The organism is Streptomyces sp. NPDC002574 (genome assembly GCF_042889545.1).
Lineage (GTDB): Bacteria > Actinomycetota > Actinomycetes > Streptomycetales > Streptomycetaceae > Actinacidiphila.
The window spans coordinates 237,633-292,676 of sequence record NZ_JBIARB010000008.1; the positions used below are offsets into that span (position 1 = coordinate 237,633).

Here is a 55,044-nt window from a genome sequence, read left to right on the forward strand (position 1 = left end):
TTCGCGGCATTGCGCTGACTCATACCTCGATTATCGGCGCTCGGCCGCGCTGCCGGAACGGGCCGCCGGGCCGGACGGCGCTGCGGCCCGGCGGCCCGTTCTCAGAAGGCCGCGTCGGCGAGCCGGGCGACCTGGTCCGGATCGGGCGACCAGCAGTAGAGCATCACCTCGTCGGCGCCGAGGGCGGCGAACGCGGCGACGGCCTCGCGGACCGCCCGCTCCGTGGTGAGCAGGCCGGCGGCGATCCCGGCGGCATGGCTCGTGAACGCGTAGTACGCGCCGATGCCCGCCCGCGCCTCCTCGACCACCGTTTCCGTGCCGAGCGCGACGTTCACCTGGGCCAGCAGGCGCGGGCCGCCCGCCCGGCCGTGGGCCGTCCAGGCACGCTCCACGTCCCGGAAGAGCCGGTCCATCGGCCGCGGGGGCAGGCCCGCGCCGATGAAGCCGTCACCCCAGCGGGCGACGCGTTCGGTCACGGCGGCGGCGAAGCCGCCGAAGAGCACTTCGGGACCGCCGGGTGTGGCCGGCGCGGGTCCGATCGGCCCGATGCCCGCGCCGTGGTCCTCGCCCGTCCAGGCGCGGCGCAGCGCCGCCATCTGCTCGTCGAGCCGGCGTCCGCGGCGCCGCGGGTCGACACCGGCGGCGAGGTAGTCGTCCTCGCGGCCGCCGACCCCGATGCCCAGGCTGAACCGTCCGCCGGAGAGCCGGTCCAGCGTGGCCGCCTGCTTGGTGAGGAGTGCGGTGGTGTGCAGCGGCGCGATGAGGACTTCGGTCTGGAGCCGGATCCGGGTCGTCGCGCCGGCCGGCACGGCGAGGGTGACCAGCGGTTCGGGATTGCCGTACACCAGGCGGTCCAGCAGGCCGAGCGTGGTGAAGGGGCCCGCGTCGGCGCGCCGTGCCCAGGACAGCAGCCGGGCGGGGTCGCCGATGGGGAGGCCGAGGCCGATCTTCATGGTGCGGTTCTCCTTCGGGAGGGCAGGCGTCATCGGTGCCGCCCCTCCAAGGTCCCCGCACCCGTGGTGCGTTCGTGCTCCCGCTCTGCGGCGTCGTTCCAGGGAGCATGCTGTTCGAAGTGCCCTCACCGTATCCGGGCGTGCCCGGGCCGGCCAACGGGATTTCCCCCTGGCCGGCCGGCGTGGCACCGTCAGGAACGGGCCTCCTTCCAGGGTGTGCTGTTCTCGAAGTACGTGTCGTAGAGCTCCTGGACGTCGAGCAGGGACTCCGGCGGAACCTTGCCGTAGGCGATGCGCTCCAAGTGGCGGAAGTACTCGAAGCGTTCGACGCCCGGGGTGATGACGATCAGGATGTCGGCGTTGTGGCCGGGGGCGGCAGCGAAGGCGTGGGCGAGCCGGGGCGGGACGATGACGAGGTCACCGCGCTCGGCGGTCACGACCTGCTCGCCGGAGAGCAGTTGGGCGGTGCCGTCGAGCACGTAGAACAGCTCGGCGGAGTTCGCGTGGTGGTGCGGCTTGGCCCCGTCGGCGCCGTCGTTGAGCGTGACGCGCTGGGTGGACAGCGCGCCGCCGGTGGCGCTGCTGTCGGCCAGCAGCCGGATGGTCGTGGGGGCTCGGCCGACGACCTCGGCATCTGCGGTGCGGACGACCACGGACTCGGTGAAACCGGGAACGATCAGGGACACGGCCGGATCCTTTCGGCTGAGGTGAGCGACGGTGGTCAGACGGCGAAGAGCAGAGCGGCGCTGATCAGTACGACCACGGCGGTCGCGAAGTGGATCCCGAACGCGACGGCTTTGGTGCCGCCGTTGCGGAGCACTATCAGGGTGTCGCCGAGGGGCAGCAGAGCGACGACCAGCATGTACCACGCCTCGGCCTCCGCGCCCACGAAGGCCAGAAGTGCCAGGCCGAGCAGGCCGTAGGCGCCGTCGCGCAGGCCCTTGACCGTCAGGTAGGCGCCGTCGCCGTTCTCCTTGGCCGGGACGCCGTAGCCGGCGGCGGCCGCGCGGGGCGCGAAGAGGAAGCGGCCCCCGATGAAGAGCACGAAGAGATTGAGCACGACGGCGAGCGTGTAAGCGATGGTGCTGAGCATGTCATCCCCCAGTGGCTAGCAACGCTAGGAACAAGAATGACGCTAGCAGAGCATCGATCTGAATTCTAGCGCTGCTAGAATCCAGTCATGACGATCCGGACGCGCCGCGAGCGCGAACGTGCCGAGCGGGAGGCGCTGATCATCACGGCCGCCCGCGAACTCGCCGAGGCCGAGGGCTGGGACGCGGTGACGACCCGGCGGCTCGCCGAACGCGTCGAGTACAGCCAACCGGTCCTGTACAGCCACTTCAAGGGCAAGGACGCCATCATGGCGGCCGTGGCGGTGGAGGGATTCGCCGATCTGGCCGAGGAGTTGAGCGCGGCCCGTGCGGCGGCGCCGGACGCCCGCAGCGCCCTCGCCGGCGTGAGCGCCTCCTACACCGGCTTCGCGGAGCGGCGCCCGGCCCTGTACGACGCGATGTTCGGCCAGGCCGTCGACCTGCCGTTCGCCACGCCGCAGGCCCCGGCCGCCCTGCACGCCTCCTTCGGGGAGCTCGCCGAGGCCGTCCGTCCGCACGCCGGGGACGACGACCTCGGTCTGCTGACGGAGACGTACTGGGCCGCGCTGCACGGCCTGGTGACCCTCACCCGGGGCGGCCGCCTGCCCCCGGGGCGCCACGCCGAGCGCCTCGCGTTCCTCCTGGCCCGTTTCACGAACTGACCGCTCGCGCCCGCAACTGACCGCTCACCGGACGGCGTCCTGTCCGGTGGGGAGCAGTGTGGGGGGCCGCATGCAGTTCATCGAGGTGACCGAGCTGGCGGGGGTGCGCTCCGCGGTCGTCCGCTTCCGCAGGCGCGGCAGCGGACTGTCCTTCGTGATCTTCCCCATGGTGCACCTGGGCGAACGGTCCTTCTACGACCAGGTCACCGCCCGGCTGCGCACCATGTGCGACCTGGTGATCGCCGAGGGGATCAGGGGCGAGTCGCCCTCGGCGAAGGCCCTCACCCAGTCCTACCGCCGGCTGGACGGCAGCGAACGTCTCGGCCTGGTCGTGCAGGACATCGACTACGGAGCGCTGGGCGTGCCGGTGGTGGGCCCTGACATGACCGGCGAGGAGTTCGAGACCGGCTGGCGGCACATCCCGCTCAGGGAACGGGCGGCGGTGGCCGCCCTCGTGCCCGTCTACGCGGCGGGGATGCGCCTGCTCGGCACACGGCGCTTCATCGCCCGGCACCTGCGCACGGAGGACCTGCTCACCGACGCGGAGGAGGCCGCCGCGGACGTCATGACGGGGATGGACGACGTGCTGCTGCACCGGCGGGACCGCCTCCTGCTGGACGCGGTGCGGGAGTTCCACCGCGCCCGCGGCGACCGCAAGGAGCCGTTCACGATCGGCATCGTCTACGGCGCCGAGCACATGCGCGCCGTAGCCCCGGCACTGGCCGACCTCGGCTACCGCACGGCCGAATCCGAATGGCTGACGGTGTTCGCGCTCGACCCCCCGCACACCGGGCCGTGACCGCGCGGGCCGTCCCGCGTCAGCGGACGGCGGCCTCGATGAGCTCCTGGAGGCGCAGCCCGCGCGCGGCGTCCAGTTCCCCGGGGCGGCCGGTGCGGACGGCCTCGGCGAACTCGGCGCGCAGGATCGGCCAGCACTCCTCGTGGTCGATGCCGGCGGTGTCGTAGGTCAGCTCGCCGCCGGGGCCCATGAGTTCGACCCGGGTACGGGCCTTGGGCAGGTTCACGCTCCCGGACAGGGAGGCCTGGCTGACGGCGCCGTTCTCGTGCTCGCAGGTCAGCTCGACCCAGCGGCGGGGATCGCCGGTGGCGCGGATCGCGGTGATCGGGCCGATCGCGGCGTCGAGCAGGTCGATCAGGTGCGGGCCGAGGTCGAGCAGGGCGCCCTGCTCCAGCCGCCAGCCGGTGGCGAACTCCCCGCCGAGGAAGGCCCCGTGCAGGTAGCAGGACCGTGCGCCGACGACCTGGGTGTCGCGGGCCCGGCGCAGGAAGTCCCGGGTCGCGGGGTGGTAGCGCTTGGTCAGCACCATCTGCGAGACGACGCCGGCCTCGGCGACGGCGTCCGCGACCGCCCGAGCCGCGGCCAGGTCCGGCCCGAGCGGCTTCTCCAGGAGGACCGCCTTGCCCGCCTTGGCGGCGCGCACGGCGAGTTCGGCCTGCACGGCCGGGGGCACGGCGAAGGCGACGGCCTCGCACCGGTCGAAGAGCTCTTCCGGGCTGCCGGCGGCCACCGTGCCGTAGGCGTCGGCGATCTCCTGGGCCGCCTCCGGCCGGCGGGCCCACACCGCGGCGAGCCGGGTCTCGGGACCTGCGGCGAGCATCCGGGCGTGCATGGTGCGGGCCCACGGCCCGGCGCCGATGAGGCCGACGCGTACGGGGGCCGGGCCGGCAGCCGGAAGGGGGGCGGGGCTGTTCATCGGGCTTGCTCCAAGAGGCGGTTCGGGTCCTCGGCCGCCAGGCGGGCGTTGGCCTGGTCCGGGGCGTACAGGTGCTCCACGACCATGGCGGTGGCGCCGGCGAGCGCGGAACGGTCGCCGAGGCGCGAGGTGACGACCTGCAGGTGGCGTGTGGCACGGGGAAGGGCGCGCTGGTAGAGCAGTTCGCGGACGCCCGTGACGAAGTGGGTCTCGGCCAGGTCGCCGGCGATCATCAGGACGCCGGGGTTGAGCAGGGTGACGACGGTGACCAGCACCTCGCCGCAGCGCCGGCCGGCCTCGCGGGCCAGTCGCACCGCGTCGGGATGGCCCGCGTCCAGGTGGGCGCGGACGTCCGCGGCGGAGGCGGAGGCGACGCCGAGCGCGCTGAGCTGCCCGGCCAGCGCCCGGCCGCTGGCGACGGCGGCCAGGCAGCCGTAGGAGCCGCACATGCAGCGGGCGTCCGGCGCGTCGTGCAGGCGGATGTGGCCGAGGTCGCCCGCCCCGCCGTCGATGCCGCGGAAGGGCCGGCCGTCGATGACGACGCCCGCGCCGATGCCGGTCGACACCTTCACCAGGACGAAGGCCGAGCAGTCGCGCCACGCGTCGCGCTGCTCGCCCAGGGCCATGAGGTTGGCGTCGTTGTCGACGAGCACCGGGACCCCGGCGGGCAGTCCGGCGTACCGGACGAGCGCCTCCTGCATGCGGCCCGGGACGGGGTAGCCGTCCCAGCCGGGCATGATCGGCGGACGGACGACCACGCCCGTCGACTGGTCGACGGGCCCGGGCACCGACAGGCCGACACCGCACACCGCGGCCGGGGCGATCCCGGCCGCGGCGAGCAGGCCCGCGAACCGGCGGGCGAGTTCGTCCAGGACCTGCTCGGGCCCCTCGTCGAGGAGGAGTTCACCGGTGTGCTCGGCGAGCACCCGGCCGGACAGGTCCAGCACGGCGGCGTGGGCGTGGGCGGTGTCCAGGTCCGCGGCGAGCACGACGGCGTGCGCCGGGTCGAACCGCAGGTGGAGGGAGGGCCGCCCGCCGGTGGACTGCCCGCCCGGCACCGCCTCCACCCAGCCCGCGGCGAACAGCTGGTCAAGGCGCTGTCCGACGGTCGAACGGGACAGACCGGTGACACGCTGGAGTTCGCCGCGGGTGGAGGCCTGCCCGGTGCGGATCAGTTCCAGCAGATGTCCTGCCGTGCTCCAGGGCGTTGCCATGCGTGCTCGCTCCCCCTCGTGTCGGGCCACTGCGCTCAGCTCTTGTCCGCGCCGCTGGTCAGGCCCTCGGTGAGGAGCCGTTCGGCCGCGTAGAAAAGGAGTACCACGGGAATCGTGAGCACCACCGAGCCGGCCATGAGTACGGTCTTGGGAACCTCGATGCCGTTGGCCAGCTGCTGGAGGCCGAGCGAGACCGTCCACTTGTCGGGCTTGGCCGCGAGGAACAGCAGCGCGAACAGGAACTCGTTCCAGGCGATCATGAAGACGTACAGGCCGGTGGCCATCAACGACGGCGCGGCGAGCGGGAGGACGACCCGCCGCACGGTCTGCAGCCGCGAGCAGCCGTCGAGCGCCGCGGCCTCCTCGATGCTCTCCGGGATGGTGATGAAGTAGTTCTTCAGCATGTAGATCGAGACCGGGACGGTCTGCGCGATGTAGACGATCGCGAGGCCGAACAGGCTGCCCTGGAGGCCGATCCGGGCGAAGACCACGAACAGCGGCACGGCCAGCAGCGTGGCCGGGAAGAGGTACACGGCCAGGAAGACCGCGCTGACCTGGCGGCCGCCGAAGAACTTCAGCCGGCTCACCGCGTAGGCGCCCGGGACGGACACCAGCAGGGTCAGCACCACCGTGCCGAGGGCCACGAGGGCGGAGTTGCCGAGCATCCGCAGGAAGCCCTGGCCCCCGTCGTCGACGGACTGCAGGACGGTCCGGTAGGTGTCGAAGGTGATCTCGGAGGTGCTGACCCAGAGCTTGCCGGGGTCGAGCAGGAGCTCGTCGATCGGCTTCAGCGACAGCAGCACCATGTAGTAGAAGGGGAAGATCGTGGCGACGGCGAGGCCGGCGATCACCACCCAGCGCAGGACCGCGAAGGTCCGGTCCTCGATCTGTGCGCGACTGGCCATCACGCCTCCTCCTGAACCTTCTTGGCGAAGAACTTGAAGTAGATGCCGAGCAGCACGGCGAGGATCGCCGCGAGGACCAGGGCCTGCGCGGCGGCGGCGCCCACGTCGTAGCGGGCGGTGAGGAAGTCGTAGACGCGCACGGCGACCACGTCGGTGCCGGAACCGCCGCCGGTCAGCAGGTAGACGTCGTCGAACTTGTTGAACGTCATGATGAAGCGGAGCACCGACAGCAGGGCGATGACCGGCATCAGCTGCGGCAGCAGGATGTGCCGGAAGCGCTGCGTGATGGTGGCGCCGTCCACGACGGCGGCCTCCTCGAGCCCGTCCGGGACCGCCTGGAGGCGGGCGAGGAGGAAGAGGAAGGCGAAGGGGAAGTAGCGCCAGATCTCGAAGGCGATCACGGTGAACAGCGCCAGCGGCACGTGGACGTGCCAGCCGAGCAGGGAGATCTCCTGCGACCTGGTCGACAGGAAGGCGATGGGCTTGTCCCAGCCCAGCAGGTTGGTGCCGACCTCGTTGACGATGCCGAACTGCGGGCTGAGGGCGATCTCCCAGACGAAGGTCACGGCCACCACGGGCGCCACGTAGGGCAGCAGCATGGTGCCGCGCAGCAGCGCGCGGCCCCGGAAGGGGCGGCGCAGCGCGAGCGCCGCGACGAGTCCGAGGAGGATGGAACCGACGGTGGCGCCGACCGTGTAGGCGAGCGTGGTCCACAGCGAGGTCCAGAAGCCCGGCGAGGTGAAGACCGCGGTGAAGTTCTTCCAGGTCCAGTTGGACAGGAAGTCCATACCCTGGATGTCGACCAGCCGGGCGTGCTGGAAGGCCAGCAGCACGGTCCAGGCGATCGGGAGGATCACGACGACCAGGACGACGAGCAGGGTGGGCGACACGAAGGCCAGGCCCGTCCGGTTCTCGCGCTGGGCCAGGGTCAGGGGCCGGCGTCCGCGAGGGCCTCGCGGGGTGCCTGTGGCCGGGGTTCTGCGCTGCTGGGTGGTCTGTGCGGTGCTCATCACTGCTTCCTTGAAGGACGAGGCCGGTGGCGGGTCAATGGAGGGACTTCTGCAGTGCCGCGACTTCCTCGTCGGCCTGCCTCATGGCCTCGCGCGGAGGCGTCTGGCCGGTGGTCATCTCCCCGACGGCCTTGGGGATGGGCAGCTCGCCGATGGTGGCGCCCACCAGGGCGCCCTGGCCCTGGGTGATGCCCCAGCGCTTCATGTTGCTGACGCCGGCGGTGAGCTCGTCCAGCAGCTGCGGTGAGAAGACCGACTGCAGGGGCTTCTTGGTGTCCACGCCGATGTCGCTGGCGCGCCAGGCCTTGAGGTACGTGTCGGGTTCCTCCGCGGTGCCGTCGCGGACCGGGATCTTGCCCTCGGGGGCCATGCCGAACCAGCCGGGGTAGCCGTCGCTCATCATGTAGCGGATGAACTTCTCCGAGGCCGCGGTCTCGGCGGTCCTGGTGACCACCCACGAGGAGATCTCGCCGAACTGGGCGGGGGTCGAGGCGTCGGGGCCGCGCAGCGCCGTGACGATCCCGCTGTTGTCGGAGAGGTACTGGTGGTCCTTCTTGCACTCGGGGCAGCTCGGCAGGGCGTCGTTGCGCAGGCCCGCCAGCTCGTCCAGGAGGAAGGTGGACCAGACGATCATCGAGGACTGCCCGGCGAAGTAGGTCGCCCGGGTGGTGTCGACGGTCTGGGTGCCCGGGGCGCCGAAGTCGCCGCCGAGGCGGTCGTACAGGGAGAAGGCGCGCTCGCACTGCGGGCTGTCGAGGGTGACCTTGCCGTCGCTGCCGGCGAGTTCGCAGCCGTTGGCGAGGGCGATGTCCTCGAAGCTCTGCTGGGTGAAGACGTCCCCGGGGTCGGTGGACAGCGACATCCCGTCGACGCCGCCGGTGTTGAGCTTCTGCGCCGCCTTGAGCATGGCGTCGTAGGTGTCGGGGGCGGCGAGGCCGGCCTTGGCGAAGAGGTCCTTGCGGTAGACGAGGATCTGCATCCAGGCGTCGCTGGGGACGCCGAGCCGGGTGCCGCCGTCCGCGGTGAGCTTGAGGGCGTTGGCGTTGAAGGTGCCGGCGCCGAGGTCGTCGACGACCTTCGCGGTGGCGTCGGTGTTGAGCAGGCCGTTGGTGTACATCTGCCAGACCGGGGCGAGGGGTATGCCGCCGATGACGTCGGGCAGGGTGCCGGCCGCCGCGGCCGACATGATCAGCTGGGGGAGCTGGCCCTCGTCGACGCCGACCAGGTCCACCGTGACCCCGGACTGCTTCTCGAAGGCCGCGACGTTCTTCTTCGTCGCCGCCATGCGGTCGGTGAGGTTCTCCAGACTCCAGACGGTGATCTTGTTGTCGGGTTTACCGGTGTCCTGAGCGGCGCACCCGGTCATCACCCCGATCCCCAATGCGGCGGCCAAGCCGCTCGCCAGCGCTCTCGACCGTCGGGACCACATCCCCATCAACCGTCCTCACGTCAGCCCTGCGTTACGTATGCGTTGCATCAGAACATCACTTTTGCTTGTTGACAAGACTTAAGTCTCGGATATCTTCGACGTAAGTCAGCTCGTGAGGGCTGAACGGTCTGCATAACCGAACTCTCCGGAGCCTCTTGTGGAACGCGTCGTCCAGTTCACCGGCCCCCGTCAGGTGGAGGTCGCCCCCAGCGAGTCAGCCGCCCTGCCCCCCGGCCATCTGCGCGTGCGCACCCGCTACTCCGGCATCTCCGCGGGCACCGAGCTCACCGCCTACCGCGGCACCAACCCGTACCTGACCCGCACCTGGGACGCCGAGGCCCGGCTGTTCAGGGACGGCGCGGCCGGCATCGAGTACCCCGTCGCGGGCTGGGGCTACTCCGAGGTCGGCGAGGTGACCGAAGTCTCACCCGAACTCGTCGAGGTGCCGGGCATGCCCGCCGTCGGCGACCTGGTCTGGGGCATCTGGGGTCACCGCAGCGAGGGCATCGTGCCCGCCGAGCGCATGGTCGGGCACCGGCTCCCGGCCGGCCTGGAGCCGCTGGCGGGCGCCTTCGCCCGGGTCGGCGCGATCGCGTACAACGCCGTCCTCGGCGCCGACCTCCACCTCGGCGAGGACGTCGCCGTCTTCGGCCAGGGCGTCATCGGACTGCTCACCACCCGGCTCGCCCAGCTCAGCGGCGCGCGCGTGACCGCCGTCGACGCCCTGGACGGCCGACTGGCCAAGGCCGCGGAGTACGGCGCGAGCAGCACCCTCAACGCCCGCACCGACGCCGTCGCCGAACGGATCCGCGCCGCCACCGACGGCCGCGGCGCCGATGTCGCCATCGAGATCAGCGGCGCCTACCCCGCGCTGCACGACGCCCTGCGCTCGGTCGTCGTGGGCGGCCGGGTCGTCGCCTCCGGCTTCTACCAGGGCGACGGCGTGGGCCTGCGGCTCGGTGACGAGTTCCACCACAACCGCGTGCAGCTCATCTGCTCCCAGATCGGCGGCGTGCCCCCGCAGCTCGCCGGCCGCTGGACCGTGGAACGCCTGCAGCAGACCTTCCTGCGGCTCGTCGCCGACGGCCAGGTCGATGTGAAGTCCCTGGTCAGCCATGTTGTCCCGGTCGCCGACGCGGCCGATGCCTATGTCCTGCTGGATGAGCGTCCCGCCGACGCGCTCCAGGTCGTCCTGGAGTTCTGAGAGGCCCTTCGATCATGTTCAAGACCGCTTGCCAGGAACAGCTGCTGCCCGGCGACACCCTCCAGCAGAAGTGGGAGTTCGCGCAGAGCGCGGGCTACGACGCCATCGAACTGCGCGCGAAGGGCGGCTTCCACTTCCGCGACCGACTGCCCGAGCTCCGCAAGGCCCTGGCCGACGGCGTCGTCATGCCCACCGTCTGCGTCGACATGCTGCACTTCTTCGGCGCCTTCGACGCCGAGCTGCGCCGTGACGCCCTGGAGCAGATGAAGTCGCAGCTGACCGTCATCGGCGAACTCGGCGGCCTGGGCGCCCAGACCCCCGCCTCGTACGGCATGTTCTCGCGCCGGCTGCCGCCCTTCGAGCCGCCGCGCAGCGAGGAGGAGGACCGCGAGGTCCTGCTGGAGGGCCTGACGGAGCTCGGGGAGCATGCCCGCTCCGAGGGCGTCACCCTCTTCCTCGAGCCGCTCAACCGCTACGAGGACCACATGGTCAACCGGCTGGAGCAGGCCGCCGACCTGATCCGCGCCGTCGGCCTGGACTCGGTGCGCATCGGCATCGACAGCTACCACATGAACATCGAGGAGGCCGATCCCGCGGCCGCCATCCTCGCCGTCGCACCGCTCATCGGCCACGCCCAGGTCAGCGACTCCAACCGCTTCCAGGCCGGCGCGGGCCACCTGGACTGGCCGGCCTGGCTGGGGGCGCTGGACGCCGCCGGGTACGACGGCTACCTGGCCGCCGAATGCCGGCTGACCGGGGACCCGGTCGAGGCCGTGCGCTCCGTCCCGGCCTTCCTCCACCGGGCAGCGGGATGACCTCCGTCCTCGAACCGGCCCTGCGCTCCCCCGCCGCCGACCCGGACGCCGCGCTGCGCCGCGACGCCGCGCACGTCCTGTTCTCGAACTGGACGGGCGCGGCGACCGTCCCCTCGCGCACCCTGTACCCGCACCAGTGGAGCTGGGACTCGGCGTTCATCGCCATCGGCCTGCGGCACCTGTCGCCACGCCGCGCCCAGCGCGAACTGGAGACGCTGCTCGGCGCGCAGTGGGGCGACGGCCGTGTCCCGCACATCGTGTTCAACCGCTCGGTGCCGCTGGACGCCTACTTCCCGAGCCCCGACTTCTGGCGCTCGTCCTCCGCGGGCGCCGCCTGCGGCGCCCCCGCGGACATCGAGACGTCCGGCATCGTGCAGCCCCCCGTCCACGCGCTGGCCGCCTGGAAGGTCCACCTCGCCGACCCCGCCGAGTCCCGCCGTCGCGGCTTCCTGCGGCGCATGTACCCCCGGCTCGCCGCGTGGCACCGGTGGCTCGCCTCCTCCCGCGACCTCGGGGGCGGCGGCCTGACCGCGATCGTGCACCCCTGGGAACCGGGGCTGGACAACAGCCCCGTCTGGGACACGGCCCTGGCCCGCATCGAGCCCGCGCCGCCCGCGTCCTTCCGGCGCGCCGACCTCGACCACAGCGCGGCCGCCGACCGGCCCACCGACCTGGACTACGGGCGCTACGTCCGGCTGGCCGCCACCTACCGGGACCACGGGTACGACGACGCGGTCACGCCGCACGCCTTCGCGCTGGAGGACCCCGGGTTCAACGCCCTGCTCATCGCCTCCGAGCACGCCCTGGCCGACATCGCCGAGGAGGCCGGGGCCGACCCGGCGCCGCACCGCGAACGGGCGGCGGCGGCCACCACCGCGCTGGTCGCGCGTCTGTGGAGCGCCGAGTCGGGCGTCTTCCTCGCCCGCGACCTCGTCACGGGCGAGGCCGTCCGCACGTACAGCGTCTCCGGGCTCACCCCGCTGATCGTGCCGGGCCTGCCCGACGACGTCGTGCGGGCGCTGGTCGGCACCGCGCACGGCGAGCACTTCGGTCTCGGCCGGGCGCACCTGGTGCCCAGCTACGACCTGACCGGACCCGTCTTCGACGCCAACCGGTACTGGCGCGGCCCCAGTTGGTTCAACACCGCGTGGCTGGTCCACCGTGGCCTGGCACTGCACGGGCAGGCCGAGGCCGCCGACCGGCTGCGCGCCCAGGTGCTCGCCGACGCCCGCGCCACCGGCTTCGCCGAGTACGTCGAACCCTGGAGCGGCCAGGGCCGCGGCATCCGCCGCTTCAGCTGGACGGCGGCCCTCGCGCTGGACCTGCTGCGGCAGCCCGGCGACACCCGCGACGCCGGTTTCCCTCGTCGCAACGGACAAGGAGAGCCCCGCCGATGACCGTCGATCGTCTGCTGGTCCACCGCGGCACCTTCGCCGCCACCAGCCTGTCCGGGGACATCACCGGGCGCCGCGGCGACAGCCCGGACGGCCTGTTCCTCCGCGACGCCCGGCACCTCAGCCGCTGGCGGCTCACCGCGAACGGCGCCGAGCCCACGCTGCTGACCTCGTCCGACGAGGGCTTCGTGCTCACCCCCGCGGGCGGCCGGGACGAACCGCCCGCGTACTCCCTCTTCCGCCTCCAGGCGGTCGTGGCGGGCGCGCTCACCGAGCGCGTCCGGGTGGTCAGCAACCGGGCCGAACCCACCGTCGTGGAGCTCGCGTTGGAGGCGGACGCCGACTTCGCCGACCTGTTCGAGCTGCGGGCCGACCACCGCCGCTACGACAAGTCCGGCGCCGTCAGGACCGCGGCGGAGCAGCCGGCCGGTGTCGTCTTCCGCTACCGGCGCGGCGACGACTGGACTTCACGCACCACAGTGGCCGCGTCCCCCGCGCCGGCGGACGTACGTCCCACGGACGCGCGCGACGGCGGCACCGCGCGCACGCTCACCTGGCGGTTCGAACTGCCCGGCCACGGAACGGCCGAGCTGGCCCTCACCGTGACCGCGGTGCCCCAGGGCGCCGAGGAGGAGACCTCTCCCCCCTCCCCGGCCGCGGTGCGCAACCAGCACGCGGCCGAGGTGGACGCCTTCGTGCAGGCACGGCCCCGCCCGCGGACGCTGACCTCGTGGGACGAACTCGCGCGCGCCTGCGCCACGGGGCTGGCCGACCTGGCCCGGCTGCGGGTGCCGGCCACCGGGCCGTCCGGGGAGGCGCTGCTGGTGCCCGCCGCAGGCATCCCCTGGTTCCTGACGCTCTTCGGCCGCGACTCGCTGCTCACCTCCCTGTTCGCACTGCCGTACCGGCCCGAACTCGCCGCCGGCACGCTCCTCGCGCTGGCCGCCACCCAGGGCACGCGCGACGACGACAGCCGGCTCGAACAGCCGGGCAGGATCGTCCACGAGGTCCGTCACGGCGAACTCGCGCACTTCCGGCAGGTGCCCTACGGCCGCTACTACGGCAGCGTCGACGCCACCCCGCTCTTCCTCGTCCTCCTGCAGGCGTACACCGCGGCCACCGGCGACCCCACGCTCGCCAAGCGGCTGCGGCCCCAGGCCCGCGCCGCCGTGGACTGGATGTTCGGCCCCGGCGGCCTGGGCGCGGGCGACTACCTGCGCTACACCTCCGACGCCGATCGCGGCGGGCTCGCCCACCAGAACTGGAAGGACTCCGAGGGCGCGATCTGCCACGCCGACGGCCGCCGCCCCGAGGGCGCCCTCGCCGTCTCGGAGGTCCAGGGGTACGCCTACGACGCGCTGGTCCGCACGGCCCGGCTCGCCCGCACCGTGTGGGAGGACGCCGAGGAGGCGGACCGGCTGGAGAAGGCCGCGGCCGACCTGCGGGACCGCTTCCGCAGGGACTTCTGGATGACGGACGCCGGCTTCCCCGCGCTCGCGCTGGACGGCCAGGGCCGCCAGGTCGACGCCCTGGCCTCCGACGCCGGGCACCTGCTGTGGTCCGGCATCCTCGATACTCAGGACGCCCGCACCGTCGGCCGCCGCCTGCTGCAGCCGGACTTCTTCTCCGGATGGGGCATTCGGACGCTCGCCGCGGGCCAGGCGCCGTACCACCCGCTGTCCTACCACCGCGGGAGCATCTGGCCGCACGACAACGCGGTCATCGTGCTCGGCCTCGCGCTCAGCGGCCTCCAGGAGGAGGCCTCCCAGGTCGCCCACGGCCTGGTCCGCGCGGCTTCGCTGCACGACTGGCGGCTCCCGGAGGTCATGGCCGGCTACGGCAGCGCCGATCACCCGGTCCCCGTCCCCTACCCCCACTCCTGCTCCCCCCAGGCATGGGCGGCCGCCACTCCGCTGGCGCTGCTCACAGCTCTCAACAGCGCACCTGACCTGCGCGGTTGAGACCCGGGCCCGGTGGGGGGACGGACACGGACCGTCCCCCCACCGGGGCCCGTTCCCCAGGCGGCGAGCCCGCGCTCCGCGAACTCGACGCCCTGGTGGACCGGATGGACCGGGCCACCGGCTGGGCGGAGTTCCACGGCTGCGACGAGGGCTTCCACCTCGCGGCGGCCGACGCGACGGGCGTTCCCGCGGCGGTCGCCCCGTACGCGGCCGTCGTCCGCGACCCCTACCGCTACTACCTCCCCTATCCCATGGCCGCCCTGCGCGCCTCCAATGAGGAGCACCGGGCGCTGGTCCGCGCCCTGCGCCAGGGGGACGCCGCCGCGGCGGCCGAGGTCGCCCGGCACCGTGTGCAGTCTCCGCACCGGACCATGTTCATCGGCCTCGCGCCCGCCGAGGACCCACCCGCGACGACCTGAGCTCCGGGCGTCAGCCCGTCGTGCCGTGCACGTAGCACCACCGCCACGACTCACCCGGCTGGAACGAGCGGATCACCGGGTGCCCGGTGGCCTCGTGGTGCGCGGTGGCGTGCCGGCCCGGCGAGCTGTCGCAGCAGCCGATGCGGCCGCAGGTCAGGCACAGGCGCAAGTGCACCCAGTCGCGCCGGTCGTGCGCCAGGCACCATGTCCAGTCCCTGCACCGGACCATGTTCATCGGCCTCGCGCCCGCCGAGGACCCACCCGCGACGACCTGAGCTCCGGGCGTCAGCCCGTCGTGCCGTGCACGTAGCACCACCGCCACGACTCACCCGGCTGGAACGAGCGGATCACCGGGTGCCCGGTGGCCTCGTGGTGCGCGGTGGCGTGCCGGCCCGGCGAGCTGTCGCAGCAGCCGATACGGCCGCAGGTCAGGCACAGCCGCAAATGCACCCAGTCGCGCCGGTCGTGCGCCAGGCACTCGGCGCACCCGTCCGCCGGCGGCAGGGGTGTCATGTCCGCCGGAGCCTCGTCGAGCTCGGCACAGTCCATTCGCGCCACCCGTGCCTCACATCCCCTCAACGATGTCAGCAGGTCAACGGCCCGCCCCGGGCCCGCGGGGCCGGTGCCCTCCCAGGCTACGCGCCCCCGGCGCGGACCGCGGGGCGGGCCGTGGATCACGCGATCTCCACCACGACCCTGCCCGGCACACCGCCCGCCGCCAGGGCGCGCTGCGCGTCCGCCGCGCGCTCCAGCGGGAACACCGCGCCCACCCGCACCGCGATCCGGCCCTCCCGCGCCATGGCCGCCAGTGCGGTGAAGTCCGCGTGGTCCAGCCGGCAGAAGTGGGTGCGCACGCCGGGCAGTCCTGTCTCCGCGACGGACACCACCCGCGCGCCGGGCCGGGCGGCGCCGGCCGTCGCGACGAGCGTCCCGCGGCCGGCGGCGTCCATCACCGCGTCCGCTCCCCCGGGCGCCAGCGCCCGTACCCGGTCCGTCAATCCCGGGCCGTACGCGACCGGCTCGACGCCCAGCGACCGCAGGTACGGATGGTTGCCCGGCGAGGCGCTGCCGATCACGCGGGCCCCGCGGGCCACGGCGACCTGGGCCGCCAGCGAGCCGACACCGCCCGCCGCGGCGTGCACCAGGACCGTCTCCCCGGCCGTCGGCGCGAGGACGTGCGTGACGGCCTGGTAGGCGGTCAGCCCCGCCAGCGGGAGCCCCGCGGCCTCGGTCCAGCCGAGCCCGGCGGGCTTGTGGACCAGGGTGCGCACGTCGGCGGCCACCGACTCGGCGAAGCCGCCGTGCGCGCGCTGGACCTCGCCCCGGATGTAGCCGATCACCGCGTCACCCGGGGCGAACTCCGGTGCCCCGGGCCCGGCCCGCACGACCTCCCCGGCGATGTCCCAGCCGGGGACCACCGGGAAGTACGTCTCGACGCTCGCGTCCAGCGCCCCCGCCTGACAGGCGGCATCGGCCGGGTTCAGCGCGGCGGCCCTGACCCGCACGAGCACGCTGTCGACGCCGACCTTGGGCTCCGGCAGCTCCGCGGGCTCCAGTACCTCCGGACCGCCGTAGCGGCGGTAGACCATGGCGCGCATCAGGCGGCCGGGAGGGCGATCGGCATGTCCAGCAGGACACGGTGGTGGACGATCCGCCACGCGTCACCGACGCGGCGCAGGCGGGACTCGTAGTACCCGGACTCCGTCGGCCGCACGGTGCCCTGCACCCCGAGTACGCCCTCGGGCCATCCGTCGGCCGGGCGGGGCGTCGCACGCACCTCGAAGACGACGAACTGGGCGCTCAGCCGCGCGTCGTCGCCCTCGACCACCACGATGTGGTCGGCCGTCACATGGTGGCTGGTCCCGCCCGGCGGATGGGGTGCCATGAAGTGCTCGACGGCGTGAGCGACCCCGGCCGAGCCGATCACCGGTTCCCCGACGCGCTCGTAGGAGTCCGGCCCGGTCCTGGTGAGGATCTCCACGATCCCGTCCTCCGCGAACAGGGCGCCCTGTGCCGCGCCGTCCCGCCGGTCCGTGGCCCGCACGTAGCGGGCGAGCACCTCGCTCACCGCGCGCTCGTCGTTGGTGGTCATCGGCTTCCCTTCGTCGTGCACGAACATCTGCCTGCAGTGCACCAGAGGCCGCCCGGACGGAGCCATGACCGCTTTGACAAGCATGCATACCCTGGAGGTATGGATCGACTGGAGACCCGGGAGCTGGTCTACTTCGTCGCCGTCGCCGAGGAACTGCACTTCGGCCGCGCCGCCGAACGACTGGGCATCGCGCAGCCGCCGCTGTCGCGCGCCATCGGCAGGCTGGAGCGGCGGATCGGGGTGCGGCTGCTGGAACGCAGCAGCCGACGGGTCGCCCTGACGGAGGCGGGCGCGGAGTTCCTGGAGGGGAGCCGCAGGTCGCTGGACGGCCTCGACGCCCTGGTGCGCCGCACCCGGCGGGCCGCCCGGCCCGCCCGTCTGGTGCTGGCGGTGCGACCCGGCACCGGCTCCGGACTGCTGGGGGAACTGGTGGGCGGCGACGCGGGGCCCGGCGTCGACCTGGTCTTCACCCACGACCAGCCCGCCGCCCTGCGGGACGGCACCGCGGACCTCGCCATGCTGTGCTCGGGGACGGACGACCTGACCGGGCTGCGGACGGCCGACCTCACCGAGGAGGACCCGGTCGCCCTGCTCCCGGCCGGACATGCCCTGGCCGCGCGGCCGTTCGTCACAACCGCGGAGCTGCGGCACGAGGCGGCCTACGCGGGCGAGTGCCCCGCGGCCTCGCTGGACGAGATCGTCGACCGCGTGGCGCTGGGCCGCCTCGTCGCCGTGGTGGGCTCGACCGCGGCCGGCCGGATCGGGCCGGCGGCCGTGGCCGTCCCGGTGGCGGACCTGCCGCCGACGCGGGTCGTGCTCGGCTGGCCCGAGCACGTCTCCCGTCCCGATGTCGCCGACTTCGTCCGCGCCGCCCGGGCCGTCGCCGCGGATCAGGACGTGATGCGCCCGAGGAACCCGCGCATGTAGCCGGCGATCGTGTCCAGCTGGCTCTCCAGGGCGAAGTGCCCGGCGTCCAGGAGGTGGACCTCGGCATCCGGCAGGTCGCGGAGGAAGGCGCGGGCCCCGTCGGGGCCGAAGATCTCGTCTCCCGCGCCCCATGTGGCGAGCAGCGGGACCTGGCTGCTGCGGAAGTACTCCTGGAGGGCCGGGTACATGTCCGCGTTCCTGGGGTAGTCCCGGAACAGCCGGAGCTGGATCTCGTCGTTGCCGGGCCGGTTGAGCAGCGTCACGTCGTGCAGCCAGGTGTCCGGGCTGACGAGGCTCGGCTCCGGGACGCCGTTGAGGTACTGCCAGCGGGTGGCCTCCTCGCTCAGTGCGAAGCGCACGGCCTTCTCGTTCTCGGGGTTCTGGTCGGCGGCGTAGGCCCAGATGCCCTTCCAGAAGTCCTCGACGAAGCCTTCGGTGTAGGCGTTGCCGTTCTGGCTGATGATGCCGGTGACCCGGGCGGGGGTGCGCAGCGCGAGGCGCCAGCCGATCGGGGCCCCGTAGTCCTGGACGTACATGGCGAACCGCTCCACCCCGAGGTGCTCCAGGAGTCCCTGGGTGATGTCGGCGAGGGCGTCGAAGGTGTACGGGAAGTCCTCCGGGGACGGCATGGCCGACTGGCCGAAGCCGATGTGGTCGGGCGCGATGACCCGGTACCGGTCGGCCAGGAGCGGGATCAGGTTGCGGAACATGTGCGAGCTGGTCGGGAAGCCGTGCAGCAGGACGACCACGGGGGCCTCGCGGGGCCCGGCCTCGCGGTAGAAGACCTCCTGTCCTGCGACAGTGACGGTGAGATGACGTACGGGAACCATGATCTAACCTCCGAAGACGTCTCGTGCGGTTAGCTCCAGCCAAACGCACACGCGCTAACCTGTCAATCGCAGTGAAGGGGTTAGGCGCTGTGACGCCTCGCCCCAACCGGCCCGGTCGGCCCGCCTGCCGGCGCCGGACCGTCCGGTGGGTCCAACCTGGACGACGCATTAAGCTGGTGAGAGCTCCCGCGCAGGGTGGGGACGGAAGGGACACCGGAATGGCCGACAGCGACTTCCTGCTCGCCCTCCTCAACAGCCGGCCGATCGTGCACGGCGAGCAGCAGGACGCCCTGGCCGAGGACGACGCCGGTACGGCCTGGCTCCGCGCCCGCGGCGGCACCGGGAGCGCGGCGGAACTCGCCGCCGTGCGACGGGCCAGGCACCTGCTCGACGAGGTCGTCCGCGGCGAGAGCACCGCCCAGGTGCTCGCCGAGGTGCTGCGCGGCGTCCACCAGGTTCCGGCGTTCGGCCCCGACGCCCTCGACTGGGAGCTCGTCGTCCCCGACGACGCCCGCCTCGCGGTGCACAGCGTGCTCGCCTGGGACGAACTGCGGCGCACCGCCCCCGGGCGCCTGCGGGCCTGCGCCAACCCCGAGTGCCGCCTCTTCCTCGTCGACCGCAGCCGCGCCAACCAGGCCCGCTGGTGCTCCATGGCCACCTGCGGCAACCGCATGAAGGCCCGCCGCCACTACGCCCGCGGCCGCGTCGCGTAGGGCCGCGTCGCCCAACGATCCGCCGCGCAACCCGGACTGACCGGCGACCGGCTCCGCGAGAAGGCCGTCCCGCCCTCGAGGCTCCCCCTCCTCGGGCTGGTACGGCACGCCGTCGAAACCACCGGCCCCGACGATGCGTTGACGGCGTGGCAGCGGGAGTGCACCCACTCCCGCGCCGTCGTGGACGCGGCCGTGCGGTGGCGCGACGGCGGCACAGGCGAGTGAGGCGCGGGCGCCGCAGGTCAGTTGGCGGCCCACCGGGTCAGCCGGTGAGGGGGCCGTCCCACAGCTGGTAGGTCGAGGAGTGCGGCCACCACGGTTGCCGGTTGAGGTAGCTGATCGTCAGCGTCGTGTAGCGCCGCAGATGCGGATCGCCGGGCCAGGCCACGTTGCCGGACAGCCGCACCGTGACCGCGAACGTGTGGAAGGTGCCGGCCGCGCAGTACGGATCGCAGTCGTTGACCTCCTCGTACCCCGAACCGACGGCCGAGTCGCGGTCCCAGCTCGTCCAGTAGAGCCCTCCGAGGCGGTCGTTGCCGTCGCCGCAGGCGAGGAGGACGTCGCCCGGGATCACGCGCGGCTGGCCGAAGCAGTTGACGAGGACGGTGGCGTAGGTCGCGGCGCCCGGGGTGTTCCGCGGGGTGCCGGCGGAGGCCTGTGTGGGCGCGAGTGCCATCGCGGCGGTGAGGCCGGTGGCGGTGGCGGTGAACGCGAGGGTGCGGAGGAGTGGCATGGCGGTCTGCCTTCCTGGCCGCTGCCTGGTGCGGTAGCAGTCGGGTGCGAAGGTCGGCGGCGGGTCCCGCCGCCGGTGGTGCGTTCGCGAGGGGGCGTGACGGGTGTGACGGCCTCCTCGGGCGGCAGTCGTACCACTGCGAACTCACGGTCCTACAGGGGGCAGCGGCTCGCAACCCGGCCCTGTCGCACCGCCGCCGGCACCCCGATGACCTGCCGCTTCACGGGCGTTGGCCCGCGCTCGGATCCCGCCACGATCCGTCACCGAGCGAGCAGATACGGTCACTCGACGTCACCGAAGCGTCGCACCGCGCACCGCGTGGTCCGTGAGCGGACCCACCGTCAGACCGGCGGCACGGCACTCCGCGACGAGGCCCGGCAGGGCGGCGAGGGTCGCACGCCAGCTGCCGGGGGCGGAGGCGCGGTCGGAGTCGTGGAGGAGCACGGTGCCTCCGGGGCCGAGGTCGCCGCGCAGCGTCCCCAGGACCGTGTCGGCGGTGGCCTCGGCCGTCCAGTCCCGGCCCCACGCCGTCCACAGCACCGGGGTGAGGCCGGCCCGCGCGGCGGCGGCCAGGCGGCCCCCGGTGAGGATCCCGTACGGGGGCCGGTACCAGCGCGGCACGCTGCCGGTGGTGTCGCGGACCGCCGCCCCGGCCCGCAGCAGCGCGGCACGGTCCCGTCCGGGGGCGGGCAGCCACGGGCGGGTGTGCGTCCAGCCGTGCACGGCGAGTTCATGGCCGCGGCGCACGGTCTCGCGGGCGACCGCGGGATGGCGCAGGACGCTCGCGCCGAGCACGAAGAAGGTGGCGCGGACCGACAGTTCGTCGAGCGCGTCGAGGAAGTACGGCGTGGAGCGCGGGTCGGGCCCGTCGTCGAAGGTGAGGGCGACGTGATCGGCGCGGCCGAGGCCGGCCAGGCCGGGGAAGGCACGGCGGCGCAGCCCGGGCAGCCAGGTGGCGGCCGGGACGATGTGCGTGGCCGCGAGGAGCAGGGCGGCCGCGCCGGCCCGGCCGGCCGCGGTGCTAGTCATGGCGCGCCGCCCGTGCCGGGGCCGGCGTCCGCTCGCGCTCGGGTGTGTCCCAGCCCCCGCTGAGCGCGGGCGAGCGGGAGAGGCCGACGACCCCGGCCGCCATGAGGGCCACGCCCGCGAGTTCCGGGCCGAGGTGGGTGCCGAGGGCGATGCGCTCGCCGAAGAGCACCCACCCCAGGACGACGCTCAGCAGCGCGTCCCCGAGGGTGAGGGCGGGCTGCGAGGCGGCGAGGGTGCCCGCCCGCAGGGTGGCCTGCAGCATGACCAGGCTGAGCAGGCCGACCGCGGCCGCGGCGTACAGCTGCCAGGCCGTGACGAGCGCGCCGGGACCGTCGGGAATGCGTCCGGTGACGTCCTTGATCAACGCCGCGGTGCAGGCGAAACCGGTCGCCGTGGCGCAGCCGAGCACACCCGCCCGGGCCGCCGCCCCGCGCAGCGCACGCCCTGCGAGCCACAGGACGGCCATCAGCGCGGCGAGCGGCGGTCCGGCGCGCAGCCAGCCGTCCGTCACGGCAGTGGGCTGTCCCTCGGAGGGCGCCGCCGCGATCAGGAACACCGCGAGTCCGGCGGCCAGGGCGAGGAACCACAGCCACGTACGGCCGTCCGGGCGGTGGGAGAAGACGACGGTGCCCGCCATCAGGGTGAACAGCAGCTCGGTCGCCATCAGCGGCTGGACGACGGACAGCCGGCCCACCGCGAGCGCGGTCGCCTGCAGCGCCCCGGAGAGCGCGAGCGCGCCCATCCCGGCCGCCCACAGGGGACGTCCGACCAGCCGCAGGACGGGCCGTACGAGGCCGGGCACCCCCCGGCGGCCGGAGCCGCGCCGCCCGTCCCGCCCCTGCGCGTCCTGCTGCAGGTTGGCCTTGCGCTGGAGCACCGAGGCCGCACCGTTCGCGCAGGCCGCGAGCAGGGCCAGCACGATCGTCAGGACGTGCGCGTCCACCGTCTCATCCGTACTTGCCGGCCATCCGGCGGTAGACCCCGGGCAGCAGGCCGCGCACCATCACCGGAACGCGCAGCCAGCCGGGCACGTAGACCTCGGCGCGGCCCCGCCGCACCGCGTCGCTGACCGCGGCCGCGACGCGTTCGGCGGGCACCGGCCGCGGCCGGGACCGCTTGTAGGCCACGCCCCGGTGGGCGAAGAAGGGCGTGTCCACCACGCCCGGGATGACGTGGGTGATCCGCACGCCGGTGCCCGCCAGTTCGTAGCGCAGGGACTCGGCGAAGGTGCCGAGGGCCGACTTGGCCGCCGAGTAGACCGCCTCCTCGCGCACGCCGACGGTGCCGGCGAAGGAGCCGATGATCACGATGTGCCCGCGGCGGCGGGCCAGCATCCCGGGCAGCGCGCGCCGTACGAGCTCCATGGCCGCCAGCACGTCCACGTGGAAGACCTGCTGGACCGCCGCCGGCGGCATCGACACGAACGGGCCGGCCCAGCCGATCCCTGCGCCGACCACGAGGAGGTCGACGTGGCCGGTGGTGAGCAGGGCGTCGTGCACCAGGCGACCGGGGCTCCCGGGCTCCTCCAGGTCGGCCCGCAGGGCCGTGGCCGCGGTGCGTTCCGCGACGGCACCGAGCCGTTCCCGGTCGCGGCCGCTGACCAGCAGGCGCCATCCGTCGGCCGCGAGGCGCTCGGCGACGGCGGCACCGATGCCCGACGACGCACCGGTCACCAGCGCGACAGGGGCCGGCCCGCCGGGCGGTACCGGCCTGCCGGACAGAGCGCGGTCGGCGCTGATCGCTTTGGACGGGTGAGTTGTCATGGGCGTCGCTTTCTGTCGCTGCCACAGCGTCGGGGCAGACGTCGCTTCGCTTCCCGGGAAACGTTTCCCTCCGTTTTCAGTAAAGCGCCCGAACGCCTCCCCGGCTCTGCGACGGTTCGCGGCCGGGGCGGTGTTTGCCGCGGCGGCACATCGGATACTCCGATACATCGAAGCAATCCGCAGTCTCGCGGAGGTGATCCGGTGAGCGACGCCGACGTGACGCACCGAGCCCACGAGGACCCGGCGCGCCCTCGGATCCTCGTCATCAGCGCGTCCATGGGCGCGGGCCACGACGCGGTCGCCCGCGAACTCGGCGCACGCCTCGCCCACCGCGGCGCCCACGCCGTGCGGACCGACGTCCTCGACCTGCTGCCCGCGCACGCGGGCGCGGCACTACGCTCCTTCTACCGGGCCTCGATCCTGCACCTGCCGCTGCTCTACGCGGGGATCCACAGAGCGTTCCTGCGTTCCGGCGCGGGGCAGCTGCCGGGCCCGGGACGGCTCGCGGCGCTCGCCGAGGGGCGCCTGGCAGAGGTGGTCGAGCGCGAACGGCCCGATCTCGTCGTCCCCGTCTTCCACCTCGCGGCGCAGCTCACCGGGGCGATGCGGGCGAAAGGCGTGCTGCGCGTGCCCAGTGCGGTGGTCGTCACCGACTTCGACGTCCACCGGCAGTGGCTGCACCCCGGCAACGACCTCTACTGCTGCCTGACCGAGGACGCGGCGCTCCGGGCCCGGGAGGCCACCGGACGGCCCGCCGCCGCGACCGGCCCCTTGGTCGCGTCCCGTTTCCTCGACCCGGCGCCCGGGGCGGAACGGTGGCGGCGCTTCTTCGCGGCCCGCGCCCCCGGCCTGCCGGTCGTGCTGCTGTCGGCGGGCGCCTGGGGGGCGGGCACGCATCTGGCGGCCACCGCGCGGCTGCTGGCCGGGGCCGGATACCTGCCGGTGGCCATGTGCGGGGACAACGCGCGGCTGCGGGCACAACTGGCACGCGTCGCGGGCACCGTCGCCCTCGGCTGGGAGGACGACGTCCCCGGCCTGATGGCCGCGGCGGACGCGCTCGTGGACAACGCCGCCGGGCAGACGGCGCTGGAGGCCCTGGCGACGGGGCTGCCGGTGATCGGCCACCGGCCCATCCCCGGCCACGGCAGGGCCGGGGTGCGGCGGATGGCCGCGCTGGGGCTGACCCGCTGGGCCCCCGACCCCTGGTCCCTCGTCGACGCCCTGGACCGGGTCACCGACCCGGGCCGTCCCCGCGGCCGGGCGGCCGAGGTGGCGGCACTTTTCGCCCACGACACCACCGATCGGCTGCTGGCAGCCTGCTCGCGCGTTCCCGCGACACTCGGTGGGGGCGAGTAGCTGCGCCCGGGCCCGCACCATCCGTAGCATCGAGCCATGGCGACCCTCTGGGAGCTCATGAGCGACTGCATCCCCGACGACCACGCGCGGCAGGTGACCTCGCGCTACTACCTCGACGAGGCCATGAAGGCCAAGGGCGCGCCCGACCGGGTGGTGGACCTCGGCTGCGGGCGGGGCACGTCGGCCGGCCTGTTCCGGCGGCACGCCCCGAAGGTGCGGTGGGTGGGCGTCGACATCCGCGACTCCCCCGAGGCGCTGCAGCGCGCCGCGGGACAGGACCCGATCGTCTACTACGACGGTGTACGGCTCCCGTTCCGTTCGGGCACGATCCCGCTGGTCTACTCGCACCAGGTCTTCGAGCACGTCTCGCACCCCCGCGAACTCCTCGCGGAGATCAGCCGGGTGCTGCGGCCGGGGGCGGTCTTCATCGGCAGCACCTCGCAGTTCGAGCCCTACCACTCGTTCAGCCTGTGGAACTACACGCCCTACGGCTTCCGCGTGCTGGTCGAGGAGGCCGGGCTCGCCCTCGAGGAGATCCGGCCGTCGCTGGACGGGGTCGCGCTGATCATGCGGACGTACCACGGCCGGCCGCCGGAGTACGCGCGGTACTGGGACGAGTCGTCGCCGCTCAACACGGAGATCGACAGCTGGGCGAAGAAGACGAAGCGCCGCACGGCCCTGGTGAACCTGCGCAAGCTCACGTTCTGCGGGCAGTTCGCCTTCCGGGTGCGGAAACCGGTGGTCACGGCCGGCACATGATCCGGCCCAGCCGCGACCACCGCTGAGGGCGGTCCCGTTCCGCCGGTACGTGGAGCCCCAGCACGGCCGCGTACGCGACGAGCCTGTCCTCGGGACCGTTGACGAACCGCCGCACGACCCGCTGGGCCGGCCACACCACCGAGCCGCCCGGCAACCGCAGCTCGACGTTCAACTCGCCCCGGGGATCGTGACGTTCGCCCGGTGGCCGTCGCCGCGCAGAGCCCGCGCGATCCATTCGGCCCGCGCGAAGTATCCACCGCCGCCGACAGCGCGGCCCGGCCTGCCCCCGATGTCACACTCCGCACGGCTGTCCCGTCCCACCCGGGTGGGAACTTCCGCGGCCGGACGCCGCGGACCCCCTGAGGGGGGAAGACCGGAAGGACGAGGGAATGCGCATCGCGGTGGCAGGCGGGACCGGCTGGGTCGGGCGGATGGTCGTGGAGGCCGTACGGGCGACGGGGGACGTGCCCGTGGTGCTGGCCCGCTCGGCGGGGGTGGACCTCACCACCGGAGCGGGGCTGGACGAGGCACTGCACGGCTGCGCGACGGTCATCGACGTCAGCAACGTGATGACGACCAGCCGCCGGAAGTCGGTGGCCTTCTTCGACGCCGCCACGACCCAGCTGCTGACCGCGGGTGCCCGCGCCGGCGTCGGCCACCACATCGCGCTCTCCATCGTCGGCTGCGACAGGGTGGGGCTCGGCTACTACATGGGCAAGCGGCGCCAGGAGGAACTGGTCCTGTCCGCTCCCGTGCCCCACACCGTGCTGCGAGCCACGCAGTTCCACGAGTTCGCCGCACAGATGCTGGCCCGCCGGGGCCCGGTGGTGGCGCCGCGGATGCGCAGTCAGCCGGTCGCCGCGCGCGAGGTCGCCGACGCTCTCGTGCGGCTGGCCGGCGGCGCCCCCGCGGGCCTCGCCCCCGACCTGGCGGGACCGGAAGTGCTGGAGATGGACGACATGGTGCGCCGGCTGGCCCGGGCCCGCGGGGAGCGCCGGCTCCTCGTCCCCGTCCGGCTGCCCGGGGCCACGGGCAGGGCGCTCACCGGAGGGGCGCTGCTGCCCACGGCGGACGGTCCCCGGGGCCGGCAGACCTTCGCGGAATGGCTCACCACGCCGGACGCGGGGGCGCGGGGCCGGTGAACGGCCGGCCGCACGCCCGTGCGGGACGTGGACGCCCGGGCGAACCCGCCCTCCCGCCCGTGTGCCCGGCGAGGTCAGTGACCCCGGCGCGCGTGTGGGGTGGGCCGGGTTCGGGCCCTCCGGGGCTGCACGTCCTGGACTGGCATATTTACGCGCCTTTCCAGCTCCTGCTCATCCCATCCCGACCCGGACAGTGCGCACAAATATGCCGCACCGTCCAGAACATCCACCCCTCCGACCCCGCCCCCTCCGTCTCGTCATGCGCCTGATCCCCGGTGGGTGGTAAGGGGCGGCGACGGCTGGGCAGTGGGAGGGCGCTGCGCCGACGGATGGCCCGAGCACGGTGCCGTCTCTACCCACCCACGGGGGATCAGGCGCGAGAGATCACGGAGGGGGCGGGGGTGCAGGGGTGGGTGTTCTGGACTGTGGAGCATATTTGGGTGCGGCACCCGGGGCGATCAACAGAGAGCGCCCGAGGCACCTAAATGTGCTGTCCAGAATGCCCAGCCCCGGAGGCCCCGACCCCGGCCCCCACTTCAACGGGCGCCGGGGCACCTGACTTCACAGGGCACCCGGGAGGGCGGGCGGGGAAAAACCTCCCCGGACAGCAAGCGCAGCGCGGCGCACCCCCCCGTGACCGGGGCGGCTCGCGCAACGTAAGGTAAGGCTCGCCTAATGACGCACAGGCGAACCACAGCTACAGGAGCTTCTTCATGTCTCTTCGGCACCGCGGCACCGCCGCAGTCGCCCTGGCCGTCGCCGCCGCACTGTCCCTCGCGGCGTGCGGCAGCGATTCCTCCTCGAACGGGAAGGAGGGCAGCGCCGCCGCCTCCGCGACGGCCGGTTCGGGGTCGAAGGACTCGAAGTCGGTCGCGCAGGGCGGTCAGGACTTCGCGGACGCCGCGGAGAAGACCGCCGCGCTCGGCACCGACGCCAAGCCCGGCCAGTGGCCGCGCACGATCAAGCACGCGATGGGCAGCACCGAGCTCACCGCGCAGCCCAAGCGGGTGGTCGTGCTCGACGTGGGCGAGCTCGATAACGTTGTCTCCCTGGGGGTCAAGCCGGTCGGCCTGGCTCCCACCGAGGGGTCGCCGGACCTGCCGTCGTACCTGAAGAAGGACGCGGGCACGCCGAAGAACATCGGCACGATCAACAGCCTGAACCTGGAGGCAATCGCCGCGCTGAAGCCGGACCTGATCCTGGGCAGCCAGCTGCGCGCCGCCGCCTCCTACGACGAGCTGTCGAAAATCGCGCCGACCGTCTTCTCGATCCGCCCCGGCTTCACCTGGAAGCAGAACTACCTCCTCAACGCGGCCGCGCTGGACAAGACCGCGCAGGCGCAGGCGAACCTCGCCGCGTACGAGAAGCGCGCCAAGGCCCTGGGCGACAAGCTCGGCGCGAACAAGCCGACCGTCTCGATGGTCCGTTACATGCCCGAGGGCACGATCCGGCTGTACGCGAACGACTCCTTCATCGGCACGATCCTCAAGGACGTCGGCATCCCGCGCCCGAAGAACCAGGACATCGAGGACCTGGCGGCCGAGGTCAGCGCCGAGAACATCGACCAGGCGGACGCCGACTGGATCTTCAGCGGTGTCTACGGCGACCCGAAGGCCACGGACAAGACCAAGGCGCAGGGCAACCCGCTGTGGACGAACCTCAAGGCGGTCAAGGACGGCCACGCCTTCGACGTGCCGGACGAGACCTGGTACCTGGGGCTCGGCGTCACCGCCGCCAACGCGGTGCTGGACGACCTCCAGAAGTACCTGACGGCCTGACGGCCCGACGCACTGACGGTCCGACGAGAAGAGAGTGAGCGCGGCGCATGTCGCCACCCACCCGCCGCCGTGTCGCCTGGCTGCTGGCCGGCACGCTGATGCTGCTGGCCGCCGTCCTGCTGAGCCTCGCCGTGGGCAGCCGCCAGATCGCCCCGAGCGAGGTGATCCAGGCCCTGGTGCACGGCGGCACGAGCAGTGATGCCCAGGTGGTGCGGTCGCTGCGGGTGCCCCGCACCGTCGTGGGTGTCCTGGCGGGCGCCGCGCTCGCGCTCGCCGGAACGGTGATGCAGGGCATCACCCGCAACCCGATCGCGGAGCCGGGCATCCTCGGCGTCAGCCAGGGCGCGTCGGTGGGTGTGGTGTGCGCGATCGCGTTCTGCGGCGTGCACACGCTGGGCGGCTACGTGTGGTTCGCGTTCACGGGCGCGGCGCTGGCGGCGGTGGGTGTGTACGCCGTCGCCAGCGGGGGCCGCGGCGGCGCCTCGCCGGTCAAGCTCGCGCTCGCCGGGGCCGCGATGAACGCCTTCCTCGCCTCGCTCGTCTCCGGCATCGCCACGACCAACGCCCGGGCGCTGGACGAGTTCCGCTTCTGGCAGGTCGGTTCCCTCAGCGGGCGCGGGAGCGAGATCATCGGCCAGATCTGGCCGTTCCTGCTGGCCGGTCTGGTGCTCGTGCTGGCCATGGCCCGCGGCCTGGACGCCCTCGCGCTCGGCGACGACGCGGCCAAGGGCCTCGGTCACAACGTCGGCCTGTTGCGCGTGCTCGGCGCGCTGGGGGCGACGGTGCTGACGGGCGCTGCGGTGGCCGCGGTCGGCCCGATCGCCTTCACCGGGCTCGCCGTTCCGCACATCGCCCGCGCCCTGGTGGGCACCGGGCACCGCTGGGTGCTGCCGCTGGCCGCGCTGCTCGGGCCGGTGATGATCCTCGGTTCCGACGTGATCGGCCGCATCGTCTTCCCGCCCTCGGAGGTGCCGGTGGCCGTCATGACCGCCCTGATCGGCGTGCCGTTCCTGATCGCGCTGGTGCGCCGCCGTGCGGTGGTGGCCGCGTGAGCAGGACGACCACGACACCCGGCACGGCCCTCAGAGCGGTCCGCCCGGCCGGGCACGCCGTCGTGCGCGGCGGGCGTGCCAGCTTCCTCGTGCACCGCCGGTCGGTCGCCGTCGCGCTGGCGCTCGCGGTGCTGCTGGCGTGCGCGGTGGTGGCGTACCTGTGCGTGGGCGAGTCGTTCGTCTCCCCCACGCAGGTGGTCCGCGTACTGTTCGGGCGGCCGAGCCCCGACGAACTGGTGGTGGGCACGCTGCGCCTGCCGCGCCTGGTCGTCGGGCTGCTGGCCGGGGCCGCGTTCGGCGTGGCGGGCGCGCTGGTGCAGACCGTCGCGCGCAATCCGCTGGCCAGCCCCGACGTCATCGGCGTCACGCACGGCGCGGGCGCGGCCACCGTCGCCGCGATGAGCTTCAACGCCGTCGCGTACGACGCGCTGCCGTACGTCTCCGTCGCCGGCGGCGTCGCGGCGGCGCTGATCGTCTACGTCTTCGCCTGGCGGCGCGGTCTGCACTCCTCGCGTTTCGTGCTGGTGGGCATCGGGGTGTCGGTCGCGCTCGGCTCGCTGACCCAACTGTTCCTGGCCAAGGGCGACTACCTGGTGGCCCAGCAGGCCAAGGTCTGGCTGACCGGCTCCCTCAACGGCCGCGGCTACGAGGAGGCCGGGCCGCTCGGGCTCGTCCTGCTGATCGGTGTCCCGGCGGCCCTGTGGGCGGCACGCGCCCAGCGCGGCGCATCCTTCGACGACGACACCGCGACCGCGCTCGGTGTGCGCCTGGACCGGGTCCGTCTCGGTCTGACCGCGCTCGGCGTCGTCCTGGCGTCGGTGGCCACCGGAGCGGCGGGACCGGTCGACTTCGTCGCGCTGCTCGCCCCGCAGATCGCCCGCCGGCTCACCCGCACGGCCCAGATCCCGCTGCTGTCCTCGGCGTTGACCGGCGCCCTGGTCGTCGTGGTCGCGGACCTGCTGGCCCGCCGCCTGTTCTCCCCGATCGAGCTGCCCGTCGGCGTGCTCACCGCCGCGGTGGGCGCCCCGTACCTGATGTGGCTCATCGTCCGCACCCGCAGCCGTACCGGAGGCACCTCCTCATGAGCAGCCGTACGCCCACCAGTCGCCTCTCGGCGCAGGACCTCACCCTGGCGTACGAGGACCGCACCGTCGTCGAGGGCCTGGACCTGGAGATCCCGGACGGCCGGGTCACGGTCGTCGTCGGGCCGAACGCCTGCGGGAAGTCCACCCTGTTGCGGGCCCTGGGCCGGCTCCTCAAGCCGCGCCGCGGTGTGGTGCTGCTGGACGGCACCGAACTCGCGCGGATCCCCGGCCGACAGATCGCGCGGACCATCGGCGTGCTGCCGCAGTCCCCCACCCCGCCGGACGGCATCACGGTCGCGGACCTGGTCGCCCGCGGCCGCCAGCCGCACCAGAAGTGGTGGCAGCAGTGGTCGGAGGCCGACGAACAGGCCGTCGCCGACGCCCTGGAGCGCACCGACACCGCCGACCTCGCCGACCGCCCGGTGGACGAGCTCTCCGGCGGCCAGCGGCAGCGCGTGTGGATCGCCATGGCCCTGGCCCAGGACACCGACCTGCTGCTCCTCGACGAGCCCACGACCTACCTGGACATCGCGCACCAGGTCGAGGTGCTCGACCTGGTGCGCCGCCTCAACCACGAACGCGGCCGGACCGTCGTCGCCGTGCTCCACGACCTCAACCAGGCCGCCCGCTACGCCGACCACCTCGTGGCCATGAAGGCGGGGCGCATCGTCGCCCAGGGCCCGCCGGAGGACATCGTCACCGCCGAACTGGTCCAGGACGTCTTCGGCCTCGCCTCCGTCGTCGTCCCCGACCCCGTCACCGGCGGACCGCTGGTCGTCCCCACACGCGCCTGGCAGCCGGCGCCCGCGCAGGAGGCGCCGGCGGCCGGCTGACCGGGCGTGCGCGCGGGCTAGGGCCGCACGGGGCCGGTCTCCGTCAGGTGCCCGCCGGACAGGCGCAACCAGCGGTCCGCGCCGATCGCGGCGAGGAACCGTACGTCGTGGCTGACCACGACGAAGGCACCCTCGTAGGCGTTCAGCGCGCTCTCCAACTGCCCGACGCTGACCAGGTCGAGGTTGTTGGTGGGCTCGTCCAGCAGCAGTAGATGCGGTGCCGGTTCCGCGCACAAAACGCAGGCCAGGGTGGCGCGCAGCCGTTCCCCGCCGGACAGGACCCGCACGGGCAGGTGGGCGCGCGGGCCGCGGAAGAGGAAGCGCGCCAGCAGGTTCATCCGGTCCGCCTCGGGCATCGCCGGGGCCGCGTCCGCCAGGCTCTCGGCCACCGTCCGGTCGGGGTCCAGCAGGTCGAGGCGCTGCGAGAGGTGGGCGACGCGGCCGTCGGCGTGCCTGACCCGCCCGCCGTCCGCGGGAGCGAGGTCGCCGCCGACCAGGCGCAGCAGCGTCGACTTGCCGGCGCCGTTGGGGCCGGTCAGCGCGATCCGTTCCGGGCCGCGGATCGTCAGGTCGGCGCCCTCGCCGGCGAAGATCTCGCGGCCGCCGTGGCGGACCCGCATCCGCTCACCGACGAAGAGGGTGCGCCCGGCCGGGACGCGGGTGTCCGGCAGTTCCAGCGCGATCCGCGTGTCGTCGCGCAGGGCGCGGCCCGCCTCGTCGAGACGTGCCCTGGCCTCCGAGACCCGTGCGGTGTGGGTCTCGTTCGCCTTGCCCGCCGACTCCTGGGCGCGCCGCTTCAGCGTCCCGGCGAAGATCTTGGGCAGGCCGGCGCTGTCGAGGGAACGGGCGGCGGTGCCGGCCCGGCGTGCAGCCCTTTCCCGCGCCTGCTGCAACTCGCGCTTCTCGCGCTTGAGTTCCTGTTCCGCGCTGCGGATGTTCTTCTCGGCGGCCTGCTGCTCGGCGCGCACGGCCTCCTCGTACCGCGTGTAGTTGCCGCCGTGGAAGCGGACCTCGCCACGGTCGAGTTCTGCCACCCGGTCGACGCGGTCGAGCAGTTCACGGTCGTGGCTGACCAGCAGCAGGCAGCCCCGCCACTCGTCGAGGACGGTGTGCAGGCTGCGGCGGGCGTCCAGGTCGAGGTTGTTGGTGGGCTCGTCCAGCAGCAGGACGTCGGGGCGCTTGAGCAGTTGCGCGGCCAGGCCGAGCGTGACGGCCTGCCCGCCGCTGAGGGTGTGCAGGCGCCGGTCGAGGCCGACGTCGCCGAGGGCGAGCCGGTCGAGTTCGGCGCGGCTGCGGTCCTCGATGTCCCAGTCGTCGCCGATGGTGGTGAAGTGCTCCTCGCCCGTGTCCCCGGACTCGATGGCGTCGATCGCGCGGATCACCTCGGTGACGCCCAGGACCTCGGCGACGGTCAGGTCGCCGGTCAGCGGAAGGGACTGCGGGAGGTAGCCGAGCGTCCCGTCGACGGTGACGGTGCCGCCGCGCGGCCGGAGCTCCCCCGCGATCAGCTTGAGGAGCGTGCTCTTGCCCGCGCCGTTCGGCGCGACCAGACCCGTGCGGCCGGCGCCGACGGTGAAGGACAGGTCCTCGACGACAGCGGTGTCGTCAGGCCAGGAGAAGGACAGGTGGGAACAGACGATGTACGCGTCGGACATGGGTGAACCCTCGGGGGAACGCCGCGGGCACGCCGGAAGGGCCCTGCGGGGAAGGAAGGAGGACGGCACGACGAAGCGGCCACGGCGGCGTCGCGTGCGCGCCTGCCCATGGCCGGGGACACCCGGTATCACCCGGAGATGTCGTCGTCACCCGCCACGTTCGGACTCCCTTGGGTCCTCGGACTTCCTTGCTTCCCGATCACTCGCGCGTCAGCATAGCAGCCGGGCCCGCGGCGGGTCCGGGCTCATGGGCGCGCGGGACCGCCGTCGAACGCGGCCACGGCCTCGAAAAGGTGGAGTCCCTGCTCCACGGCGTCCTCGCGGGACAGCGGGAGGGTGCCGTCGGCCCAGTTCAGGAGGATCTGGTTGACGCCGCCCACGATCGCCAGGGCCATGACCGTGGTGTGCGTTCCCGGGCCCGGCCGGTCCTCCAGCAGCAGCGACTCCACCAGGCGGGCCAGGTTCCGCATCCCGCGTCGCCGCTCGTTCGCGGCCAGCGGGCCGGCCGCGAGGGACTCGACCAGCTTGACGCGCCCCTTGCGGGGGTCGTCGGCCACGCCCGCCGTCAGCACCCGCAGCATGCCGCGGGCGCGCTCGCGGCGCGTCCCGGGACCGGTGACGGCGGCGCGGCACCGCGCGGCCTCTTCGTCCTGGATCTCCCGCAGGACGTCGGCCATCAAGGCGTCGAGGGAGGGGAAGCTCTCCGCGAAGTAGCGGTCCTGCAGTCCGGCCCGGCGCAGCACGGAGCGGATGGAGGTGCCGGAGTACCCCTGCGTGTGGAACAGATCGAGCCCGGCGTCCAGGAGGCGCCGGCGCCGCGCCGACATGCGCTCCTCGGCGGTCATTCCGTCATACGTTCGCATACCACCAGATCCCTCGCGCCCATCCTATGCGGGCCGCCCACCGGTCGCCCCGGCCGCGCGCCGGGGCCGGGGCCATCCGGTGGCACGTGCCCTCAGACGGGGGACGGGGGGCTGTCGAGGTACGCCCACCCCAGCGGGTTCCAGCGCAGCCGGTGCACCTCGATCCCGTCGATCGCGGCGTTCGCGCGCGCCGCGCACTCGTACTCTCCGGTGGCCCGGGTCGCCGCGATGTCCACGGCGTCCCGGGCGTCGGCAGCCTCGCCGACGACGTAGTAGTGGCAGCCCGCGGCACCCTGCGGTGTGCTGAAGCGGAAGCCCACGAGCCATCGGTCTCCGTGCACGGCCGACCTCGGCCGGTCCTTCGATGCGATGGTGGCAAGCATGGGCACTGCGCTCCTCGGTCACGTGGTCACGGGTGCGGCTCCGGGCCGCTCGATGTCCAGTTCAACAGCAACAGGGCCCCTGAGCATCGCCTTCTTGCTGGCCTCGCTCTGCCTGGGAACGGCAGTACCACCCTCCGCGGGCGGGGCCGCGGCCCCGCCCGCGGAGGGCGGCCGGGCACCTCAGTCGGCGCGCACCGTCGTCCGCGGGACGTTGTAGCCGTCCACCCGCAGGGCCGGGCGGCCCGAGGGCAGGGCGTGCGCGGGCCAGGACAGGGTCAGGGTGCGCGACTCGCCGGGCAGTAGCCACAGGTAGTTGTCGCCGTACAGGGTCGGCAGCACCCGCTCGCCGCTTCCGGAGTCCAGGAGCGACAGCCGCACCATGGCCGCCACCGACGAGCCGCGGTTGGTGACCGTGGCGGTCAGCTCACGGCGCTCGCCGGACCGGGTGACCCTGCCGGCCGTGGCGGTGACCCTGGTGCTGTGCGCCGAGTTGAGCGCCCGCATGGCGGACGGCTCGCGGTAGCGCCAGTAGGTGTTCTCCGACAGCACCGTGCCGCCGCGCTCCATCCGCAGCCGCAGCAGGTGGAAGTCCGGCAGACCGTCCTCCCACCCGGCCGAGAACGCCTCGGTCGTACCGGAGGAGGCCACGTCGAGGGTCGTGCGCACGGTCTTCCCGAGCTGGTGGCCGTCGAGGTCGAGCAGTCGCGCCGTGACCGTGACGCCCTTCAGCGCCCGGGCCGTGTGGTTGACCGCCACGACCTGCCAGGAGCCCGGCACGGCCTGCACGTGGACCGCCTCGCACGCCGAACGGGCGCCGTAGTACGTGCCGTTGACGTCGAAGTCGTAGTCGTAGGTCTGCCACACGGTGCTGTGCCACGCGGGGTGCGACATCCACAGCAGCAGACCGCTGGCGTCGTCCCAGAGGTTGGCGTTCCACGCCTCGAACATCGCGCGGGTGTTCTCGTAGTTGACGAACTGCGCCTTGCGCGTGAAGTCCTCCAGGTCGCGCGCGGTGTCGAGACGGGCCTCGATGGCGGCCTGGTAGTTCTGCGGTGCCTGGTTCCCCCGCGTGCTCCAGTCGTGGTAGTACCAGGCCCCGCCGACGGGCCACTCGGGCTCGGGGCCGACGAGGTTGCGCATGCTCTCGGCGGTGGACACCACGGGCATGCCGATCTCGGTGTGGAAGCCGAAGTTGCCGCTGCCGTAGGTGGACGCGGAGAAGTAGCGGTCCGGGTCGACCCAGCCGTAGGGGCCGCCGCCGGTGACGATGCCGCCCGCGGAGTTGTTCTGGTACAGGATGCCGGGTGCCTCGTCGTGGACGGCGTCGCGCATGCCGTCGTCGATCGCCCCGGGCGGGTTGCCCTCGTTGGCGCCGCACCAGACGACGACACTGGGGTGGATGCGGTAGCGCAGCACCGTGTCACGGGCCAGGGAGTTGAACGCGTCGTGGTTCGGCGGGTCCATCGCCCAGGCGTTGGGGAAGTCGTTCCACACCAGCAGGCCGAACTCGTCGCAACCGGCGTAGAACTCCTCGCGGTTGCTGCTGGCGACCCAGTTGCGGATCATCGTGAAGTTCATGTCGCGGTGCATGCGCAGCGCCGCGTCCATGCGCTCCTCCGGCATGCGGCGCAGCAGTTCGTCCCAGCCCCAGTTGCCGCCGCGGCAGAAGACGCGGACGCCGTTCACGCTGATCTTCAGCGGGTCCGGGGTGTTGTCGACGGACGTCACGTCCGTCCACGCGTCGCCGTCGTCGGAGACCTGGACGGTGAACGTCTTCGGGTAGGCCTGCTCCCAGACGACGGCGACCCGGTCGAAGGAGACCGAGGAGCCCAGGTCCACCTGGATCCACTGGTCGTCCTCGTAGGCCGAGGACCAGCGGGTGCCGGGGTCGCCGTCGGTGGCGTTGGAGGCGGGGTTGGAGGAGTCCTCGGTCGACGCGGTGGCCTTCTTGCGGAAGGCCAGGTCGGTGCCGGGCACCGAGCTGTCGACGACGGACAGCGTCCACAGCGAGTTGCCCCAACTGGTGGCCCGCGCACCGCCCTGGAGTCGGACGTAGCGCGCCGTGCGGGCCTCGAAGTCCACGTTCTGCAGGCTGGCGGCGCCGCTCTGGAACGGTAGCGGGACCGCGCCGTTGTCGACGGACTTCGCGTCGGTCCACGCGTCGCCGTCGTCGGAGACCTGGACCACGAAGGTCTCGGCGTAGGCCCGCTCCCAGGTCAGGTCGACCCGGTCGAAGGAGACCGAGGCACCCAGGTCCACCTGGATCCACTGGTCGTCCTCGAACTTCGAGGACCACCGGGTGCCGGCGTCGCCGTCGGTGACGTTCGTGGGCGCGTTGGCCGCGTCGTCCACGGAGGAGGCGGAGGCGTCCTTGTGCAGCGCGAGGTCCACGTCGGGGACGGAGCTGTCGACCACCGACAGGCCCCACAGCGACGAGCCCCAGCCGGTGGCCCGGGTCAGGCAGCGGACCCGCACGTGGCGGGCCTTGCGGCGGCCGAGGTCGACGGACTGCGTGTAGGCGTCGCTGCCGGAGGTGAAGCGCAGCGGGATGTCGTAGTCGTAGCCGAACTGGCGTATGCCGAAGCGGGTGCTGCGGCGGTCGCTCTCCGCGCCGCCGACCGTGGCCACGAGGGTCAGGTCGTGCAGGGCGGGGCTGCCGTAGCCGTTGGGCCACCACAGCTCCGGGTCGCGCAGGCGCAGCCGCGCGTCGGTGGCGGGGCTGAAGACGACGTCGGTGCTCCCGCCCGCGGCCACCGTGACGGTCCGCGACACCCGCACGCCGCAGAGCGAGGCGCTGACGGTGACGCTCCGGTCGGCGGTGTCGGCGTTGCGCACCGGGACGGTGATCGTCAGCTCGGCGGTGCCGGTGTCGGGCAGGTCGGGGAGGACGGTGTCGACCCGGGGGTCACCGAGGACGGCGTGGCCGGTCGAGCGCAGGCGCACGTGGTTCCAGATGCCGGCGGCCCGGTCGCGCACGGCCGGCATCCAGTCCCAGCCGGAGGAGGCCAGGTAGGTGGGCGAGTTGCGGTTCATCATGGTGGCGCCGGCGTCCACGAAGGCCAGGCCGGCCTGGCCCTTGTCGCCGGGGCTGCCGGGGAAGGGCATCGGCGTGATGCGCACGGCGAGCGCCTGCTCGCCGTCGGCGGCCAGGTGCGCGGTGATGTCGGTGGCGGACCGGGCGAAGGGGAACTCCATGCCGGCCACGGCGGCGCCGTTGAGCCAGATGTCCGCCTTGTGGTTGATGCCGTCGAACTCCAGCCAGATGTGGCGGCCGGCGCCCGTGCGCAGCGACCGCGGCAGGCGGAACTCGCGCCGGTACCACCAGGCGTGGCGGGACAGCGCCTCGGGGACGTGGAGGTTGTTGAACCCGGTGACCGGGTCGGGCAGCTTGCCCTGCTCGACCAGCGAGCCCAGGACCGTGCCGGGCACGGTGGCGGGCAGCCAGCGGCTGGTGTCCACGTCGGCGCGGGACAGGTCCGCGCCCTCGGCGCCGGCCCAGTCGTCCATGGTCAGGGTCCAGCCGGACTCCAGGGGCACGGTCCCGTCGGCCGCGGCCTCCAGCGCGGGCGCCTTGTGGTCGTGCACGCCCCAGTCCGTCCAGCCGGTGGCCTCCGGGCGGTGGCCGCGCGCGCGGCCGTGCACCTCGAAGCCGTTGAGGCCCAGGGGGTTGGCGTTGGAGCGCTTGTGCACGGTCAGCCGGACCCAGCGGGCGGTGACGGGGGTTGCCAGCGCGATGTCGACGACGCCGCCGGTGCCCGAGTCCGTCCGGTGGACGGCCGTCCAGGTGCGGTGGTCGCGGGAGGTCTCCACGACGTAGTCCACGGCGCAACTGGACAGGATCTCCTGGCCGGTGGTGCTGTCGCGCGGGTTGCCGCCGTTGGACGGGACGAACGGCGGGTCTTCGACCGTGGCCTCGAAGGTCAGGCGGACGGCGGTCACCTCGCAGTCGGCCTGGAGGTCGACCGAGATCCACTGGGGGTCGCCGTCCGCGGCGCGCCATCCGGTGCCGCGCACGCCGATCGCGTTCAGGCGGTCCACCGCGAACTCGCCCGGCGTCGGGGCGTAGTCGGTGGACGACACCGCGACCGGGCGGTGCGCCGCCAGGTCGCCGGTGGCGGCCGGGCCGCCCGTCCGGGTCTGCTCGGCGGCACGGGCGGTGCCGGGGAGCGCGACGCCGATACCCAGGCTCGCGAGGAGTGTGGTGCCGGTGGTGACGATCGACCGGCGGGAGGGGTGGGACGACTGAGTCGACATACGCAATTGGTCCAATCCGGGCACCCGGTGACGGGTAGGTAGACGACCCGGTCCGCTCGAGCCGCCTGACAACGTTGCCATCTGACAACGTTGCCATAGGCTGTAATCCCCCGGGGCCGCTGTCAAGGGGTACGGCATCACGGGCTCGCCCGCGGCCCGTTGGGCCAGGTCGCCGGGGTGGCCGAAACACCACGGGTCGTCCGAGCGGGGCCGCCCACCGACGCCGAGGTCCGGACGCGGTCGTCCGAGTGCCTGACCGGAACCGGACGACTGGGGATGCCGGTGGCGCACTCCCCCCTCCGAACTGCGGCTCAGCACGGCGGGCGGACGCTTCCCGGCCCGCGCCCGGCTCCCCCGCCGCGGCGCCCCGTTCACGGTGGGCAGCACGAGCGCCCCGCATCACGGCACCGGCGATTTCCGGCCGGCCGGGATCGCGACCGCGGAGGCCGTCCGGACCACCGGTCCGGAAGCTTGAAGCGGTACGGCCGCCCCGTGTCCGGGCACCTGCTGGTCGTTCACGCCGGGGTCGGCGCCAGGGTGTGCAGCCCGGCGCGGCACTTCGGCGTGCGGACCCGCGTCCGTTCACGCGGGTTCCGGCGCGGCGGCTGCGATTGCTCTCCCTCAGGGTCGGCCGCGCGGCAGCGCCGTCACGCGCGGCCGGCGCGTACGGCCGGCGCGTGCGGCTCCCGGGCAGGATCGCCGCCCCGCACGATCGTGCGGGGCGGCGATCCTGTCCGTGGCCGTCAACCCGACGAGCGCGAGGCTCCCGCCGAGGTCGTGTCCGGCAGGTCCTCGACCGCCATCGACCGGTCGCCCTCGGCCCCGGTGGACGGGACGCGGCGGAACGCTGCCCGCAGCGCGCTGACGGCGGGCTCGGTCCAACGGGCGGCCAGGGGGCCGGCGATGACCAGGATCAGGACGTACGCGGTGGCCAGCGGGCCGATCCGGGGCTGACTGGCGACGGCGAGGCCCGCGATGACGATCGAGAACTCGCCGCGGGCCACCAGCGTCCCGCCGGCCCGCAGGCGGCCGCGGGTGTGGATGCCGGCGCGACGTGCCGCGTACCAGCCCGTCATGATCTTGGTGACGGTGGTGACCGCGGCCAGCGCGAGCGCCGGCAGCAGGACCGGCGGGATGGCGCCGGGGTCGGTGGACAGGCCGAAGAACACGAAGAAGACGGCGGCGAAAAGGTCCCGCAGCGGCATGAGCAGCCGGCTCGCACCCTCGGCGGCCTCACCGGACAGGGCGATGCCCACGAGGAACGCGCCGACGGCCGCGGACACCTGGAGTTTCTGCGCGAACCCCGCGACGACCAGGGCGAGGCCGAAGACGACGAGCAGCAGCATCTCCGGGTTCTGCGAGGAGACCGCCTTGCTCAGCAGGCGTCCGTGGCGCAGCGCCAGGAAGAGCACGGCGCCCACGGTGCCCATCGCGATGGCGAGGGCCAGACCGCCGGCCGCCAGGCCGATGCCCGCGAGGAGGGTGGTGAGCAGCGGGAGGTAGATCGCCATGGCCAGGTCCTCGATGACCAGGACGCCGAGGATCACCGGGGTCTCGCGGTTGCCGAGCCGGCCCAGGTCGGTCAGCACCTTGGCGATGACGCCCGAGGAGGAGATCCAGGTGACCCCGGCGAGCGCGACGGCGGCCACGGGGCCCCAGCCCAGCAGCAGTGCCGCGGCGGCCCCCGGCACGGCGTTGAGCGCGAAGTCGACCAGGCCGGAGGGGTACTGCGTGCGCAGGCTGGTGACCAGTTCGGAGGCGCTGTACTCCAGGCCGAGCAGCAGCAGGAGCAGGATCACGCCGATCTCCGCGCCCACGGCGGTGAAGTCCTCGCTGGCGTCCAGCGGCAGCAGACCGCCGTGGCCGAAGGCGAGCCCCGCCAGCAGGTAGAGGGGTATGGGCGACAGCCCGAGGCGGCCCGCGAAGCGCCCGATCAGCCCCAGTCCGAGGATGACGGCGCCGAGTTCGATGAGGAGTTCGGTCGTGTCGTGCATCCTCACTCCCCCGCCACGATCGCGGCGAGCGCGTCCACGCCCTCACGGGTGCCGACGACGACCAGCGTGTCGCCGATCGCCAGCCGGAAGTCCGGCCCCGGGGAGGGGTGCGCGCTCGTCCTGCGCATGACGGCGACGATGGACGCGCCGGTGCGGGTCCGCGCGCGGGTGTCGCCGAGCAGCCGCCCGGCGTACGGGGAGCGGGAGTTGACCGGGATCTGCTCCGTGACGAGACCGATCCCCTCGGTGTGCACGGCCTCCAGCGGGGTGGGGTCCAGGAGACGGGCCAGCACGGCGGCCTCGTCGCCCTCCAGCGGTATCGACACCTGGCACGAGTCGGGGTCCTCGGCGCCGTAGAAGCCCAGGAAGCGCCGGCCGTCCTGGTGCACCACCACCGAGAGGTGCCGGCCCGCGCGGGTGGTGACGTCGTACTGCGTGCCGACGCCGGGAAGGGTCGTCCGCCGAGTGCCCACTCTTGCCTCCCAGGGGGTGGGTCCACGTCATGGATGCGTGGATGCGTGGTCGGGCGGTGGCGCGGCCCTGAAGCGTCCGGGCCCCACAGCACGGGTCCCCCCACGGCAGGCCGGGCCACCAGCGCGTTTTACCCTAGCATTACGTTTCGGCGGGGTGGATTCATTCCCGGGGGTGCCCCGCGTCACGGTGTGACGCGGGGCACTTGGGGGTCGCGCGGGTCAGGCCACCGGCCGCAGCGGGGCGTCGACCCGGGAGGCGTCCCCGCCGCGCACGACGTCGCGGACACCGAGGATCGCCTCGTGCGGCACCCCGAGCGGCACGTCGCTGACGTCGGTCAGACGGGTGTACTGCTCCGGGGTGAGCCGGACCTCCAGTGCCCCGAGGTAGTCCTCCAGCTGGGCCGTGTTGCGCGGGCCGATGATCGGGAGGAACGAGGTCGCCGCACGCGCCGCGCGCTCGCGGAGCCAGGCCACGGACACCTGGGCGGGCGTCGCGCCGGTCTCCTTCGCGAGGTCCAGCACCGCGTCGACGACGGCGGTCTTCTGGTCGGAACTCTCGGTGTGCACCAGGGTCTTGAGATCGCTCAGCCGGCCCTGCGTGCCGGCGCGGTACTTGCCCGTCAGCAGTCCGCCGCCGAGCGGCGACCACAGCGCGGCAGCCAGGCCCAGGCTCTCGGCCATCGGCAGCAGTTCACGGTCGGGGCTGCGCTCCACGAGGCTGTACTCGACCTGGACGCCGGCGACCGGGGCCCAGTTGCGCACGTCCGCGAGGGTCGCGGCGCGGGCGACCCGCCACGCGGGGAAGTTGGAGAGCCCCGCGTAGAGGATCTTGCCCGACCGCACGAGGTCGTCGATGCCGCGCAGGATCTCCTCGATCGGCGTCAGGTCGTCCGGGAAGTGCACCCAGTACAGGTCGATGTAGTCGGTGCCGAGGCGCTTCAGACTGGCCTCCACCGAATGGATCATGTTCTTGCGGCTGTTGCCCGTCTTGGAGATGTCCTTCCGGGCCGCGTAGCCGTTGCTGAACTTGCTGGCCAGGACGAAGTGGTCGCGGTCCGCGGCGATGAAGCGGCCCACGAGTTCCTCGGACTCGCCGAACTGGTAGGTGTCGGCGGTGTCGACGAAGGTGCCGCCGGCCTCGGCGAACCGGTCGAACATGCGACGGGACTCCTCGAGGTCGGCTCCGGCGCCCCAGCCGGTGCCGAAGTTGCCGGTGCCGAGGGCGTACTCGGAGACGCGCAGTCCGGTGCGGTGCCCGAAGGTCGTGTAACGCATGGAGAGCTCCTGGTGTGCGGGAAGAGGAATGAGCAAGAGTTCTTGAGGGGTACGGCGGGCGCTCAGCCGGCCGCGACGCCCGGGCTCGCGCCGGCCGCCCTGCGTCGCGGCGTGATGCCGAGCGCGGCGAGCGCGCTGAGGGCGACGATCGCGACCGACGTCCACCAGGCGTGCGAGAAGGTGGGCAGGGCCCGGCCGGGGGTGCCCGCCGCGAGGAGGACGACGAGGACGCTGACGCCCACCACGGTCCCGATCTGGCCCGCCATGGTGACGACGGCGCTGCCGGTGGAGGCCTTGTCCTTGGGGAGGTCGGCGGTGGCCGAGGAGATCAGGGTCGGCAGGGCCAGACCGACCCCGACACCGACGACCAGCCAGCCGGGCAGGATGTCGGTGGCGTAGTCGAGGTGTCCGTCCGCGGCGAGGGCGAGCCAGGCGGTGCCGGCGGCGACGAGCGCCGCGCCCAGTGCCGCCACCACACCGACCGGCAGGCGCCGGGCGAGGCGCCGTCCGGCGGCGGAGGCGAGGAACACCATGGCGGGGCCGGGGGCCACGCCGAGGCCGGTCCTGACCGCCGACCAGTGCCACTGCTGCTGCAACCACAGCGTGATGGCGAGCAGTTGCATGGCGAAGGCGGCGTAGAAGAGCAGCGTCGCGACTCCGGCCCAGGCGAACACCGGGTTGCGCATCAGTCGCAGGTCGACGACGGGGACGGCGTGCCGCGCGGAGCGCAGCAGGCACAGCGCCAGTGCCACGGCGGCCAGCACGAAGCTGCCCACCGTCGGCGCCGCGCCCCAGCCCCACCCCGGTGCCTGGACCAGCCCGAGGGCGAGCGAGCCGATCGCGACGGCCAGCAGGGCGCCACCCAGCAGATCGGGCATCCGGGCGTCACCGGACGTTCGTCCGCGGGGCAGCAGGCGTGCGGCGAGGACCAGCGCCGCCACGCCGATCGGCAGGTTGAGCAGGAAGATCCACTGCCAGGCGACCTGCACGAGCAGTCCGCCGACCACCGGCCCGGCCGCGGCGGCGAGCGAGCCGCTGGCCGCCCAGATCTGGATGTACCGGGTGAGCTTGGCCGGCGGGGCCGTGGTCAGGACGAGGCCCAGGCTGGCCGGGGTGAGCACGGCGGCACCGGCCGCCTGGAGGAAGCGGAAGGCCACCAGGACCCACAGGTCGCCACTGGCCGCGACGCCGACGCTGGCCGCGGTGAACACGGCCAGGCCGAGCAGGAATCCGGTCCTGCCGCCGAAGCGGTCGGTGAGCCGCCCGGCGGGGACCAGGAGGGCGGCGTACACGATCGCGTAGCCGTTGAGTATCCAGCTCAGCTTGGACAGCGAGGTCTCGCCGACGCCCTGCCCGATGGGGGCGAGGGCCACATTGACGACGAAGACGTCCAGCGCGGACAGGAACACCGAGATGGCCAGGACGGCGAGCACGACGCCCGGGTGGACCGGGCGGCGTGCGGACGCCTGCGCCGGGCCGTCGCGGCGGGAGGACGTGACGTTCGGGGGTGAGGGAGTCATGGGCGAGGTCTCCAACGAAGTGCGGGGGACGTCCCGATCGGGCGCGGTGCCGGGGCGGTGTCCCGCCATGACGGGGGGGCCGCGAGGACGGCTCGGACGGCGGACGCTAAAGCAAACCGATCGGTGTACTTAAGCACGACCGTAACAGGCGTTTCCGCTTAAGTAAAACGATCGGTATCCTGGAGGTATGAGCACGACCGAACCATCGCCAGTACGGCGGCGCCGTGGCCGCGGCGCCCGGGAGCGGATCCTCAAGGCGGCCACCGAGCTGTTCACCGCCCAGGGCATCAACGCCACCGGGATGGAGCAGCTCACGGCGGCCGCCGAGGTGTCCAAGCGCACGCTGTACCAGCACTTCAGCGGCAAGGACGAGCTCGTGCACGCCTTCCTGCGGGAGCTGGAGGACGGACTGCTGCCCCTCGAGGTCCCGCCGGAGATGACCGCGCGGGACGCCAGGGCACAGCTGCTCTCGGTCTTCTCCTGGCCGCCCCCGGACCCGTCGGCGCCGCTGCGCGGCTGCCCGTTCCTCAACGCCGCGGTCGAGGTCCCCGACCCCGACCACCCCGTCCACCGGCTGGCCGCGTCCTACAAGACCGAGTTCGCCCGCCGCCTGGCCGGCCTGGCACGGCGCGCCGGCGCCCGTGATCCCGACACGCTCGGCGAGCAGCTGGCCCTGTTGTACGACGGCGCGGTGGCCCGCAGTACGGCGCTCAACGCCGTCGGCAGCGGCGCCGTCGCCCGCTCGATCGCCGCGTCCCTGCTCGACGCCGCGCTCACGCCGCAGGAGCAGCCGGCCCGCTGACTAGGCCGTGCGGCGGTGGTCCGCCAGCAGTTCGCGCGCGGCGCGGGCGCCCGAGGCCAGCGCGCCCTGGAGGGAGCCGGTGGCGCGGTGGTCGCCGCACACGTAGCGGCCCGGGGTGACCCGGCTGGTACGGCTCAGCGGGTGCGGCGGCGGCATCGCGGGGAGGGCGCCGGGGACGGTGCAGGTGCGCAGGGGCTCCCAGGCGGCCGTGTCGGTGCCGTACACCTCGGCCAGCGCCTCGCGCACCGCCGCCTCCTCCTCCGGTCCGGGGACACCGAGGACCGAGGTCGACACCAGTGCGCGGCCGTCCGTGGACAGCCCGGGGTGGACCTCGGTGAGCACCACGGTGTTGAGGAACCGCCGCCGCGCGTCGACCAGGAGCGTCGGCTCCGCCAGCGGCGAGCGGTCGGCCGCGTGGTACAGCGTCGTCACCGTGTGGGTCTCCGGCACCGTGAGTCCCGGAAGCAGTCGCGCGGCGGCCGCCGGCCCGGTGGCCACGACCACCGACGGCGCCGCCGTCTCCGTTCCGTCGTCCAGCAGGACGCCGTACGCGGTCAGTTCGCGCACCGGCGCGTCCGTGCGTACCACGCCCTCGGGCAGCAGCCCGGCCAGCTGCGCGGGCACCGCGCCGATGCCCTCGGCCGGCAGGCAGAGGGTGCCGCGCAGCATGCTGCGCCACACCAGGTGGAAGAAGCGGCTGGAGGTCTCCAGCTCGTCCTCCAGGAAGACGCCCGACAGGAACGGCCGGAAGAAGCCCTCGACGATGTCCCCGGAGAGCCCGGCCGCCGCGAGGGCCGTGAGCGTCGTCGTGTCCGCGCCGCGGCGCAGCACACGGACGGGCAGCAGCATGTCGCGGGCGCTCAGGACACCGAGCGCGGCCAGGTCGCGCGCCGAGGCCAGACGGCCCGGCAGCAGATCGGCGGCCTCCCGCGGGCGGCGGGTCGGATCGGTGAACAGCAGCCGCCCCCGGTCGGTGTGCACCGCGACGCCGGGCGTGAACGCCCGCAGCCGCAGGTCGCGCAGCCGCAGCCGACGCCGCACCTGCGGGTAGGAGGTGTTGAAGACCTGGAAGCCGCGGTCCAGCAGGAAGCCCAGGTGGCGGTCGGTGCGCATCCGGCCGCCGACGCGGTCGGAGGCCTCCAGGACGCGCACGGCGAGGCCCGCGGCGCTCAGGTCGGCCGCGCAGGCCAGTCCGGCGGCCCCCGCCCCGACCACGATCACGTCACACCGGCCGCCGTGCTCGCGAGCCATCGATCGCCGCCCTCTCCACGACCGCCGTCGCAGGACGGGCCCCGCGTCGCACGGTGCCGATCACCCTACGTGCGCGTCCGGCGGCGTCCGGGCGCGGCGCGCCGCGCCGCTACAGCCGCAGCGTGACCAGGGCGACGTCGTCGTCGGTGTCCGTGCCGTCCTCGGCGCGCAGGTCGCGCAGCAGGGCGTCGGCCAGGTCCTCCGGGTCGAGCTTGCGGTGCCGGACGATGCTCTCGGCGAGCCGCCGCAGCCCGACGTCGATGTCCTCGCCGCGGCGCTCGACCAGGCCGTCGGTGTACAGGACGAGAATTGCCCCGGGCGAGTAGCCCACGGTCGCCTGCGACCGGTTCGCCTCGTACGTCCAGGCGCCGAGCGGGGGGTCGGCGATCGTGTCGAGGAAGACCACGCTCTCGTCGTCGGCGTCGAGCATCGCGGGCGGCAGATGGCCGGCCCTGCTGTAGGTGATGGTGCCCCGGGCCCGGTCGATGACCATCTGGACCGCGGTGGTCGCCAGCGCCCCGTCCACGGTGATGGCGTACCGCGCCAGGGTCTTCAGGGCGGGACCCGGCTGTCCGAAGGCGCGGACGGCGGCGCTCAGCGCGCTGCGCAGCTGCCCCATGACGCCCGCCGCCTCCAGTCCGTGCCCGACGACGTCGCCGACGGCGACCGCGAGCCGGTTGCGTTCCAGCCCGGTCAGGTCGTACCAGTCGCCGCAGACGTTCAGGGAGCCGGTGGCCGGGCGGTAGCGGACGGCCGCGAAGTCGTACTGGTCGTGGACGACGGTGGGCAGCATCGCGCGCTGCAGCGTGACCGCGATGGCGCGCTCGCGGGCGTGCGCCTCGCGCAGCCGCTCGTTGAGTGCCTCGAGCTCCTGCGCCCGCACCAGCAGCCCGGCGGTCGCGAGTACGTCGCTGCTCAGCCCGCCGCCCTCGGCGTCCCCGCCGCCGCCGGCGCGTACCAGGGCGGTGACGTCGTCCAGGCGCGCGATGACCATGCTGACCTCGCCGTCGGACGCGACGACCGGGATGTGGACGGGGCTCCAGTAGCGGACCCCGTCGTCGCCGGGGTCGCGCCGCACGGCGTCGTACCGGATCGGGCCGATCACGTCCTGCTCACCGGTGGCCACGGCGCGCTGCGCCGAGGCGCTCATGCGGCTGACCCCGTTCTCCGGTTCGGCGGGGAACGCCTCGACCGCCGGCAGTCCGCGCAGGCGTTCCCGGTCGAGGCCGAAGGCCCGCAGGAACGCCTCGTTGGCGTCGGCGATGACGAGGTCCGGGGTGAGCAGCAGCACAGGGACGGGGAAGGCCAGGAACACCGACTCGTAGTCGATCTTCCCGCCCGGCCCCCCGTCGGATCCGGATCTGCGGCTCACCCTTTGATGTCTACCTCGCCCGGACGGCTCCCGCCCGTTGGCGGGGTCCGGACCCCGCGCCGCCGGGGTGCGGGGCCCGGCGCGCGCCGGGCCCCGCGGGGGTCACGCGCGCTTCGGGACGTCGATCCGGTCGATGTCGGGGGCGTAGCCGGAGCCGCTGTCGAAGGTGACGGTGTTGGCGCCGGCCTTCAGGCTGAGCGGAATGCTTACGGTCTCGGCCGTCCCCCAGTCGCCGGTGGACGGGAACGTGTACGTGGTGGCGGCGTCGCCGTTGACGGAGACCTGGGCCTGGCGGGGGTCGCCGCTGACGTAGGCGACCTTCACCGTGTAGACGCCGGCCTCGGGGACGACCACGTCGTTGAAGCGCAGCGAGCCGCCGAGGTAGAGGTCGCCGACCTTCCGGGAGCCGGAGCACACGCCGCAGTCCGCGACCGAGGCGCTGCCGCCCAGGGTGTTGCCGGCGGCCTCGGCCTCGTAGCCGGTCGTCGCCTGCGCGGGGCCGTGCGGGGTGACCGTGAACAGGCGCGAGCCGTGCGCGGGCAGGGTCGCGGTGATCCTGTCCTTGAGGCTGCCGAGGTCCTGGTGGTTCCACAGGTCGCGCACCGAGCCGCGGCCGGAGAAGCCGAGGGAGGCCCAGTCGGCGGTGACGGCGGCGGGCGCGGTGCCGAGGTTGAACAGGGCGACGGTCCAGCTGCCGTCGGCGTTCCTGGCGGCCCACACCTGCCGGTCGCCGGTCGCGGTGACCGGGCGGGCCGCCGGAGTGCGGGACTGATTGAGCGCGATGACCTCGCGGTTGGTCAGCAGCGAGGTGCCGTAGGCGTCGAGGCGGGTGAGGTCGTCACCGGTGAACAGCGGGGACTTGGCGATGGCCCACAGCGTCATGTAGGTCTGCCGCTCGGCCTTGGTGAGACCGTCCATCCCGCCGTTGCCGACGTCGAGGGAGTCCAGGTCGTTCCAGCCGCCGGGACCGCCGTGGCGGCTCCAGGCCGCGGCGTCGGTGAACCGGTCGTCGACCGAGTTCTCCCAGCTGACCAGGGTGTCGCAGTAGCACTCGACGTCGGTGTCGATCCGCCAGCCGTTGGAGTGGTTCTTCCAGTCGGCGATGTGGCCGATGTCCAGCGACCAGGACAGTTCCAGGTGGATGGGGCGTCCGGTCGCGGCGATCGCCTTCTGCCAGGCGGCGATGTCGGCGACGTTGTCGTAGTTGTCGCCGCTCTTGAAGGAGCCGGGACCGACGCCGTCGATCTTGAGGAAGTCGTAGCCCCAGCCGGCGATCAGCCGTGCCTGCGAGTCGATGTACTTCTGCGCGCAGGGACGGGAGAAGTCGATCTTGTACGAGCTGTCCCAGCCGTTGGTGGTGCGCAGGTCGCCGTAGACGATGTCGGCGGTGGTGCAGCCCGGGGCGTTCCAGATCGGGACCGTGCCGCCGCCGTACCCCTCCTTCTCCAGACCGACCGGCAGGTAGATACCGGCCTTCAGCCCCTTGGCGTGGATGTGGTCGGCGACCGGCTTCATGCCGCGGGGGAAGCGCACCGGGTCCGCGGTCTGCCGGCCGTTGGCGTCGAACTCGGGCTTCCAGTCCCTGTCGCGCCACCAGCCGGCGTCGATGTTGACGTAGCTGTAGCCGTACTTCTTGAGCTTGGCGGCCATCGCGTCGGTCTGCTGGAGCACCTTCTGCTCGGTGAGCCAGCTGTAGTCGCCGTCCGGGTTGAGCCCGGGGTACTTGGAGGACTGCATGCTCCAGCTGGACCAGCCCATGTACGGCGTGGCGGCGACCGGTGCCGTGGCCGCGACCGGCGCCGCCGCGGCGGCCGGCGCTTCCGGTGCGGTCGCCCGCGCCGCGGGCACGGCGGCGGACAGACCGGCGGTGAGGGCCAGGACGAGCAGCGTCCGGGCGGCACGTGGGGGCAGGACGGACTGCGAGGGTGACCGCATGGGTCGGCCTCCTGGGGTTGGGGGGACGGCGGGGCGGGTGCTGTGAGGGCGTCAGCCCTTGCCGGAGCCGATGGTCAGGCCGCTGATGAACTGGCGCTGGAGGGCGAAGTACACCAGCAGCGTGGGGACAGCCGTCATCAGGGCACCGGCGGCGATGAGGTTGGGGTTGGTGAAGTACTGGCCCTGCAGATTGGCCAGGGCCGAGGTGATGGGGCGCTTGTCCCCGGTCTCGATGAGCGCGAGCGGCCAGAAGAAGTCGTTGTAGATCCAGATCGCCTCCAGCGTGGCCAGCGCGGCGAAGGCCGGCCGGCACAGCGGCAGGATGATCTGGAAGAACTGCCGCCACACCTGGGCGCCGTCGACGAGCGCCGCCTCGGAGATCTCGCGCGGGATCGTCTTCATGTAGTTGCTGAGCACGAAGGTGCAGAACCCGCACTGGTACGCGATGTGGATGGCGATGATGCCCCACACGGAGTTGTAGAGCAGCAGCGAGTCGCTCATCCAGGCGGGCAGCGGGATCAGCAGGTAGAGCCGGTACAGCGGGGTGATGAGCACCTGGGCGGGGAGCAGGTTGCCCGCGGTGAAGAGCATCAGCAGGACGATGTTCCACCGGAAGTCGAAGCGCGAGACGAAGAACGCGACCGCCGCGGAGAACAGCAGGGTCCCCAGCACCGAGGGCACGGTGATGAGCACCGAGTTCCAGAAGAAGTGCGGCATGCCCGACTGGGTCCAGGCGTCGGTGTAGTTGCTCAGGCTGATCCCGTGCGGCCAGGAAAGGTAGCCGTGCTGGGCCGTGTCCTGGTACGGGCGCAGCGAGGTGTACATCGCCCACAGCAGCGGCAGCAGCCACAGCAGGGCGATGCCGCCGAGCATCAGGTGACGGCCCGTCTGGCGGGGCGGTCGGGAGACGGTGTGCGGCCCCGGTCCGCGCGCGACGCGGGCCCGGGAGGGGGCCGGCTCGGTGGCGGTGGTGGTCACTGGGCCTCCTTGCGGAAGTTCTGTACGAGGAAGGTCCCGATGGCGGCCAGGGAGACGACGAGCAGGACGACGGCCAGCGCAGAGCCGTAACCGATGTGGCTGGACTCGCCGATGATGTTGTCGGTGATCAGCAGGGACAGCAGCTCCATACCGGGCTTGCTGCCGACGCCGCCGCCGAGCACGTACACCACGTCGAAGGCGCGCAGCGACTCCATGACGGTGACGACCAGGATGACCACGTTGACCGGCCGCAGCGCGGGGAAGACCACCTTGAGGAAGGTCTGCCGGCCGTTGGCGCCGTCGAGGGCGGCGGCCTCCTTCAGTGCCGGGTCGAAGCCCTTCAGGCCGGCCAGGTAGAGGATCATGATGTAGCCGGTGTGCCGCCAGGCCGACGCGACCAGTACGGACCACAGGTTGAGGTCCGGGTCGCCCAGCCAGTCGATGTGGTGGCCGGGGGCGACGGCGTTCAGGATCCCGTCCAGCAGCCCGCTGTCGGGGTTGTAGATGATCTCCCAGATCAGGCCGACCACGGCCAGGGAGAGCACCATGGGCAGGAAGATCGCCGTCTGGTAGATCCGGGTGAAGCGCAGCTTCCGGTCCAGCTGGTAGGCGAGGAAGATGCCGAACGGGGTCGGCAGCAGCGCCGTGAACAGCAGCCAGATGACGTTGTGCTGCACCGCGGGCCAGAACGGCGGGTAGTTGGTGAAGATCTGCCGGTAGTTCTCCAGCCCGGTCCAGTGGATGTCGGACAGCGCGATGCCGTCCCAACTGGTGAACGACAGGCCCATGGAGGCCAGCGCGGGCAGCCAGACGAAGAACAGCAGCGCGAGCAGGGGGACGCCCACGACGACGGTCAGGAAGAGGCGGTCGCCGGGCCCGAGCCGGCGCGGACGGGACCTGGGGCGGGACCGGGGACGCGGGCGGGGCGGCGCGGAGGGGGGAGCGGACGGCACGGGGTTCCTTCCGGTCCGGGTCAGGCGGTGAAGAAGCGGGACCGCTGCGACTCGATCTGCTTCAGCAGGGACGACGCGTCGTCGGGGTGGCCCAGCCACTGCGTGAGGCCGGGCAGCACGACCGTGGAGATGAACCCGGGGTCGCTGTCGCGGTCCGCGAACTGCGTGATGTGCTTGGCGGAGGCGATGAGTTCGGCGGACTTCTTCTGCAGGGGGTTGTAGGAGCCGGTGTCCGCCTTCGCGTGGACGGCCACGTTGCTCGGGTCGACGCCCATGTAGAGGTTCTCCGCACCGGCGCTGCCGAGGAACTCCAGCAGCTTCTTGGCCCCGGCCTCGTTCTTGGGCCGGCGGCTGAGCATGAAACCGTCGGTGGGCGCCTCGACGGCGTCCTGGCCCTGCGCCGGGTCGATCTCGGGGAACGGGAAGAAGTCGATGTCGTCGCGGAGCTTCTCGTCGCTGATCTGCTGCCCGACGAAGAGCCCGATGATCGCCATGCCGGACTTCTTGTCCAGCAGCGACTGGGCGGCGTCCTGCCAGGAGCGGCCCGCGGCGCCCTGCTGGTAGTACGGGGCGATCTCGCGCCACAGGTCGAAGACGGCGACGGCACGGCGGTCGGTCCACGCGACCTCGCCGCGCATCAGCTGCATGTGGAAGTCGTAGCCGTTGGCGCGCAGGTCGAGGTAGTCGAAGGCGCCCAGGATGCTCCAGGCGTCGCCGCCGCCGTAGCCGGAGGCGATGGGCGACAGGCCGTCCTTCTTCATGCGCTTGGCCAGCGCGGTGTACTCCGACCAGGTGCGGGGGACGGTGTAACCGCGCTCCTGGAACAGGCTCTTGCGGTAGAAGACGGCCCACGGGTAGTTGTACAGCGGCACGAAGTAGTACTTGCCGTCCTCGCCGCGCGAGAGCTGCTTGGTCGCGTCGCTGAAGCCGCCGCCTATCTTCTCCCACACGTCGTCCAGCGGCGTGGCCAGGCCCTTCTTGGCGAAGTACTGCATGCGGTAGCCGGCGAACCAGGTGAAGACGTCGTCCGGGGTGCCCTGCAGGTAGGTGGAGATGCTCTTCTGGAAGCTGTCGTGGTCCACGGTGTTCGTCTTCACCGTCAGACCGCTGTCCTTGGTGAAGGCCTTGGTGACCGCCGCGTACGCGGACTTGGGCGTGGCGTCGGCACCGTTGGACCCGAAGGTCACCGTCTTGGGGTCGGCTCCCGCTCCCCCGCCGCAGGCGGTGAGCAGCGGCGCGGCCAGGGCGGCCGCCCCGAGTCCGAGCATGCTGCCGACCACGCGGCGGCGGCCGGGCCGGGCGGCGAACGGGGAAGTGCGGCTCTGCAGCGTCATCGCTACTCCTTGGACGTGTCTGAGGTGATGAAGGACTGGATCGCGGTGGCCGCGGCTCCGCGCGCCCACTCGTCGAAAGGCAGCGGTCGGGTCTGCAGGTCGCACTGCGCGGCCGTGCCGAAGGCGGAGGCGGTGAAGGCGTCGCGGATCTGGTCGGCGAACAGGTCGTAGGCCGCCAGCCCCTCGCCGGAGATGATCACGCGTTCCGGGCCCAGCAGGTTGGCCACGGCGCCGATGGCCCGGCCGATCGCCTCGCCGGCCCGCGCGTACACCGCGCGGGCCCCCGGGTCGCCCCGGTGGGCGAGTTCCAGGGCCTCCGCGGCGTCGGCCACCGCGACGCCGGTCGCCGCCCGTACGTCCCGGACGATGGCGGGGTCGGCGGCGATGGCCTCCACGCAGCCGCGGTTGCCGCAGTGGCAGACCGGACCCGCGGGGTCGATGGGCAGATGGCCGATCTCGCCGGCCACGCCGTAGGCCCCGGAGACCACGTTGCCGTGGACGACCAGGCCGCACCCGATGCCCGCACCCACCGTGATGACGGCGAAGCCGCCCAGCCCGACGCCGGCCCCGAACCACTGCTCGGCGACGGTCAGGGCCCGTACGTCGTTCTCGACGGTGACCGGCAGACCGGTCGTCATCGCCACGATCTCGGCGAGGGCGACGTCGCGCCACTCCAGGAACGGCGACCAGCGCACGACCCCCGCGGCCCGGTCGACGTCGCCCGAGACGGCCAGGCCCAGTCCGCGGACCTGGACGCCCAAGCCGTCGGCCTCGGTGCGCAGTTCCTGCACCAGGTCGCCGATGACGGCCAGCACCGGGCCCGGCTCGCGACTCGTCAGCGGCACGTGCCGGGCGACCTGGATCCGGCAGCACAGGTCGGTGAGGACGCCGATGACCTCGTCCCCGGTCACCTTGAGGCCGATGAACAGGGCCCGGCCGGCGTCCACGCGGACGTGGTTGGCGGGCCGCCCGAGGGCAGTGCGGGCCGCCCCGTCCGCCTCGTCCACCAGGTAGCCGGCCTCGATGAGGGGCCGGACCGCCTTGGTGACCGCGGCAGCGGACAGCCCGGCGCGCCGGGCGATGTCGGCCCGGGTGAGCGGGCCGTGGGACAGCACGATGGTGAAGATCTGCGAGGCGGCCGGGGTATGGGCCGGTATCGCCTCGCCGGGTGGGGTCGAGCGCATGGCCGGGAACCTAGATCCGTTCTTTTCTTCTGTCAATGAAAGAAACAAGGATGGTCGGAAGTTGCGGTTTTGAACCGACCGGGTCTTGTAAAGGGTTGTGACAGGTCGGTGTTGACATCTGATCAAAGGTCACGGTTGGCTTTCGCCATCTGCCTCGTGGCGTCGACCGATCGTGAGGACCCATGGCCCTGATCTCCTTCGCCCCGCACACCGGGGTCTGGCTGCTCTCCACCGCGCGCACGTCGTACGCGCTGCGGACCGACGAGACGGGGGCCCCCTGTCACGTCGCATGGGGGCCGCGGCTGACTCTCGCGGAGGCGGCGGAGCTGGCGGTTCCCCTCGCCCCGCCGGCCAGCAGCTTCGAGGGGCGGCCGGCGGTGGGCGAGGAGCTGCCCGTCGACGGCGGCGCCCGGTACGGGGTGCCGTCGCTCCAGGTCCGCTTCGCGGACGGCTCGCGCGCCTTCGAGTGGCAGCCGGCCGGCCACCGGCTGGACGAATCCAGCCCGGGCACCGCCGAGTTGGCGCTCGCCTACCGTGACCGCCGGTACCCGCTGGAAGTGACCCTGCACTACCGGGTCCACGAGGACACCGACGTCGTCGAGCGCTGGACCGTGCTGCGCAACGCCGGGGACCAGGCACTCGCCCTGCCGCGCGCCGACTCCGCCGCCTGGACGCTGCCCGCGCTGCCGGGTTACCGGCTCAGCCACGTCACCGGGCAGTGGTCCGCGGAGAACACCCTGCACCGCGAGCCGCTCCCGGCCGGGGAGACCGTCCTCGGCAGCCGCCGCGGCGTCACCAGCCACCACGCGAACCCATGGGTCATGCTCGACGCGGGCGACGCCACGGAGGAGCAGGGCCGGGTGTGGAGCGCCGCCCTCGCGTGGAGCGGCAGTTGGCGCATCACCGCGCAGCGCACCCCCGACGGCCGGGCGGGCTTCACCGGCGGCGCGGGCCACGACGGCGCGAGCCTGCCGCTCGCCCCCGGCGAGGAGTTCACCACGCCCGTGATGGCGGCGCTGTTCAGCGACGGCGGGTTCGGCGCGGCCAGCCGCGGCTGGCACGCGTACACCCTGGCGCACGTCCTGCCCCGGCCGCGCGAGACGGCCCCCGTGCTCTACAACTCCTGGGAGGCGACCGGCTTCGACGTGGAACCGGCCGCGCAGGCGGCGCTGGCCGCGCGCGCCGCGTCGCTCGGCGTCGAGCTCTACGTGGTCGACGACGGCTGGTTCGGCGGCCGCCGCCACGACCGCGCGGGCCTCGGCGACTGGACGCCCTCACCCGACCGCTTCCCCGACGGGCTCGGCCCGCTGGTCCGCGAAGTGCACCGGTTCGGCATGAAGTTCGGCCTCTGGGTGGAACCCGAGATGGTCAACGCCGACAGCGACCTGTACCGCGAGCACCCCGACTGGGTGCTGCACGTCCCCGGCCGTACCCGCACCGAGCTGCGCAACCAGCTCGTGCTGAACTTCGCCCGCCGTGACGTCGCCGACTGGGCGTACGACTGGCTGACCCGCCTGGTCGCCGACCACGGCATCGACTTCCTCAAGTGGGACATGAACCGCGCCTTCAGCGAGGCGGGATGGCCCGAGCGCGCCGGCGGCGCCGACCGCGTGTGGACCGGGTACGTGCACAACCTCTACGGCGTCCTCGACCGGCTCCGCGCCGACCACCCGGACCTGCGGATCGAGGCGTGCAGCGGCGGCGGCGGCCGTGTCGACCTCGGGATCCTCGCCCGCACCGACCAGGCGTGGACCTCCGACAACACCGACGCCGCCGACCGCACCCGCATCCAGCACGGCCACACCCAGATCTACCCCGCCCGCACCATGGCCGCCTGGGTCACCGACGTCCCGAACCAGCTCACCGGACGCACGGTGCCGCTGCGCTTCCGCTTCCACGTGGCGACGGCGGGACTGCTCGGCATCGGGGGCGACCTGAGCCGCTGGCCGGAGGA

52 protein-coding genes (2 of these 52 running past the window's edge) are annotated in these 55,044 nt (G+C 73.2%); 18 read left to right on the top strand and 34 right to left on the bottom strand.

All coding sequences use genetic code 11. The annotated features are described in order from the left end of the window. The 4 genes from ACFYXS_RS21145 to ACFYXS_RS21160 all read right to left on the bottom strand — a co-directional run. Positions 1-23, bottom strand: the 5' portion of a protein-coding gene (locus ACFYXS_RS21145) for a helix-turn-helix domain-containing protein (RefSeq protein WP_389250313.1). It extends 853 nt beyond the left edge of the window; only the first 23 of its 876 coding nucleotides appear in the window; the start codon lies at positions 21-23; its stop codon lies off the left edge, out of view. A gap of 78 nt (positions 24-101) precedes the next feature. Beyond that, the gene (locus ACFYXS_RS21150; protein ID WP_389250836.1) at positions 102-953 is read right to left on the bottom strand and encodes an LLM class flavin-dependent oxidoreductase; all 852 of its coding nucleotides are present in this window, start codon (positions 951-953) and stop codon (positions 102-104) included. Positions 954-1,144: 191 nt separating this feature from the next. Then, entirely contained in the window at positions 1,145-1,639 is a 495-nt protein-coding gene (locus ACFYXS_RS21155) for a cupin domain-containing protein (RefSeq protein WP_389250315.1), read from the bottom strand. Between the two features lie 35 nt (positions 1,640-1,674). Next, entirely contained in the window at positions 1,675-2,046 is a 372-nt protein-coding gene (locus ACFYXS_RS21160) for a DUF4267 domain-containing protein (RefSeq protein WP_389250317.1), read from the bottom strand. An 87-nt stretch (positions 2,047-2,133) separates the two neighbouring features. Between ACFYXS_RS21160 and ACFYXS_RS21165 the strand changes: the two genes are divergently transcribed. Both ACFYXS_RS21165 and ACFYXS_RS21170 read left to right on the top strand, forming a co-directional pair. Continuing rightward, positions 2,134-2,706, top strand: coding sequence for a TetR/AcrR family transcriptional regulator (locus tag ACFYXS_RS21165; protein WP_389250319.1), 573 nt, complete (start codon positions 2,134-2,136; stop codon positions 2,704-2,706). Positions 2,707-2,776: 70 nt separating this feature from the next. Beyond that, positions 2,777-3,505: a hypothetical protein gene (locus ACFYXS_RS21170; RefSeq protein ID WP_389250321.1), complete on the top strand. Its 729-nt coding sequence runs from the start codon at positions 2,777-2,779 to the stop codon at positions 3,503-3,505. Positions 3,506-3,524: 19 nt separating this feature from the next. On the opposite strand, the gene ACFYXS_RS21175 is transcribed toward ACFYXS_RS21170, so the two are convergent. From ACFYXS_RS21175 to ACFYXS_RS21195, 5 genes are read right to left on the bottom strand one after another with little or no spacing between them, the layout of a single operon-like run. Next, positions 3,525-4,421: a Gfo/Idh/MocA family protein gene (locus tag ACFYXS_RS21175; RefSeq protein WP_389250323.1), complete on the bottom strand. Its 897-nt coding sequence runs from the start codon at positions 4,419-4,421 to the stop codon at positions 3,525-3,527. After that, positions 4,418-5,635 (bottom strand): ROK family protein, encoded by a 1,218-nt coding sequence (locus ACFYXS_RS21180; protein ID WP_389250325.1) that lies wholly within the window; start codon positions 5,633-5,635, stop codon positions 4,418-4,420. Before ACFYXS_RS21180 ends, ACFYXS_RS21175 begins: the two co-directional genes overlap by 4 nt. A gap of 35 nt (positions 5,636-5,670) precedes the next feature. Further along, positions 5,671-6,540 (bottom strand): carbohydrate ABC transporter permease, encoded by an 870-nt coding sequence (locus tag ACFYXS_RS21185; RefSeq protein WP_319659572.1) that lies wholly within the window; start codon positions 6,538-6,540, stop codon positions 5,671-5,673. Continuing rightward, a complete protein-coding gene (locus ACFYXS_RS21190; protein ID WP_389250328.1) occupies positions 6,540-7,550 on the bottom strand; it encodes a carbohydrate ABC transporter permease in 1,011 nt (336 codons plus the stop codon). Before ACFYXS_RS21190 ends, ACFYXS_RS21185 begins: the two co-directional genes overlap by 1 nt. A 34-nt stretch (positions 7,551-7,584) precedes the next feature. Further along, on the bottom strand, positions 7,585-8,985 hold the full coding sequence (locus ACFYXS_RS21195) for an ABC transporter substrate-binding protein (protein ID WP_389250330.1): 1,401 nt from the start codon (positions 8,983-8,985) through the stop codon (positions 7,585-7,587). A 151-nt stretch (positions 8,986-9,136) separates the two neighbouring features. Here ACFYXS_RS21195 and ACFYXS_RS21200 point away from each other — a divergent pair, with 151 nt between their 5' ends. From ACFYXS_RS21200 to ACFYXS_RS21220, 5 genes are read left to right on the top strand one after another with little or no spacing between them, the layout of a single operon-like run. After that, positions 9,137-10,183: a zinc-binding alcohol dehydrogenase gene (locus ACFYXS_RS21200; protein WP_389250332.1), complete on the top strand. Its 1,047-nt coding sequence runs from the start codon at positions 9,137-9,139 to the stop codon at positions 10,181-10,183. Positions 10,184-10,197: 14 nt separating this feature from the next. Then, positions 10,198-10,998, top strand: a complete 801-nt coding sequence (locus tag ACFYXS_RS21205; protein ID WP_389250334.1) for a sugar phosphate isomerase/epimerase family protein — start codon at positions 10,198-10,200, stop codon at positions 10,996-10,998. Beyond that, positions 10,995-12,395 carry a trehalase family glycosidase gene (locus ACFYXS_RS21210; protein WP_389250336.1) on the top strand — a complete coding sequence of 467 codons (1,401 nt, stop codon included), beginning with the start codon at positions 10,995-10,997 and terminating at the stop codon, positions 12,393-12,395. The genes ACFYXS_RS21205 and ACFYXS_RS21210 overlap by 4 nt, the downstream gene beginning before the upstream one ends. Continuing rightward, positions 12,392-14,353, top strand: a complete 1,962-nt coding sequence (locus ACFYXS_RS21215; RefSeq protein ID WP_389250338.1) for a glycogen debranching N-terminal domain-containing protein — start codon at positions 12,392-12,394, stop codon at positions 14,351-14,353. Before ACFYXS_RS21210 ends, ACFYXS_RS21215 begins: the two co-directional genes overlap by 4 nt. After that, a complete protein-coding gene (locus ACFYXS_RS21220) occupies positions 14,350-14,772 on the top strand; it encodes an FCD domain-containing protein (protein ID WP_389250340.1) in 423 nt (140 codons plus the stop codon). The genes ACFYXS_RS21215 and ACFYXS_RS21220 overlap by 4 nt, the downstream gene beginning before the upstream one ends. A 10-nt stretch (positions 14,773-14,782) precedes the next feature. Here ACFYXS_RS21220 and ACFYXS_RS21225 read toward each other — a convergent pair whose 3' ends face one another. The 4 genes from ACFYXS_RS21225 to ACFYXS_RS21240 form a co-directional block, all read right to left on the bottom strand. Continuing rightward, complete coding sequence (locus ACFYXS_RS21225) at positions 14,783-15,001, bottom strand: UBP-type zinc finger domain-containing protein (protein ID WP_389250342.1); 219 nt, start codon at positions 14,999-15,001, stop codon at positions 14,783-14,785. A 56-nt stretch (positions 15,002-15,057) separates the two neighbouring features. Further along, the gene (locus ACFYXS_RS21230) at positions 15,058-15,285 is read right to left on the bottom strand and encodes a UBP-type zinc finger domain-containing protein (RefSeq protein ID WP_389250839.1); all 228 of its coding nucleotides are present in this window, start codon (positions 15,283-15,285) and stop codon (positions 15,058-15,060) included. 161 nt (positions 15,286-15,446) lie between these two features. After that, positions 15,447-16,370: an NADP-dependent oxidoreductase gene (locus ACFYXS_RS21235; protein ID WP_389250344.1), complete on the bottom strand. Its 924-nt coding sequence runs from the start codon at positions 16,368-16,370 to the stop codon at positions 15,447-15,449. Next, entirely contained in the window at positions 16,370-16,864 is a 495-nt protein-coding gene (locus ACFYXS_RS21240; RefSeq protein WP_389250346.1) for a nuclear transport factor 2 family protein, read from the bottom strand. The genes ACFYXS_RS21235 and ACFYXS_RS21240 overlap by 1 nt, the downstream gene beginning before the upstream one ends. A 99-nt stretch (positions 16,865-16,963) precedes the next feature. Between ACFYXS_RS21240 and ACFYXS_RS21245 the strand changes: the two genes are divergently transcribed. Further along, positions 16,964-17,791, top strand: a complete 828-nt coding sequence (locus ACFYXS_RS21245) for a LysR family transcriptional regulator (RefSeq protein ID WP_389250348.1) — start codon at positions 16,964-16,966, stop codon at positions 17,789-17,791. On the opposite strand, the gene ACFYXS_RS21250 is transcribed toward ACFYXS_RS21245, so the two are convergent. Then, positions 17,755-18,621, bottom strand: coding sequence for an alpha/beta fold hydrolase (locus tag ACFYXS_RS21250; RefSeq protein WP_389250350.1), 867 nt, complete (start codon positions 18,619-18,621; stop codon positions 17,755-17,757). The genes ACFYXS_RS21245 and ACFYXS_RS21250 overlap by 37 nt on opposite strands. Before the next feature lie 218 nt (positions 18,622-18,839). Here ACFYXS_RS21250 and ACFYXS_RS21255 point away from each other — a divergent pair, with 218 nt between their 5' ends. After that, positions 18,840-19,334, top strand: a complete 495-nt coding sequence (locus tag ACFYXS_RS21255; protein ID WP_389250352.1) for a CGNR zinc finger domain-containing protein — start codon at positions 18,840-18,842, stop codon at positions 19,332-19,334. 262 nt (positions 19,335-19,596) lie between these two features. Here ACFYXS_RS21255 and ACFYXS_RS21260 read toward each other — a convergent pair whose 3' ends face one another. The 4 genes from ACFYXS_RS21260 to ACFYXS_RS21275 form a co-directional block, all read right to left on the bottom strand. Next, complete coding sequence (locus ACFYXS_RS21260; RefSeq protein WP_389250354.1) at positions 19,597-20,067, bottom strand: hypothetical protein; 471 nt, start codon at positions 20,065-20,067, stop codon at positions 19,597-19,599. A 291-nt stretch (positions 20,068-20,358) separates the two neighbouring features. Further along, positions 20,359-21,096, bottom strand: a complete 738-nt coding sequence (locus ACFYXS_RS21265) for a polysaccharide deacetylase family protein (protein ID WP_389250356.1) — start codon at positions 21,094-21,096, stop codon at positions 20,359-20,361. Continuing rightward, positions 21,089-22,039, bottom strand: a complete 951-nt coding sequence (locus ACFYXS_RS21270) for a DMT family transporter (protein WP_389250358.1) — start codon at positions 22,037-22,039, stop codon at positions 21,089-21,091. The genes ACFYXS_RS21265 and ACFYXS_RS21270 overlap by 8 nt, the downstream gene beginning before the upstream one ends. Before the next feature lie 4 nt (positions 22,040-22,043). Further along, a complete protein-coding gene (locus ACFYXS_RS21275) occupies positions 22,044-22,859 on the bottom strand; it encodes an SDR family NAD(P)-dependent oxidoreductase (protein ID WP_389250360.1) in 816 nt (271 codons plus the stop codon). A 276-nt stretch (positions 22,860-23,135) separates the two neighbouring features. Between ACFYXS_RS21275 and ACFYXS_RS21280 the strand changes: the two genes are divergently transcribed. Both ACFYXS_RS21280 and ACFYXS_RS21285 read left to right on the top strand, forming a co-directional pair. Beyond that, positions 23,136-24,215, top strand: coding sequence for a galactosyldiacylglycerol synthase (locus tag ACFYXS_RS21280; protein WP_389250841.1), 1,080 nt, complete (start codon positions 23,136-23,138; stop codon positions 24,213-24,215). Between the two features lie 36 nt (positions 24,216-24,251). Continuing rightward, a complete protein-coding gene (locus ACFYXS_RS21285; RefSeq protein ID WP_389250362.1) occupies positions 24,252-24,974 on the top strand; it encodes a class I SAM-dependent methyltransferase in 723 nt (240 codons plus the stop codon). Here the strand turns inward: ACFYXS_RS21285 and ACFYXS_RS21290 are convergent. Then, complete coding sequence (locus tag ACFYXS_RS21290; protein WP_389250364.1) at positions 24,958-25,146, bottom strand: hypothetical protein; 189 nt, start codon at positions 25,144-25,146, stop codon at positions 24,958-24,960. The genes ACFYXS_RS21285 and ACFYXS_RS21290 overlap by 17 nt on opposite strands. A gap of 217 nt (positions 25,147-25,363) precedes the next feature. On the opposite strand from ACFYXS_RS21290, the gene ACFYXS_RS21295 reads away from it, so the two are divergent. The 5 genes from ACFYXS_RS21295 to ACFYXS_RS21315 all read left to right on the top strand — a co-directional run bounded on the left by ACFYXS_RS21295 (position 25,364) and on the right by ACFYXS_RS21315 (position 30,864). Then, on the top strand, positions 25,364-26,116 hold the full coding sequence (locus tag ACFYXS_RS21295) for an SDR family oxidoreductase (RefSeq protein ID WP_389250366.1): 753 nt from the start codon (positions 25,364-25,366) through the stop codon (positions 26,114-26,116). A 713-nt stretch (positions 26,117-26,829) separates the two neighbouring features. Beyond that, positions 26,830-27,894 carry an ABC transporter substrate-binding protein gene (locus ACFYXS_RS21300; protein ID WP_389250368.1) on the top strand — a complete coding sequence of 355 codons (1,065 nt, stop codon included), beginning with the start codon at positions 26,830-26,832 and terminating at the stop codon, positions 27,892-27,894. A gap of 47 nt (positions 27,895-27,941) precedes the next feature. Then, positions 27,942-28,946 carry a FecCD family ABC transporter permease gene (locus ACFYXS_RS21305; RefSeq protein ID WP_389250370.1) on the top strand — a complete coding sequence of 335 codons (1,005 nt, stop codon included), beginning with the start codon at positions 27,942-27,944 and terminating at the stop codon, positions 28,944-28,946. Further along, positions 28,943-30,031: a FecCD family ABC transporter permease gene (locus ACFYXS_RS21310; protein WP_389250372.1), complete on the top strand. Its 1,089-nt coding sequence runs from the start codon at positions 28,943-28,945 to the stop codon at positions 30,029-30,031. Before ACFYXS_RS21305 ends, ACFYXS_RS21310 begins: the two co-directional genes overlap by 4 nt. Then, a complete protein-coding gene (locus tag ACFYXS_RS21315) occupies positions 30,028-30,864 on the top strand; it encodes an ABC transporter ATP-binding protein (protein WP_389250374.1) in 837 nt (278 codons plus the stop codon). The genes ACFYXS_RS21310 and ACFYXS_RS21315 overlap by 4 nt, the downstream gene beginning before the upstream one ends. A gap of 17 nt (positions 30,865-30,881) precedes the next feature. Here ACFYXS_RS21315 and ACFYXS_RS21320 read toward each other — a convergent pair whose 3' ends face one another. From ACFYXS_RS21320 to ACFYXS_RS21355, 8 genes are all read right to left on the bottom strand, one after another. Beyond that, positions 30,882-32,519, bottom strand: coding sequence for an ABC-F family ATP-binding cassette domain-containing protein (locus tag ACFYXS_RS21320; RefSeq protein ID WP_389250376.1), 1,638 nt, complete (start codon positions 32,517-32,519; stop codon positions 30,882-30,884). Positions 32,520-32,764: 245 nt separating this feature from the next. Then, positions 32,765-33,382: a TetR/AcrR family transcriptional regulator gene (locus tag ACFYXS_RS21325; protein ID WP_389250378.1), complete on the bottom strand. Its 618-nt coding sequence runs from the start codon at positions 33,380-33,382 to the stop codon at positions 32,765-32,767. 92 nt (positions 33,383-33,474) lie between these two features. Then, positions 33,475-33,765 carry a hypothetical protein gene (locus ACFYXS_RS21330; protein WP_389250380.1) on the bottom strand — a complete coding sequence of 97 codons (291 nt, stop codon included), beginning with the start codon at positions 33,763-33,765 and terminating at the stop codon, positions 33,475-33,477. Positions 33,766-33,945: 180 nt separating this feature from the next. Beyond that, entirely contained in the window at positions 33,946-38,019 is a 4,074-nt protein-coding gene (locus tag ACFYXS_RS21335) for a discoidin domain-containing protein (RefSeq protein ID WP_389250382.1), read from the bottom strand. A gap of 743 nt (positions 38,020-38,762) precedes the next feature. Further along, positions 38,763-40,013 carry a cation:proton antiporter gene (locus ACFYXS_RS21340; RefSeq protein ID WP_389250384.1) on the bottom strand — a complete coding sequence of 417 codons (1,251 nt, stop codon included), beginning with the start codon at positions 40,011-40,013 and terminating at the stop codon, positions 38,763-38,765. Between the two features lie 2 nt (positions 40,014-40,015). After that, the gene (locus ACFYXS_RS21345; protein WP_389250386.1) at positions 40,016-40,486 is read right to left on the bottom strand and encodes a cation:proton antiporter regulatory subunit; all 471 of its coding nucleotides are present in this window, start codon (positions 40,484-40,486) and stop codon (positions 40,016-40,018) included. A gap of 219 nt (positions 40,487-40,705) precedes the next feature. Further along, on the bottom strand, positions 40,706-41,761 hold the full coding sequence (locus tag ACFYXS_RS21350) for an aldo/keto reductase (RefSeq protein ID WP_389250388.1): 1,056 nt from the start codon (positions 41,759-41,761) through the stop codon (positions 40,706-40,708). A gap of 62 nt (positions 41,762-41,823) precedes the next feature. Beyond that, on the bottom strand, positions 41,824-43,281 hold the full coding sequence (locus ACFYXS_RS21355; RefSeq protein ID WP_389250390.1) for an MFS transporter: 1,458 nt from the start codon (positions 43,279-43,281) through the stop codon (positions 41,824-41,826). 187 nt (positions 43,282-43,468) lie between these two features. Between ACFYXS_RS21355 and ACFYXS_RS21360 the strand changes: the two genes are divergently transcribed. Beyond that, a complete protein-coding gene (locus tag ACFYXS_RS21360) occupies positions 43,469-44,083 on the top strand; it encodes a TetR/AcrR family transcriptional regulator (RefSeq protein WP_389250392.1) in 615 nt (204 codons plus the stop codon). Here ACFYXS_RS21360 and ACFYXS_RS21365 read toward each other — a convergent pair whose 3' ends face one another. The 7 genes from ACFYXS_RS21365 to ACFYXS_RS21395 form a co-directional block, all read right to left on the bottom strand. Next, positions 44,084-45,334, bottom strand: a complete 1,251-nt coding sequence (locus tag ACFYXS_RS21365; protein WP_389250394.1) for an NAD(P)/FAD-dependent oxidoreductase — start codon at positions 45,332-45,334, stop codon at positions 44,084-44,086. Positions 45,335-45,443: 109 nt separating this feature from the next. After that, positions 45,444-46,706 carry a PP2C family protein-serine/threonine phosphatase gene (locus ACFYXS_RS21370; protein WP_389250396.1) on the bottom strand — a complete coding sequence of 421 codons (1,263 nt, stop codon included), beginning with the start codon at positions 46,704-46,706 and terminating at the stop codon, positions 45,444-45,446. 102 nt (positions 46,707-46,808) lie between these two features. Next, the gene (locus tag ACFYXS_RS21375; RefSeq protein WP_389250398.1) at positions 46,809-48,641 is read right to left on the bottom strand and encodes an alpha-galactosidase D; all 1,833 of its coding nucleotides are present in this window, start codon (positions 48,639-48,641) and stop codon (positions 46,809-46,811) included. A gap of 51 nt (positions 48,642-48,692) precedes the next feature. Continuing rightward, complete coding sequence (locus ACFYXS_RS21380) at positions 48,693-49,619, bottom strand: carbohydrate ABC transporter permease (RefSeq protein ID WP_389250400.1); 927 nt, start codon at positions 49,617-49,619, stop codon at positions 48,693-48,695. Further along, positions 49,616-50,572, bottom strand: coding sequence for a carbohydrate ABC transporter permease (locus tag ACFYXS_RS21385; RefSeq protein WP_389250402.1), 957 nt, complete (start codon positions 50,570-50,572; stop codon positions 49,616-49,618). Before ACFYXS_RS21385 ends, ACFYXS_RS21380 begins: the two co-directional genes overlap by 4 nt. Before the next feature lie 20 nt (positions 50,573-50,592). Beyond that, positions 50,593-51,906: an ABC transporter substrate-binding protein gene (locus ACFYXS_RS21390; protein WP_389250405.1), complete on the bottom strand. Its 1,314-nt coding sequence runs from the start codon at positions 51,904-51,906 to the stop codon at positions 50,593-50,595. A gap of 2 nt (positions 51,907-51,908) precedes the next feature. Further along, positions 51,909-53,090: an ROK family protein gene (locus ACFYXS_RS21395; protein ID WP_389250407.1), complete on the bottom strand. Its 1,182-nt coding sequence runs from the start codon at positions 53,088-53,090 to the stop codon at positions 51,909-51,911. A gap of 182 nt (positions 53,091-53,272) precedes the next feature. On the opposite strand from ACFYXS_RS21395, the gene ACFYXS_RS21400 reads away from it, so the two are divergent. Further along, on the top strand, positions 53,273-55,044 hold the 5' portion of the coding sequence (locus tag ACFYXS_RS21400) for an alpha-galactosidase (RefSeq protein ID WP_389250409.1). 373 nt of this gene lie beyond the right edge of the window; the window shows 1,772 of its 2,145 coding nt (coding positions 1-1,772); its start codon is at positions 53,273-53,275; its stop codon lies off the right edge, out of view.

Bases quoted from the DNA above. Each gene is read 5' to 3' on its own strand.
- ACFYXS_RS21150 (WP_389250836.1), bottom strand. From the start codon at position 953: ATGAAGATCGGCCTCGGCCTCCCCATCGGCGACCCCGCCCGGCTGCTG.
- ACFYXS_RS21160 (WP_389250317.1), bottom strand. From the start codon at position 2,046: ATGCTCAGCACCATCGCTTACACGCTCGCCGTCGTGCTCAATCTCTTC.
- ACFYXS_RS21165 (WP_389250319.1), top strand. From the start codon at position 2,134: ATGACGATCCGGACGCGCCGCGAGCGCGAACGTGCCGAGCGGGAGGCG.
- ACFYXS_RS21170 (WP_389250321.1), top strand. From the start codon at position 2,777: ATGCAGTTCATCGAGGTGACCGAGCTGGCGGGGGTGCGCTCCGCGGTC.
- ACFYXS_RS21175 (WP_389250323.1), bottom strand. From the start codon at position 4,421: ATGAACAGCCCCGCCCCCCTTCCGGCTGCCGGCCCGGCCCCCGTACGC.
- ACFYXS_RS21180 (WP_389250325.1), bottom strand. From the start codon at position 5,635: ATGGCAACGCCCTGGAGCACGGCAGGACATCTGCTGGAACTGATCCGC.
- ACFYXS_RS21185 (WP_319659572.1), bottom strand. From the start codon at position 6,540: ATGGCCAGTCGCGCACAGATCGAGGACCGGACCTTCGCGGTCCTGCGC.
- ACFYXS_RS21190 (WP_389250328.1), bottom strand. From the start codon at position 7,550: ATGAGCACCGCACAGACCACCCAGCAGCGCAGAACCCCGGCCACAGGC.
- ACFYXS_RS21195 (WP_389250330.1), bottom strand. From the start codon at position 8,985: ATGGGGATGTGGTCCCGACGGTCGAGAGCGCTGGCGAGCGGCTTGGCC.
- ACFYXS_RS21205 (WP_389250334.1), top strand. From the start codon at position 10,198: ATGTTCAAGACCGCTTGCCAGGAACAGCTGCTGCCCGGCGACACCCTC.
- ACFYXS_RS21210 (WP_389250336.1), top strand. From the start codon at position 10,995: ATGACCTCCGTCCTCGAACCGGCCCTGCGCTCCCCCGCCGCCGACCCG.
- ACFYXS_RS21215 (WP_389250338.1), top strand. From the start codon at position 12,392: ATGACCGTCGATCGTCTGCTGGTCCACCGCGGCACCTTCGCCGCCACC.
- ACFYXS_RS21225 (WP_389250342.1), bottom strand. From the start codon at position 15,001: ATGGTCCGGTGCAGGGACTGGACATGGTGCCTGGCGCACGACCGGCGC.
- ACFYXS_RS21230 (WP_389250839.1), bottom strand. From the start codon at position 15,285: ATGACACCCCTGCCGCCGGCGGACGGGTGCGCCGAGTGCCTGGCGCAC.
- ACFYXS_RS21235 (WP_389250344.1), bottom strand. From the start codon at position 16,370: ATGCGCGCCATGGTCTACCGCCGCTACGGCGGTCCGGAGGTACTGGAG.
- ACFYXS_RS21240 (WP_389250346.1), bottom strand. From the start codon at position 16,864: ATGACCACCAACGACGAGCGCGCGGTGAGCGAGGTGCTCGCCCGCTAC.
- ACFYXS_RS21245 (WP_389250348.1), top strand. From the start codon at position 16,964: ATGGATCGACTGGAGACCCGGGAGCTGGTCTACTTCGTCGCCGTCGCC.
- ACFYXS_RS21250 (WP_389250350.1), bottom strand. From the start codon at position 18,621: ATGGTTCCCGTACGTCATCTCACCGTCACTGTCGCAGGACAGGAGGTC.
- ACFYXS_RS21255 (WP_389250352.1), top strand. From the start codon at position 18,840: ATGGCCGACAGCGACTTCCTGCTCGCCCTCCTCAACAGCCGGCCGATC.
- ACFYXS_RS21260 (WP_389250354.1), bottom strand. From the start codon at position 20,067: ATGCCACTCCTCCGCACCCTCGCGTTCACCGCCACCGCCACCGGCCTC.
- ACFYXS_RS21265 (WP_389250356.1), bottom strand. From the start codon at position 21,096: ATGACTAGCACCGCGGCCGGCCGGGCCGGCGCGGCCGCCCTGCTCCTC.
- ACFYXS_RS21275 (WP_389250360.1), bottom strand. From the start codon at position 22,859: ATGACAACTCACCCGTCCAAAGCGATCAGCGCCGACCGCGCTCTGTCC.
- ACFYXS_RS21280 (WP_389250841.1), top strand. From the start codon at position 23,136: ATGGGCGCGGGCCACGACGCGGTCGCCCGCGAACTCGGCGCACGCCTC.
- ACFYXS_RS21285 (WP_389250362.1), top strand. From the start codon at position 24,252: ATGGCGACCCTCTGGGAGCTCATGAGCGACTGCATCCCCGACGACCAC.
- ACFYXS_RS21295 (WP_389250366.1), top strand. From the start codon at position 25,364: ATGCGCATCGCGGTGGCAGGCGGGACCGGCTGGGTCGGGCGGATGGTC.
- ACFYXS_RS21300 (WP_389250368.1), top strand. From the start codon at position 26,830: ATGTCTCTTCGGCACCGCGGCACCGCCGCAGTCGCCCTGGCCGTCGCC.
- ACFYXS_RS21305 (WP_389250370.1), top strand. From the start codon at position 27,942: ATGTCGCCACCCACCCGCCGCCGTGTCGCCTGGCTGCTGGCCGGCACG.
- ACFYXS_RS21315 (WP_389250374.1), top strand. From the start codon at position 30,028: ATGAGCAGCCGTACGCCCACCAGTCGCCTCTCGGCGCAGGACCTCACC.
- ACFYXS_RS21320 (WP_389250376.1), bottom strand. From the start codon at position 32,519: ATGTCCGACGCGTACATCGTCTGTTCCCACCTGTCCTTCTCCTGGCCT.
- ACFYXS_RS21325 (WP_389250378.1), bottom strand. From the start codon at position 33,382: ATGCGAACGTATGACGGAATGACCGCCGAGGAGCGCATGTCGGCGCGG.
- ACFYXS_RS21330 (WP_389250380.1), bottom strand. From the start codon at position 33,765: ATGCTTGCCACCATCGCATCGAAGGACCGGCCGAGGTCGGCCGTGCAC.
- ACFYXS_RS21335 (WP_389250382.1), bottom strand. From the start codon at position 38,019: ATGTCGACTCAGTCGTCCCACCCCTCCCGCCGGTCGATCGTCACCACC.
- ACFYXS_RS21340 (WP_389250384.1), bottom strand. From the start codon at position 40,013: ATGCACGACACGACCGAACTCCTCATCGAACTCGGCGCCGTCATCCTC.
- ACFYXS_RS21350 (WP_389250388.1), bottom strand. From the start codon at position 41,761: ATGCGTTACACGACCTTCGGGCACCGCACCGGACTGCGCGTCTCCGAG.
- ACFYXS_RS21355 (WP_389250390.1), bottom strand. From the start codon at position 43,281: ATGACTCCCTCACCCCCGAACGTCACGTCCTCCCGCCGCGACGGCCCG.
- ACFYXS_RS21360 (WP_389250392.1), top strand. From the start codon at position 43,469: ATGAGCACGACCGAACCATCGCCAGTACGGCGGCGCCGTGGCCGCGGC.
- ACFYXS_RS21365 (WP_389250394.1), bottom strand. From the start codon at position 45,334: ATGGCTCGCGAGCACGGCGGCCGGTGTGACGTGATCGTGGTCGGGGCG.
- ACFYXS_RS21375 (WP_389250398.1), bottom strand. From the start codon at position 48,641: ATGCGGTCACCCTCGCAGTCCGTCCTGCCCCCACGTGCCGCCCGGACG.
- ACFYXS_RS21390 (WP_389250405.1), bottom strand. From the start codon at position 51,906: ATGACGCTGCAGAGCCGCACTTCCCCGTTCGCCGCCCGGCCCGGCCGC.
- ACFYXS_RS21395 (WP_389250407.1), bottom strand. From the start codon at position 53,090: ATGCGCTCGACCCCACCCGGCGAGGCGATACCGGCCCATACCCCGGCC.